Here is a 57,444-nt window from a genome sequence, read left to right on the forward strand (position 1 = left end):
ATGCGTGGCTCGCCGGTGAAATCGGCGACGACGAATTGATCGCGCGCGTGCGCCACACGTTCGAAACCCTGATCGCCGCGTGGCGCGGCGCACGCGGCGAACCGACGGCACATGACACACCTCATCACGCTCATCAGGAGCAAGCCGCATGAACGAGCGCATCATGCATGACGACATTTCATCCGCCAGCGGCGCGACGCACGCGGCTGGGCGCACCAGCGGCACGATTCGCCTGACGATGGCGCAGGCGCTGGTGCGCTATCTGGCCGCGCAACGCGTCGCAAGTGAAGACGGCAACAGCGTCGAACCGCTGTTCGGCGGCGTGTTCGCGATTTTCGGCCACGGCAACGTCGCGGGCATCGGCGAGGCGCTGTATCAGCATCGCGACGCACTGCCGACTTTGCGCGCACACAACGAGCAGGCGATGGCGCACAGTGCGATCGCCTACGCGAAGGCGCACTTCCGCCGCCGCATGATGGCCGTGACGACGTCGATCGGCCCCGGCGCCACGAATCTGCTGACCGCCGCCGCGCTCGCGCACGTGAACCGTTTGCCGGTGCTGCTATTGCCCGGCGATATCTTCGTGTCGCGCGCGCCCGATCCGGTGTTGCAGCAGGTCGAGGATTTCAACGACGGCGGCGTGTCCGCGAACGACGCGTTCAAGCCGCTGTCGCGCTACTTCGACCGCATCGTGCATCCGGCGCAATTGCTGAGCGCACTGCCGCGCGCAATCCGCGTGCTGACCGATGCCGCGTTGTGCGGCCCCGTCACGCTCGCGCTGCCGCAGGATGTGCAGGCGCAGGCGTGGGACTTTCCGGAGGACTTTTTTACGCCGCGCGTCGTGCGCATTCATGCGCCCGCGCCACGCAGCGACGACATCGACGCCGCGTGCACGCGCCTGCGCCACGCGAAGCGCCCGCTGATCGTCGCGGGCGGCGGTGTGCTGTACAGCCGCGCGGCCGATGCGCTGCACCGCTTCGCGAGCGCGCATGGCATCCCGGTCGCGGAAACCCAGGCCGGCAAAAGCTCGCTCGCGTGGAACGATCCGCTCAATGCGGGCGCGCTTGGCGTGACCGGGTCGGCCGCCGCCAACGCGCTCGCGCATGACGCCGACTGCGTGCTCGCGCTCGGCACGCGGCTGCAGGACTTCACGACCGGCTCGAACACGCTGTTCACGCAAGCCGACGTGATTGGGATCAACGCGAATGGATTCGACGCGCTCAAGCATCGCGGCTTCGTCGTCGAAGCGGATGTGAAGCTCGCACTCGATGCGCTCGCCGGACCGCTGCAAGGCTGGCACGCGGAGCGCACGTGGACCGCGCGCGCGCACAAGCTCGCGGCCAGCTGGCGCGACACCGTGCAAACGCTCACGCATGCGCCGCAACGCGACGCGGTGCTGCCCTACGAGGGCGACGTGATCGGCGCGGTGCAGCGTTCGAGCGCGCACTCCCCGACCGGCGACATCGTCGTCTGCGCGGCCGGCACGCTGCCCGCCGAGTTGCACAAGCTGTGGCGCGCGGGCCGGCCCGGCGCGTATCACGTCGAATACGGCTATTCGTGCATGGGCTACGAGATCGCGGGCGGTCTCGGCGTGAAGCTCGCGCGGCCCGAGCGCGAGGTGATCGTGATTCTCGGCGACGGCAGCTATCTGATGATGAACAGCGAGATCGCAAGCTCGGTGATGCTCGGCGCGAAGCTGATCGTCGTCGTGCTCGACAATCGCGGCTTCGGCTGCATCAATCGCCTGCAACAGGCTTGCGGCGGCGCACCGTTCAACAATCTGCTCGACGATTGCGTGCACGCACCGGAAGGCGTGCCGCGCATCGACTTCGCCGCGCATGCGCGCGCGCTCGGCGCGCAAGCCGAGCATGCGGGCAATCTCGCCGAACTCGAAGCGGCACTGCAACACGCGCGCGCGGCCAAGGGCACGTACGTGATCAGCATCGACACCGACCCGGCGCGCACCACCGAAGATGGCGGCTGGTGGTGGGAAGTCGCCGTGCCCGAAGTATCGGCGCGCTCTGAAGTACGCGACGCCCGCGCGAAGTACGACGCGCAGCGCGCAGCTCGCAGCGCGCGCGGCGCCGCCTTCACCGCCATCGCCGCCATCGCCGCCACACGGCACCGATCACGACTGAGAACCATGAGGACTCCGGCATGACTGCTTTCGACGTACGTATCGGCATCAACCCGTTGTCGTGGATGAACGACGACCTGCCGTCGCTCGGCGGCGAGACGCCGCTCGAAGTCGCGCTGACCGAAGGTCGCCAGATCGGCTATCAGGGCTTCGAACTCGGCAACAAGTTTCCTCGCGAGCCGAACGCGCTGAAAGCGCTGCTCGCGCAATACGACCTCGCGCTCGTCTCCGGCTGGTACTCGGGACAACTGGCCAAACGCGGCGTCGCGGAAGAAATCGACGCGGTCGGCCCGCATCTGGAATTGCTCGCGAAGAACGGTGCAACCGTGATGGTGTATGGTGAAGTCGCCGATTCGATCCAGGGCGCGCCGCGCCCGCTGTATCAGCGGCCGCGCTTTTTCGGCGAAGCGCAATGGGCCGACTACGCGGCACGCGTCGATGAATTCGCGCGCTATACGCTGAGCCAGGGCGTTCGGCTCGCCTATCATCATCACATGGGCGCATACGTCGAAACGCCAGCCGACGTCGACCAGTTGATGGCGCGCACCAGCGACGCGGTCGGCCTGCTGTTCGACGCCGGGCATGTCACGTTCGCGGGCGGCGATCCGGTGGCCGTGCTCGACAAGCACATCGCGCGCGTCTGCCACGTACATTGCAAGGACGTGCGCCCTGCCGTGATGAAGCTCGCGCGCAATCGCAACTGGAGTTTTCTCGATGCGGTGATCGCCGGCGCATTCACGGTACCCGGTGACGGCGCGGTCAATTTTCCGGCGCTGATCGACCGGTTGAAGCGGCACGGTTATTGCGGCTGGCTCGTCGTCGAGGCGGAGCAGGACCCGGTGGTCGCGCCGTCGTTCGAGTACGCACAGAAGGGATATGGAACGTTGCGGGCGCTCGTCGATGCGCCGCTCGGCAAGGAGGCAGCATGAGCTTATTGGTAAAGGCAGAGCGCGAAGGCCAGACGATCGCGCGGGTGACGCCGCAGTCGGCCTGCTGGCGCTATGTGGGATTCGCCGCGTACCGGCTCGGCGCGAACGAACTCGTGTACGTGTTCGAACCGGCGCGCGAAGCGTGCATCGTCGTGCTGAGCGGCGCGGTCGATATCGAAACGCCGGACACGACATGGAGCTCGCTCGGTTCGCGCGACAGCGTGTTCGAAGACGCGGCGCCGTACGCGGTGTATCTGCCGCCGAACGTGCGCGCGACGGTGCGCGCGAACCGCGACGCGGAAATTGGCGTGGCGAGCGCGCCGGCCAAGGGCGAGTATCCGGCGCGGCTGATCGAGCCGGCGTCGATGAAGCGCTCGACGCGCGGCAAGTCGCTGAATACGCGTTACGTCTGCGATATTCTTCCGCAGACCGAGCCGGCGGAATCGCTGCTGGTGGTCGAAGTGAGAACACCGGGCGGTCACGCGTCGAGCTATCCGCCGCACAAGCACGACACCGACAACATTCCGCACGAAAGCTCGCTCGAAGAAACCTATTACCACCGGCTCGATCCGCCTCAGGGCTTCGCGTTCCAGCGCGTGTACACCGACTCGCGCGATATCGACGAATCGATGGCCGTCGAGGATCACGACGTCGTGATGGTGCCGCGCGGCTATCACCCGGTCATCGTGCCGTATGGCTACGACTCGTATTATCTGAACGTGATGGCGGGCAGCCAGCGGGTCTGGCACTTCCACAACGATCCGGCCCACGAATGGATCATCAACAAGGATGCTTGAGCATCCGTGATCGTAGACCCAGCGGGCCCGCGAGGGCCCGCCGGTTCACACCACCAGGTTCGCGGGTTCACCGCGCACGAAGCGTTCGATATTGCCCATCAGCTGATCCGCGAGGCTTTGCTGCGCCTCGTCCGAAGCCCAGGCCACATGCGGTGTCACGATCACGTTCGGCCGCCCGGCGATCCGCATCAACGGATTGTCGGCGGCGGGCGGCTCGCCCGACAGCACGTCGAAGCCTATCCCGCCGATCAGCCCTTCATCGAGCGCGCGCACCAGCGCTTCCTCATCGACGAGCCCTCCTCTTGCCGTATTGATGATTAGCGGCTTGCGCTTCATCTTGCGGAATTCGGGCGTGGCGAGCATGCCGCGCGTCTGTGGGGTTAGCGGGCTGTGGATCGTAATGATGTCGCTCGTGGCCAGCACCTCGTCCCACGGCGTATAGAGCGGCCCGAGTCCGTCGCGGCCCTTGTGCGCGGCGAACAACGGCCGCATGCCGAACGCTTTGGCGATCTCGGCCACACGCTGCCCCAGCACCCCTTCGCCGATGATGCCGAGCGTCATGCCGCCCAGATCGTGGATCGCGTGATTGAAGAAGCAGAACTGGCCGGACTTCTGCCATTCGCCGTTGAGCACGTCGTCGCGGTAAGCAATCAGATTGCGTCGCAACGCGAGCATCAACGCGAACGTATGTTCGGGCACCGTGTTCACCGCATAGCCGCGGATATTCGACACGCGCACGCCATGCCGCTCGCAGGCGGCCTTGTCGACGCAATCGGTGCCGGTCGCGGCCACCGCGACGAGCTTCAATGATGGCAACTGCGCGATCACGTCGGCCGTCAGCGCCACCTTGTTGGTGATCGCGATGGTGGCGCCGGCAAGGCGCGCCGCGACCTGCTCAGGCGCGGTGTGCTCGAATTCGGCGAACTCGTGTTCGAACGCCGGGCGCGAAAGCCGGATCTGCGGCGCGAGCGTCGCGCGGTCGAGAAAAACGATCTTCTGCATGCTGATTCCTGTTGTGCGGGTTGAAAGGCTTAAAGACGGCGCTTGGCTTCGGCGACGATCTGCGCGGGCGTGATGCCGAAGTGTTCGTACAGCACCTCGGCGGGCCCCGACGCACCGAACCCCGCCATGCCCACGAAGCCGCCGCGCTCGCCGAGGTAGCGGTCCCAGCCGAAACGAACGGCCGCCTCGACGCCAATGCGCACCGTGTCCACGCCGATCACCGCTTCACGATACGCGCGGGCCTGTGCGTCGAACAACTCCCAGCACGGCAGTGAAACGACGGCCGTTGGGATGCCTTCGCGCTGTAGTTGCTCGCGCGCCGCGAGCGCGAGCGCGACCTCCGAACCGGTGGCCAGCAGCGTCACGAGGCGCTTGCCGCCCTGTTCCGACGCAAGCACATAGCCGCCGCGCGCACACAGGTTCTCCGCGCCGTGACGCGTGCGCACGAGCGGCAGGTTCTGCCGCGCGAACACCATCGTGCTGGGACCGCTGCGGTGCTCGTACGCGAGCGCCCAGCATTCCGCGGCCTCGACCGCATCGGCGGGACGGAACACCCGCATGTTCGGCATCGCGCGCAACGACGCGAGAATCTCGACCGGTTGATGCGTCGGCCCGTTTCTGCCGACGCCGATCGAATCGTGGCTGAACACGAACTTCACGGGCAGTCCCATCAGCGCGGCCATGCGCATGGCGGGCCGTTCGTAGTCGGAAAACGCGAGGTAAGTGACGGCCAGCGGAATCACCCCGCCATGGGCGGCCATGCCGTTCGCCATCGAGCCCATCACGTGCTCGCGCACGCCGCAATGCACGTACGCGCCGCCGCGGTCTGCGGCGGTGAACGCATGCAGGCTGCGCTTGTGGCTCGTCGGCGCTTCGAGGTCCGCGCAGGCGACCATGCGCTCGGGCAGCTGCGCGAGCCGGTCGTTGATCTCGGCGGAGATCATGATGCCTGCCTCGGCCTCGCCACGTTCGATGCTTTGCCGTTTGTAGTCTTCGAGTACCCGTTGCCAGCCCTCGGGCAAACGACCCGCCTGAATCCGCTCGAACTCCGCGCGCGCATCGGCGGGCAAGGCCGCGAGCCGCTCGTGCCAAGCCAGATATTCGCTTTCGCTGCGCTGCCCCGCGGCGCGCCACGCATCGAGCACGTCGCGCGGAATCTCGAACGGCGCATGCGGCCAGCCAAGCTGGTTGCGCGCCGCGTCGGCGTCGGCTTCGAACAGCTTGCCGCTGTGTCCGCCGCGCTGTCCTTGCAGCCGCGCAATGCCGCGCGCGATGACGGTGCGGCACGCGATCATCGACGGGCGCGGATCGCGCTTCGCTTCGGCGAGCGCCGCGGCCAGCGCATCGAGATCGTGTCCGTCGGCTTCGATCACATGCCATCCGGCGACGCGAAACCGCGCACTGACGTCTTCGCTGATCGACAGCGACGTGCTGCCGTCGTCGGTGATGCGGTTGTCGTCCCAGCAGAGGATCAGCTTGCCGAGTTGCAGGTGACCCGCCAGCGCGATCATCTCCTGGCCGACGCCTTCCTGCAGACAACCGTCGCCGACGAACGCGTAGGTGTGATGGTTGACGATGCCGTCGCCGAACTTCGCGTTCAGATAAGCCTCCGCGACGGCCATGCCCAACGCGTTAGCGATGCCCTGCCCGAGCGGCCCGGTCGTCACTTCGATGCCCGCCGCGGTATCGAACTCCGGGTGACCTTCGCAGCGCGAGCCCATCTGCCGGAACGACCTCAGTTCTTCGATGCCGAAGTGCGCGTAACCGCTCAGGTGCAGTAGCGCATACAGCAGCATCGAGCCGTGCCCGTTCGACAGCACGAAGCGGTCGCGGTCGGGCCACTGCGGATCGGCGGGATTGAACTTCAGATGCTGGGTGTAGAGCGCGGTTGCGATTTCCGCCATGCCGAGCGGCACGCCCTGATGGCCTTCGCCGGCGCGCACGATGGCATCGATCGCAAGAAAGCGGATCGCGTTGGCGAGCGGCCGTGTTTCGTGCAACGGCATGAGTTCAGACATGACTTCTCCTTGCCGCGACGCGCTACAGGCGGCGGCGATGATTTGAGTGAAGCGGGGATGCGCCGCGCCGGTCTCACGGCGCGGCGCTTGGTCAATGCAGGAAACCGGTCGAGATCCAGGGCACGGCGGCCACGACGATCAGGCCGACCACGAGCGCCGCCAGATAGCCGACGATCGGCTTCATGCCTTCATCGGGATGGATGCGGCTCACGGCGCACGCCGAGTAGTAGCCCACGCCGAACGGCGGCGCGAACAGTCCGACGCCCATCGCGAGGATCACGACCATCGCGTAGTGCACCTCGTTGATGCCGAGCTGCCGCGCGATCGGGAACATCAGCGGACCGAACAACACGACGGCGGGAATGCCTTCCAGCACGCTGCCGAGCACGACGAACACGACGATCGACGCGGCGAAGAACGTGAAGGCGCCGCCGGGCAAGCCCGCCATCGTCTGCGCGAGCTGGCCGGAGAAGCCCGATTGCGTGAGCGCCCATGCCATGCCCGTCGCGGCGCCGATGATCAGCAGGATCGCGCCGGACAGCGAGGCCGTGTCGATCAACATCGGCTTGAGCCGTGCCCATTCGAAGCGCCGGTAAATGACGAGGCCCGCGAACACCGAATAGACGATGCCGATCGTCGACACCTCGGTCGCCGTCGCGACGCCTTTGACGACCGCCGCGCGAATCACGAACGGCAGCGCGAGTGCCGGCAGCGCGATCACGAGCTTGCGGACGATCTCGCGGCGCGTGGCGCGCCGCACGCCCGACAGATCGTCGCCGCGATAGCGCCACCAGACGACCGAGCACAACGTGATTGCCAGCACGATGGCGGGCAGCATGCCGCCCGTGAACAGCGCGGAGATCGACACGCCCGTCACCGAGCCGAGCGTGATCAGCACGAGGCTCGGCGGGATCGTCTCGGTCTGCGCGCCGGTGGCCGCGAGCAGCGCGACGAGGTCGCCCGGTTTCGCGCCGCGCGCCTTCATCTCGGGAAACAGCACCGGCGCGATGGCGGCCATGTCGGCGGCCTTCGAGCCGGAGATGCCGGACACCAGATACATCGCGCCCACCAGCACATACGACAGGCCGCCGCGCACATGGCCGAGCAGACTCGCGAGAAACGAGATCATCGCGGCCGCCATGCCGGTCATCTCGATCAGCTGGCCGAGGAACACGAACAGCGGCACCGACAGCAGGATCAGGTGCGACATGCCTTCGTCCATGCGGCCGACCACCACGCTGAGCGGCGTGCTCGTCGTGAGCGCGAGATAGCCGAACGTCGCGAGCCCGAACGAAAACGCGATCGGCACACCGCAGAGCACGCACAGCGCGACGAGCCCGACGAAGAAGATCAGCAGGTTCGCGTTGCCGAGATTCTGCAGCAGCGGACTCACCGCGACGAAGCCGCCCGCGATCGCGGCCACCAGCGCGAGCGCGGCGAGCGTCATCTGCCAGTTGGCGGCGCGCACGAGGCGCAGGCAGGCGACCGCGAGCATCAACGCGCTGCCGACCGGCAGCGCCGCGGCACGCCAGGTGTCCGAGATGCCGAGCGCGGGCGTCGTGATGATGCTCTGATCCTGCGCGAAGTCGACCGCGGGCCCGGCGATCAGCAGTAGAAACGCGAGCGGCGCGGCGATCGCCACGACCTCGAGAAACGCGCGGAACTGGGGCGACGCCTTGCCCACCAGCGCGGTCATGCGCATATGCTCGCCGCGCCGCAACGCGATCACGGCGCCGAGCATCGCGAGCCACACGAACAGCATGGACGCGAGCTCATCGCTCCAGATGAGCGGCCGATGCAGCAGATAGCGGCTCGTGACGCCCGCCAGCAGCACGAGAATTTCGGCGACCACGAGCAGCGCGGCAGGAATTTCGACGCAGCGCGCGAGCGCGTTGTCGATGGCCGCCACGAGGCGGCGCGGCGGCGGATGAGGAAAAGCGGTGCTGTGCATGATGTTCATACCAGTTTTCCGGAGTACTTTTCGAGCAGGCTCCAACCCTGCTCGCCATACTTGCCTTTCCAGTCGCTGTAGAAGCTCGTCTTGCGCAACGCATCGCGGAACGCCTGGCGGTCCACTTCGACGACATTGACGCCCTTCGCTTTCAGATCGTTGCGCAGCGAGCCGTTGAGCTTCGCGATGTCGGCGCGCTGCAGCATGCCCGCCGCTTCGAATTCGCGCGTGACGATTGCACGCATATCGGCGGGCAGCTTCTCCCAGGCGCGGCGGTTGCCGAGGATCCAGTAGCCGTCCCACACGTGCGAGGTCAGGCTGATCGACTTCTGCACTTCGTAGAGCTTGGTCGTCGCGATGATCGGCAGCGGATTCTCCTGGCCTTCGACGACGCCCGTTTGCAGCGCCGAGTACAGCTCGTTGAAGTTGATCGGCGAAGGACCCGCGTCGAACGCCTGGAACAGCGACGTCAGCATCGGCGCCTGCGGCACGCGGATCTTGAAGCCCTTCAGGTCGGCTGGCTGCTTGATCACGCGCGTCGACGAACTAACCTGCCGGAAGCCGTTGTCCCACACGCGCGACACGGTCACGATGCCGGTCTTCTCGATCTGCGCGCGGACGTAGGCGCCGAGCTCGCCGTCCATCGCTTTCCAGACCGTGTCGTAGTCGGGGAACGCGAAACCCGTGTTGACGATGCCGGCGGCCGGCGCGAGCGTCGCGAGAACCGACGACGCCTGGTTGAAGAACTCCACGCCGCCGCTGCGCACCTGCGACAGCAGGTCGGTGTCGGAGCCGAGCTGGTTCGACGGAAAGACCTTGATGTCGAGCTTGCCGCCAGTGGCGGCGCGAATCTTGTCGCAGGCCTGCTGGGCGCGGACGTTGACCGGATGGGTCGGGTCCTGGCCCGTCGCGAGCTTGTACGAGAAGTCGGCGGCCGACGCGCGACGGATCGACAAACCCCACAGCGGCGCCGCGGCGGCGACGCTGGCGCCCGCTTTCAGAAAGGTGCGCCGGTCGATGCCCCGGCCGCTGGTCGAACGATGGCTCATGGTGTGCTCCTCCAAGATGGATACGCAGGTATCGCGTTGTATGTTGTCTCGCACAGCACGCTCTGTGGCGCGTTTGCCTGTGCCCGGCGACTGCCTTGACGCGCGCGGCTGGCCGGACACCGCCGCGCGCCGCGTTCTGGCCGTGCCGGCCTCAGCCGTGAATCAGCATGCCGCCGTTGACGTCGATGACGGCGCCGGTGATGTACGACGAAATCGGCGCGGCGAGAAACAGGAAAGCGCCGGCGACGTCGTCGGGCACGCCGAGACGGTTCAGCGGAATGCCCGCGAGAATCTCGCCGCGCTTGTCGTCGGGGATCTTGCCCGCGTTGATGTCGGTCTGGATCAGGCCGGGCGTCACGCAGTTCACGCGAATGCCGTCGGCGCCGAGTTCTCGCGCCATCGCTTTGGCGAGACCCAGCACGCCCGCCTTCGCGGCCGAATAATGCGGGCCGCCGAGAATCCCGCCGCCGCGCTGCGCCGAGACCGACGACATGCAACCGATCGAGCCGCTCTTCTGCTTCTTCATGTACGGCACGACCGCCTGCGACAGATACAGCACGCCGCGCAGGTTCACGTCGAGAATGCGGTCCCAGCTCGCGGCATCGATGTCGAGCAGCTTCGCTGCTTGCGTGATGCCGGCGTTGTTGATCAGCACATCGATGGCGCCGAAGTCGGCGACGACCTGCGCGGCTGCGCTTTCGCAGGCCTCACGGTCGGTGACGTTGCAGACGTAGCCGCGATGCTCGGGGCCGATCGAGGCGGCCGCATCGCGCGCCGCCGACAGATCGAGATCGAGAATGGCGACCTTTGCGCCGTGCTTCGCGAACATCCGCGCCGTGGCCATGCCGATGCCTCGCGGCGAGGCGGCACCGGAAATAACGGCGACCTTGCCGTCGAGAAGACGCGACTCTGACATGATGCTGCTCTCCTTCGTGATAGGAATTGGACTGCGGTTGTGCGGGTATGCGAGCGGCCTGGTTAGCCGAGCCAGCCCTTGATGGTGTTGCTCATCGCTTCGGTCGAGATGCCGTAGCGGTCGTGCAGCGTGGGCAGCGCGCCGGCGTCGAGGAACTCGTCGGGCAGCGCGATTTGCCGGAATGGCGGCGTGACGCCAGCGCCGAGCAGCGTGCGCGCCACGGCTTCGCCGAGTCCGCCGATCACCGTATGGTTCTCCGCGACGATCACCATGCGGCCCGTGCGCTTCGCTTCGCGCAGGATCGTCGCGGTGTCGAGCGGCTTGATGGTCGGCACGTGCAGCACGGCCACACCGACGTTGTCCGCCTCCAGCGCCTTCGCGACTTCGAGCGAGCGCATCGTCATGATCCCCGACGAGATCAGCAGCACGTCGTTGCCGTCGCGCAGCAGCTTCGCCTTGCCGAGTTCGAAGCGGTAGTCGTATTCGTCGAGCACGGCGGGCACATTGCCGCGCAACAGCCGCGCATAGACCGGACCTTTGTGCGCGGCAATCGCCGGCACCATCTGCTCGATATCGAGCGCGTCACACGGATCGATCACCGTCATGTTCGGCATCGCGCGCATCAGCGCGAGGTCTTCGGCGGCCTGGTGGCTCGGGCCGTAGCCGGTCGTGAGGCCCGGCAGCGCGCAGACGATCTTCACGTCGAGATTGTCTTCGGCGATCGTTTGATGGATGAAGTCGTAGGCGCGCCGCGTGCCGAACACCGCGTAGGTCGTGACGAACGGCTGCGCGCCTTCGTGCGCGAAACCGGATGCCGCGCCCATCAGCAACTGCTCGGCCATGCCCATCTGGTAGTAGCGCTCCGGAAACTCCTTCGCGAAGATGTGCAGGTCGGTGTACTTGCCGAGGTCGGCCGTCATGCCGATCACGCTGGACTTGTTGCGCGCCAGTTCCGCAAGCGCGTGACCGAACGGCGCCGAACGCGTGACCTGGCCTTCCGACGCGATCGACGCGATCATCGCCGAGGTCTTCAGGCGCGGCTTCTTTGCAACGGTACTCATGCTTGTCTCCCGGCTTCGAGCGCTTCGAGCGCGAGTTGCCATTCGTGTGCATCGACGCGGATGAAGTGGTTTTTCTCGCGCGCTTCGAGGAACGGCACGCCGCAGCCCATCTTCGTATCGCAAACGATGATGCGCGGCTGCGGCTTGTCGTGATGGCGCGCGTTGTCGAACGCGCGCCTGACCGCGTCGATGTCGTTGCCGTCCACGCGCTGCGTGTACCAGCCGAACGCTTCGAGCTTGTCGACGAGCGGCTCGAACGCCATGATCTGCGTCGACGGACCATCGGCCTGCTGGTTGTTCACGTCGACGATCGCGATCAGGTTGTCGAGCTTCCAGTGCGCGGCCGACATCAGGCCTTCCCAGACCGCGCCTTCGTCGAGCTCGCCATCGGAGAACAGCGTGTAGACGAAGGAGTCCGAAGCTTTGCGCTTCAGACCAAGACAGCGGCCGACGGCGATCGTCAGCCCCTGGCCGAGCGAGCCGCCCGACATCTCCATGCCCGGCGTGTAGCTCGCCATGCCGGACATCGGCAGGCGGCTGTCGTCGCTGCCGTAGGTTTCGAGTTCGTCGGCGGGCAGGATGCCGGCTTCGAAAAGCGCCGCGTACAAAGCAATCGCGTAATGGCCATTCGACAGCAGGAAGCGGTCGCGGCCTTCCCATTCGGGGTCTTCAGGGCGGTAACGCATCGCGCCGAAGTATGCGACGGCCAGCACGTCGGCAATGTCGAGCGCCTGGCCGATATAGCCCTGGCCCTGTACTTCGCCCATCAGCAACGCGTTGCGGCGGATGCGGTAGGCGTGCTCCGCGAGTTGGGCGGTGTGCCCGGCTTCGCTCGTATTCACGCGTGTCTCCTTAGAGGGTGATTCGACTCGTGCGCTGCCTCGGGTAATCCCTCGGTTCAAGTGCGCTTCCAATGGATAACAGCGTATCGACTTGAATAGGTTCGCTCAAACGAATTAAAGTGGGCTATTGCTGAACTCAATTCATGTGAATGCTGCCATGCACCATCGCGTCACGCTCAAGTCCATTCAGGCTTTCGAGGCCGCCGCGCGGCTTTCGTCGTTCGCTCTCGCAGCAGAAGAACTGTTCGTCACGCCCTCGGCGGTCAGTCATCAGGTCAAGCTGCTCGAGGACCAATTGGGCGTGCGGCTCTTCCATCGCGTGCATCGCGCGGTGGTGCTCACGGACATGGGGCGTCAATACGCTGAGGAAATCGGCGCGGCGTTCGCGCGCATCGACAAGGCGACGCGCGACATCGGCCGCGTGGCGAAGAGCGACATCCTGACCGTGCACGCCACGCCAAGCATCGCCACCCAATGGCTGATGCCGCGGCTTGCGCGCTTCAGCGCGCTGCATCCGGACATCGATGTGCGGCTCAATGCGTCATCGGCGGCGGTGGACCTGATCAAGGAGTCGGTCGATATCGACATCCGCTATGGCGCGCGACGCTTGCAGCCGCCCGGCACGATGGTGCTCGACCTGCCGCTCGAAACGATCGTGCCGCTGTGCTCGCCGCGACTCGCGGACGGCGAGCATCCGATCCGCACCGTCGCGGACCTGCGGCATCACACGCTGATTCATAGCGAGGGGTGTCTCGTCGGCTGGCGCGACTGGATGCGGCTGCATCGCAAGGTGGTGCTCGACATCACGCGCGGGCCGCGTTTCGATCGCTCGTTCATGGCGATCAGCGCGGCTGCGGACGGCATGGGCGTGTGTCTGGAGAGCCTGCTGCTCGCACAGCGCGAACTGGAAACCGGGACGCTGGTCGCGCCGTTAGGTCTCGAGGGATTGAAGGTAAATGGCTACACGCTGAACCTGCTCAAATCGCGCGCGGATCTGCCCAAGCTGAAGAGCTTTCAGGATTGGTTGTTCGAGGAGCTTGGGGCGCGCTGAACCTTCGCTCGATGTCTTCCATGCAGAGGCGACGCCGGCGCGCATATGCCTGCTCGTCAGCCAACCCCGAGCCATTCGCGCATCACATCGTCGCGCGACAGAAACGACGCCAACGCGCCGTCGAACACGATCTCGCCGTGCCCCATCACCGCGACTCGAGTCGCGATGCCCTGCGCGATCACGAGCCGCTGTTCGATCAGCAACATCGCGACGCCACGCTCGCGCAGCGTGTGCAGACAGCCGGCGACCTGCTGCATCACGAGACTCGCGAGCCCTTCGCCGGGCTCGTCGATCAGCAGCAGATCGGGGTCGCCGAGCAGCGCCCGCGCAAGTGCGAGCATCTGCTGCTCGCCGCCCGACAGCGCGCCGGCGCGCGTGCGCTTGCGCTCGGCGAGCACGGGGAATAGCGCGTACGCGTCGTCGAGCGTGAAGCGCGGCGCGCGTCCGCGCGCACGCGACGCGGCACCCGGCGCGATGCCGAGCAGCAGGTTCTCATGGACGCTCAGCGCGGCGAACACGTCGCGATGTTCGGCCACATAGCCGAGCCCGAGCCGCGCGATCTCGAACGTGCGCAGACCGGCGAGCGAACGTCCCGCGAAACGCAGTTCGCCCTCGCAATGCACGAGGCCCATGATCGCGCGTGCGAGCGTCGAGCGGCCCGAGCCGTTGCGGCCGACGAGGGCGAGCACCTCGCCGGGCTCGACGCTCAGCATGACGCCATGCAGCGCCTGGCTCGCGCCGTACCACGCGTTCAGGTCGCGAATGTCGAGCAACGCGCTCATCGCAGTGCCCCGTTGTCCAGTCCACCACCAGCCCGCGCGCGTGAGCCGATCTCGAAGCCCTCACCCAGATACGCGGCCCGCACCGCCGCGTCCGCGCGAATCGCGGCCGGCGACCCGCTCGCGATGATGCGCCCTTGCACCAGCACCGAAATGCGATCGGCAATCGCAAACACCGCGTCCATGTCGTGCTCGACCATCAGCAGCGTGCGGCCCGCGGTGGTATTGCGGATCAGTTCGATCGCGCGCGCCGCTTCCGCGCGGTTCATGCCCGCCGTCGGTTCGTCGAGCAGCAGCGTGTGCGCGCCGCCCGCGAGCGCGATGCCGAGGTCGAGCGCGCGCTGTTCCGCGTAGCTGAGCGTGCCGGCCGCGACGTCGCGGCGCACGCCGAGGCCGACCGCGTCGAGTACGTCGGCGGCGCGCGCATCGACCGTGGCCGTGCCGGTCAAACGCTGCCACCAGCGCGTGCGATCGCGCTCGGCAAGCTGTGCCGCGCAGCGCAGGTTGTCGAACACGGACAGCCGCGCGAACACGCTGGTGCTCTGGAAGCTGCGCGCGAGGCCGCGGCGCGCGATCGCCGCCGGTGCGAGCCGCGTGATGTCCGCGCCGAACAGATGGATGCGCCCGGCGCTCGGCCGCGTGCCGCCCCCGATCAGATTGAACAGCGTCGACTTGCCCGCGCCGTTCGGGCCGATCAGCGCGTGGCGCTCACCGGGCTCGATGGCGAGATCGACGCCGCGCAGTATCTGCGTCGGGCCGAAGCGTTTTTCGATGCCGTAGAGCGCGAGTGCGGGGATCATCGTGTGGCTCCGGGGGATCGTGTTGCGCGGGCGCGGGCGTCGGCGGCAACGCGTGCATGCGCGCGCAATGCGCCGCGGGTGGACAGCGCGACCAGGACTGCGAGCGCAAGGAGCGCAAGCGCGCGATGCAATGGCGAGGCCGCGAGTGCAGACAGCGGGGACGCGCCAGAGACATCCGCAGCCCCACCTGCACCGGCACCTGCGCCAAAGATCACTCCGAACGCCGCGCCTTCGTCCGCGCCGAACTGCGCCGCATAGGCCCACTGCACCGCGACCACGATGGCCGCGAGCCACAGCAACCCCGCCACCGCGCTCCACAGATACGCGGCGCGGCAAGCTCGCCAGCCATTGGCCGCAATTCGCGCCGTCTGCCGCGAAGCAAAGCCCGCGAGCCCGTCGGGCGCGGCCATCACGACCACGACGAAAAACAGCCCGAGGTAGAACAGCCACGCCCGCGTGACACTCGCGACCACCACGCTGAGAAACGTCAGCACGATCGCCCCCGCGACCGGCCCGAAGAACGCCGCCGTGCCGCCGATCACGGTCGCGATCAACACCGCGCCCGAGCGCATCATGCCAACGCTCTCGGTCGACACGAGTTCGATGTTGATCAGCCCCAGCGTCCCCGCGATGCCCGCGAAAAACGCCGACAGCACGACCACGCCATAGCGAACCCGGCGCGGATAGCAGCCGATCGCCGCGGCGCGCGCGGGATTGTCGCGCACCGCGTTCGCGAGCCGCATGAACGGCGTGCGCGACAACGCGAACATCGCGACACTCGCGACGACGCACCACAGCGCGATCAGCACGTAGGCTTCGCGCGCCGGTCCGAAACTCCAGCCGCCGAGCGGCGGCCCGCCTGCGCGATCGATCGCGACGCCCGCCTCGCCGCCAAACCAGCCCGGCAGCGTCCACGCGGCCGCGACGACGAGCTCGCCGAGACCCAGCGTGATCATCGCGAACGCGGTGCCGGCACGGCGCGTCGCGATGAAACCGAACAGCACGCCGCACAGCGCGCCGCCGATCCCGCCGACCAACGGCAGCAGCACGAGCGGCACGCCGCCCGCGTTGAACACGCGCGCGGCGATCAACGCGCCGAGCCCCGCATAGGCGGCATGCCCGAACGACAGCAGTCCGGTCTCACCGAGCAGCAGGTTGTACGACAGCGCGAGCACGATCATCGTCGCGCTTTGCGCGAGATACGCGAGCAGCCAGCTGTGCGGCCAGATGAAAGGCGGCACGGCCAGAAAGGCGACCAGCGCGAGCCACGGCGCGAGCGCGCGCACGAGCGGGGCCGATGGCGGAGCGGGCGGCGTGGGCGCCGCAGGATCGACCGAGGCGCGCCGTGGGGACCCGGCTCGCGCGGACGACCCCGCGGCGCCCAACGACGCGACCTGCCCGGACCGTGCGCGCCGCTTACGCATGATCGTCACGCCTTCCGAACAGCCCGCGGGGCTTCACTGCCAGCACCGCGACGAGCAGCAGGTACGGCAGCAGCGGCGCGAGTTGCGCGAGCGTCAGCGCGTCCCATTCGGGCGGCAGCACCGCGCCGGCGAGCGACACCACGTCGCCCAGCGACAGATTGCTCGCGACCGCAAGCGTCTGCACGCATCCCACCAGCAGCGACGCGAAGAGCGCGCCGCTCAGCGACCCGAGCCCGCCGATCACGACCACGACGAACCCGATCGAGCCGAGCGACTCCGCCATCGCCGGCTCGATCACGAACAGCGGCGCGCCGATCACGCCGGCCAGCGCGGCGAGCGCGGTGCCGGCCGCGAACACACCGGTAAACACGCGCGGCACGTTGTGGCCGAGCGCTTCGACGGCCTGTGCATGGGTGAGCGCGGCGCGCACGATCAAGCCCGTCTTCGACACGCGCAGCATCGCGACGAGCGCCGCGAGCATCGCGAGCGACACCGCCATCATGAACGCGCGATAGCGCGTGAAGACCGCCCCGTACAACGAGAACAGCGGGCCGTCGAGCAGCGCCGGAATCCTCGCCGACAGCGGACTGAGCCCCCAGCCGAGCTTGACGAGTTCGCCGAGCAGATAGGCTGCGCCGAACGTCAGCAGCAGTTCGGGCAGATGACCGTGGCCGCGCACGCGCCGCAGCAGCCAGCGTTCGAGCGCCGCGCCGAGCAGACCGACGACGAGCGGCGCGACCACCAGCGCGCTCCAGAAACCGGCGCGCGCCGCCACCGAAAAGCCGACGTACGCGCCGAGCATGTAGAAGCTCGCATGCGCGAAGTTGAGCACGCCGAGCATGCTGAAGATCAGCGTCAGCCCGGCCGACAGCATGAACAGCAACAGCCCGTAGCTCAGGCCGTTGAGCAGAGTGACGATGAACGACTGCACGCGTCTAGTCCGCCGGCCCGGCGACGCACAACGGTTCGAGCGCCGCGCGCAGCCCCGCGGGCAGATTCACCGGACGGCGCGTCGCGCGATCCACGTAGACGTGCACGAAATGCCCCTGCGCAGCGGGCTCGGCATCGCCGTCGCGGAACAGTCCGACCTCGTAGCGCACGCTCGACGTGCCGAGCCGCGCGACGCGCAGGCCTGCTTCGATACGATCGGGAAACACGAGCGGCGCGAAGTAGTTGCACTGCGTCTCGACGACCAGCCCGATCGTCGTGCCATGCTCGACATCGAGCACGCCCGCGCGGATCAGATACTCGTTCACGACGGTGTCGAAATAGCTGTAGTAGACGACGTTGTTCACGTGGCCGTAGACGTCGTTGTCCATCCAGCGCGTGGTGATCGGCAGGAAATGCGGATACGCGGCGCGGCCGGCGGGGGCGGGTTTGTTCATCGGGCGAGGCGGTCGGTGGATGCGAGGTGGCTCGGTTGCGGTTTCAGGGGCCGGGCGGCCCCTTCTCGTTTAGCGCGCTTCAGTGCTGGCGGCTCCGTCACAACGACTCGGTCAGCATGCGGCGATAGTCGTCGGCGCTCGCCTCGCGCGGATTCGTGCGATGGCAATGGTCGAGCAGCGCGCCCTGCACGACCTTGTCGAACATGCTTTCGTCGACGCCCATCTGCCTGAGGCCGGTCGGCAGACCGAGCCGCGCCGTCACGTCGAACAGCGCCTGCGCGAGATGCGTATGCTCGGGCACCCCCATCACGCGACGCATGCGCGCATAGCGACGCTCGGCCACCACGCTCGGCGCGCGCTCATTGAAGCGCAGCACCGCGGGCAACACGACCGCGTTCAGCGTGCCGTGATGCAGCGACGTGCGACCGTTCACCTTCAGGCCGCCCAACGGATGCGACAGCGAATGCACGCAGCCGAGGCCCTTCTGAAACGCCATCGCGCCCTGCATCGACGCGCTCATCATGTTCAGCCGCGCCTCGCGATCCTGGCCGTCCGCGCACGCGCGCTCGATGCTGTGCCACGCGCGTTCGAGGCCGTCGAGCGCGATGCCGTCGGCGGGCGGATTGAAGGCCGGCGCGAGGAAGGTCTCGATGCAATGCGCGATCGCGTCCATGCCGGTCGCGGCGGTCAGTCCCGGCGGCAGGCCGAGCGTGAGACCCGGATCGCACAGCGCCGATTTCGGCAGCAGACTCCACGAATGAAAGCCGAGCTTGCGGCCGTCGTTCAGGATCACGATCGCGCCGCGCGCGACTTCGCTGCCGGTGCCGGCCGTGGTCGGAATCGCGATCAGCGGCGCGACGGCGTCGGTGATCTTCGCGCTGCCGCCTTCGATCGTCGCGTACTGCGTGAGCGGTCCAGGATGCGTGGCCGCGATCGCGACGCCTTTCGCGAGGTCGATCGACGAGCCGCCGCCCACCGCGATCAGCCCATCGCAGCCCTCGTCGCGATACAGCTGGGCGGCCGCGAGCACCATTTCCTCGGTCGGATTCGACGGCGTGTCGTCGAACAGCGGCACGTCGCCGAGCTTCAACGCGTCGAGCGCCTGTTGCGCGATGCCGGCCGCGACGACGCCCTTGTCGCTGATCACCAGAGGCCGCTTGATGCCGATGCGCGCGCACTCGGACGACAGCTGCGACAGTGCTTCGTAGCCCAGATGAATATGGGTCAGGTAGTAGATATAGGCCATGCCGTTGCTTCTCCCTGAGCGTGCGCTCATTGACCGCTGCTTGACGTGGATGATCGGTTCGGTGACGCGTCGATGGGTGGGCTGTGTCGGGTGGTGTTGGGTGCGCTGGAGGCTGTCTCTATGTTGTCTGCTTCATCCGCGTTGTCTGTGTGCTGGCCAATGTTGCGGCTCGATGGGCGCAGCGCTTCACTGCCCCGGCCGCTCGACGAACTCGAACGGCAGACCGCGCCGCCGCATCCATTCGCCGAGCGCTTGTCCCGTGCCCGCGCGCCACGGCCGCAGCTTCGCGGGCTCGACGAGCCGGTATTCGAGCAGTTCGGGCGACAGCGCGATCGTCCCGTGCGCCTTCACGTGGTACGCGATGATCAGCTCGTTCTTGCGGATGAATTCGTAGACGCCGATCAGCTCGACCGACTCCGTGTGCAGCGACGTCTCCTCCATCACTTCGCGCGCGATGCCCTGCTCCGGCGTCTCGCCGTTTTCGAGGAAGCCGGTGATCAGCGCGAACATGCCCTCCTGCCATGCGGCATTGCGCGCGAGCAGAATCTTGCCCTCGTACTCGACGATCGCGGCGACGACCGGCAGCGGATTGTTCCAATGGACATAGCCGCACGCGGTATCGGGACAGCTCTGACGGACGCGGCCGCCCTCGTGGTCGGGGTCGACTCGCTCGGTCAGGGGCTTCGCGCAGCGGGGACAGAATCGGTACTCGGTCATGGCGGGGGACGTCTCTTTGGTCTCGTGTTTTTGACGGATCGGAGTTCGGGTGCGGCTGGATGATGGGGTTCGGTGACGCTACGCGCGCGCGGCGTGGGTGGTCGGCTGGATTCCAACGACCTCACACGCGCTTTCCATCATGCGACGCATAGTTCGCGCACGTCGGCGGCGAAACGCTCGACCGTCTCGGGCTGCGTGTCCCACGCGCACATCAGCCGGCAACCGCCCGCGCCGATGAACTCGTAGAACTTCCAGCCGCGCGCGCGCATCGCCTTCGCGGCAGGCGGCGGCAGCTGCGCGAATACCGCGTTCGATTCGCTCGGAAACATGATGCTCACGCCCGGGATTTCCTGCAACCGCGTCTCCAGCAGACGCGCCATCGCGTTCGCGTGACGCGCATTGCGCAACCACACGTCGTTGTCGAGCAGACCGAGCCACGGCGCTGAGATGAAGCGCATCTTCGATGCGAGCTGACCCGCCTGCTTCAGCCGATAGGCGAAATCGTCGGCGAGCGCGCGGTCGAAGAACACCACCGCCTCGCCGACCGGCAAGCCGTTCTTGGTGCCGCCGAAGCACAGCACGTCGACGCCCGCGCGCCATGTGATTTCCGACGGATGCACGTCGAGCGCGGCGACCGCGTTCGCGAAACGCGCGCCGTCCATGTGCACCTTCAGATGACGGCGCTTCGCGATCGCCGCGATCGCGCGCACTTCCTCGACGCTGTAGACCGTGCCGACCTCGGTCGACTGCGTCAGCGTGACGACCTTCGGCTTCGGATAGTGGATATCGGCGCGCCGCGTGACGATGGCCTCGATCGCATCGGGCGTGAGCTTGCCGCCGATGCCGGGCGCCGTCAGCAGCTTCGAGCCGCCTGAAAAGAACTCCGGACCGCCGCATTCGTCGGTCTCGATGTGCGCGAGTTCGTGGCAGATCACCGAGTGGTACGACTGGCACAGCGACGCGAGCGCGAGCGAATTGGCCGCCGTGCCGTTGAACACGAAGAACACTTCGCAATCGGTCTGGAACAGCTCGCGCAGACGGTCGCAGACCTGGTTGGTCCACGAGTCGTCGCCGTAGGCCGGCTCGTGGCCGCTGTTGTTGGCGGCGATCAGCGCGTCGAGCGCTTCGGGACAGATGCCGGCGTAGTTATCGGACGCGAAATGTTGCATGGTCGAGCGACGCGCCCGGCGACGGGCGCATGGGAATGACGGGAAGCGGTCATTTTAGTGCGCTCGTGCGAGTTTTGTTTTCGAGTCTTAGCTGCAACCGCAATCCGGCATGCGGCCACGGCGCGGGCCACGCGGCACGCGCGTCACTGCGATCAGTCCCGTCGCCCCCGCCAGCAGCGCGCCGGCGGCGAGCCACAGCGCCAGCGAAAACGATCCCGTGTGCGCGGCAATCGGCGCGGCCACCAGCGGACCTGCGATCTGACCGATGCCATAGGCCGCCGTCGCATAACCCATCAGCCCGGCCGCGTCGTCGCCGCGCAGACGCCGCGCCTCGCGCATCGCGAATAGCGTGATCGCGGTAAACGGCAGACCGATCAGGATACTGCCGAGCGAAAACCCGCCCGCCGTCGGCCACACGATGCCCAGCGCAATGCCGAGCGCCTGCAGCACATACGAGCCCGCGAGCAGCGCGCGGTTGTCCCAATGCACGGGCAAACGCGCGGCGAGCAGCGCGCCGACGATCAGCGCGGCGCCGAACATCGGCCAGAACAGGTCCGGCCACGCCGAGCCCGGCAATGCGTGGCGCGCGATGACCGGCAGAAAGGTCGCGGTGATGATGTAGCCGAAGCCCGGGATACCGTAGAGCAGGACCAGCCAGAACGCGTCGGCGCGGTGGATGGGATGGCGCGTCTGACTGCCGGCCGTACGGGACGGCTGTTTTGCGCTGGCGTGCGATCCGGAGGCGGGTGTTGCGGCGAGTTTTGCGGCGGGTGATGCGGTTGTGGAGCTTGCAACGGCAGGCTTCGCCGTACCCGCACGCCGCGCATCCCCGAACACCGGCCACACCAGCACCGACAGCACCGCGCCGATCACGGCAAAGCCGATCCATCCGGCCGCCGCCCCATAGCCGCCCGCGACACTGACCAGCAAACCGGTCCCGACGATCCCCACGCCCGGCCCCGTATAGATGACCCCGCTCCACGCATGCGCGCCGAGTTCGGCGAGCCGGCGCAAGCCCCACTGCGACGCGAACACGAAGGTCCATGCGCTGACCGCACCGGCCACGAAGCGCACCAGCGCCCACACCCAGAACTGGCCGGTGACGCCCATCGCGAGTGTCAGCAGCACCGTTGCGACGAGTCCGACGCGCACCATGCGCGCGGGGTCGGCGCGCAGCGCCGCGCACGTCATCGCGCCGGCGAAATAGCCGGCGTAGTTGAATGACGCGAGCCAGCCGCCGTGCTGGATATCGAGATGCGGCTGGCCGAGCGCGGCGCCGTGCAGCATCAGCGGTAGCAGCGGCGTAAACGCGAAGCGCCCGATGCCGAGCGCGACGGCCAGCGTCACCATGCAGGCGAGCGCCGCGCGCCGAGCGGCGTGAGGTTCATGAAAGCGTGGGGACGCGTGGGAAGCAAGGTCGTTCATGATCGGACGGTCAACGGCGATGATATGAAACCATGTTAGCTTGACCTTTCGATCACGAAAAATGAATAATTAGAATGTCAATCATCGCCGGGAGAGAATCATGGATCTGGCCGCTCTGACCATTTTTCGCGCGGTTGTGCGCGAAAACGGCGTGACGCGCGCCGCCGCGAAGCTCAATCGCGTGCAATCGAACGTGACCACGCGCATCAAGCAACTCGAGGAGCAGCTCGGCACCGAGCTGTTCATCCGCGACGGCCGCCGCCTCGTGCTGACGCCGGCGGGTGAGACGCTGCTGCCCTACGCGGAACGGCTGCTCGCGCTCGCCGACGAAGCGCGGCACGCGGTGCGCGAGGATCGTCCGAGCGGGCGTCTGCGTTTGGGCGCGATGGAAAGCGTGGCGGCGACGCGTCTGCCGGGCCTGCTCGCGCAATATCACCAGCAATGGCCGGCCGTCGCGCTGGAGCTGGAAATCGGCACAACCGGCAAGCTGATCGAGCGAGTCCGCGAGTTCGAGGTCGATGCCGCACTGGTCGCCACGCCGCTCGATCCCGCTTCGCTCGGTGAGCTGTTCGAGACCGTGCCGGTGTTTCGCGAGGAACTGGTGATGCTGACGCCGCGAGGTCATCGGCCGATTCGCGAAGTGCGCGACATCGCGCTATCGACACTGATCGCCTTCGAGCGGGGCTGCGCTTACCGCGCGTATATCGAAAAGTGGTATCTGGAGCACGGCGTACGCCCGGCACGCGTGCTGGAGCTCGGCTCCTATCACGCGATCGTCGCGTGCGTGGCGGCTGGCGCGGGCGTCGCGGTCGCGCCGCGCTCGGTGCTCGATCTGCAGAGCGATACGAGCAATATCGCGGTTCACGAGTTGCCCGAGATCGGCGTGCTCGACACGCTGCTGGTGTGGCGACGCGGACATTTTTCGTCGGCGCTCAATGCGTTGCGGCGCACGCTGGTGGCGTCGCAGGAAGGGGCAGACGGTACGGCCGACGCAGATTTGCCGGCAGCGGGTGCGGCGGTGTCGGTGAAGGCGAACGTCGTCTGATCGTTGAATCCGCGCCGGCAACCACACTCGACGCGACTCGATCGGCTTCAGCAAAAACGAAGGGGCCACGCAACGCGCCAACCCTGCTGGCGCGCCGCGTGGCCCCCCGGTCGAACCCGGCTCGACGGCAGGTCAAGCCGGACTCAACGGACCCTCACAATCAAAGCTGCCCTTCGACCCAGCCCTTGACGCCCGCGAGCGCCGCCGGCAGGTTGGCCGGCTCGGTACCGCCAGCCTGCGCCATGTCCGGACGGCCACCGCCCTTGCCGCCCACCTGCTGGGCCACGAAGTTGACCAGTTCGCCCGCCTTGACCTTCTTGCTGGCGTCGGCGGTCACACCGGCGATCAGGCTGACCTTGCCGCCTTCGACCGACGCGAGCACGATCGCCGCGCTCTTCAGCTTGTCCTTGAGCTTGTCGACCGTTTCGCGCAGCGTCTTCACGTCCGCGCCTTCGAGCGTCGCCGCGAGCACGTGCACGCCGCCGATTTCGATCGCCTGGCCCGCGAGTTCGTCGCCCTGGCTCGACGCCATCTTCGACTTCAGTGCGCCCAGTTCCTTCTCGAGCGCCTTCACCTGGTCCTGCACCTGGCCGATGCGCTGCGTGAGTTCCGCCGGTTGCGCCTTCAGCACGGCCGCGGCCGCGTTGACGCGCGCTTCGAGCTCCTGCACGTAGCGCACCGCGTTGTCGCCCGTGATCGCTTCGACGCGACGGATGCCCGCCGCTACGCCACCTTCCATCACGATCTTGAAGAAACCGATGTCACCCGAACGATTCACGTGCGTACCGCCGCACAGCTCGCGCGAGAAGCCGAGGTCGAGCACGCGCACTTCGTCGCCGTACTTTTCGCCGAACAACGCCATTGCGCCGCCCTTCACCGCATCGTCGTACGACATCACGCGCACGATACCGGGCGCGTTCGCCAGCACCTCGGCGTTGACGATTGCCTCGACGCGGCGGATCTGTTCGTCCGTCATCGGCGCGTTGTGCGCGAAGTCGAAGCGGGTCTTGTCGGCGTCGACGAGCGAGCCCTTCTGCTGCACGTGCGAACCGAGCACCTCGCGCAGCGCCTTGTGCATCAGGTGCGTGGCCGAGTGGTTGCGCGCCGTGCGGGCGCGGCGCACCGCGTCGATTTCCGCCTTCACGACGTCGCCGACCTTCAGCGTGCCCTGCTCGATCGTACCGTGATGGCCGACCACGTCGGCCTGCACCTTCAGCGTATCGGCAACCGCAAAGCGCGTGCTGGCGTTCGCGAGCACGCCCTGGTCGCCGACCTGGCCGCCCGACTCCGCGTAGAACGGCGTGTGATCCAGCACGACGACCGCCTGCTGGCCGGCCTGCGCCTGCTGCACCGACGCGCCGTCCACGTACAGCGCGATGACCTTCGCGTCGTCGAAGACGATTTCTTCGTAGCCGTGGAACGTGGTCTTCGCGCCCGAGTATTCGAGGCCCTGCGCCATCTTGAACTTGCCCGCCGCGCGCGCCTGCTCGCGCTGACGCGCCATCGCGTCGTCGAACGCGGCTTCGTCGACCGTGACTTCGCGCTCGCGGCAGACGTCCGCGGTCAGGTCGAGCGGGAAGCCGTAGGTGTCATGCAGCTTGAACGCGAGTTCGCCGTCGAGAGTCTTGCCACCGCTTTTGCCACCCTTCGCGTCGAGATCGGCCAATGCGGCTTCGAGAATCGACATGCCGTGCTCGATCGTCTCGAAGAAGCGCTCTTCTTCCTGACGCAGCACGTCGGTCACGCGCTGCTCGGCCTGCGCCAGTTCCGGATAGGCTTCGCCCATCTGCGCGACGAGGTCGGTCACGAGGCGATGGAAGAACGAACCCTTCTTGCCGAGCTTGTAGCCGTGGCGGATCGCGCGGCGCACGATACGGCGCAGCACGTAGCCGCGGCCTTCGTTGCCCGGAATCACGCCGTCGACGATCAGGAACGAGCACGCGCGGATGTGATCGGCGATCACCTTCAGCGAGTTGTTGCCGAGATCGGTCACGCCGGTTTCACGGCCGGCGGCTTGAATGAGCGCCTGGAACAGGTCGATCTCGTAGTTGCTGTGCACGTGCTGCAGCACCGCCGCGATACGCTCGAGGCCCATGCCGGTGTCCACGCATTGCTTGGGCAACGGTGTCATGTTGCCCTGCGCGTCGCGGCTGAACTGCATGAACACGAGGTTCCAGATCTCGATGTAGCGGTCGCCGTCTTCCTCGGGCGATCCCGGCGGGCCGCCCCACACTTCAGGACCATGGTCGTAGAAGATTTCCGAGCACGGGCCGCACGGGCCAACGTCAGCCATCTGCCAGAAGTTGTCCGACGCGTAGCGCGCGCCCTTGTTGTCGCCGATGCGGATGATGCGCTCGACCGGCACGCCCACTTCCTTCGCCCAGATGTCGTGCGCTTCGTCGTCTTCCTGGTAGACGGTGACCCACAGCTTGTCTTTCGGCAGTTGGTAGACCCCGGTCAGCAGTTCCCACGCGTAGTGGATCGCGTCGCGCTTGAAGTAGTCGCCGAACGAGAAATTGCCGAGCATCTCGAAGAACGTGTGGTGACGCGCGGTGTAGCCGACGTTCTCGAGGTCGTTGTGCTTGCCACCGGCGCGCACGCTGCGCTGCGAGGTCGTGGCGCGAGCATACGGACGCGATTCCGCGCCGAGGAACACATCTTTGAACTGCACCATCCCCGAATTGGTGAAGAGCAGTGTCGGGTCGTTGCCGGGCACGAGGCTCGACGAACGGACGATCGTGTGGCCCTTCGATTCGAAGAACTTGAGGAATTTCTCGCGGATTTCAGCGGCTTTCATAGCGTGCGGGGGACGGGTCCTGACGGTTCCTGACGGAGACTGGCGGCCGGTGGGAGGCGCCAACTGACTGTTTCTTTAAACGACTGATTATACGGGATCGGCAAGCGCGCGCGGCACCGCGCGCCGCCTGCCTGGCCATCCGGCCAGCACGGCCTGCGCCCGATGCGACAGCCGCGTGTCCCCGCGCCCGAAGCGCGCTATGACGTCCGGCTGACTGCGCCCGCAAGCGGGAATCGCTTAAGATGGCTTCCACGAAACTTCGCGTGACAAGCGCATGGCAGCTCGCCGCGCGGCCTGCAACCATCAGGAGACATTGAAGAATATGGGCGCTCTCAGTCACATCCGCGTGCTGGATCTCACCCGCGTGCTCGCCGGTCCGTGGTGCGCGCAGACGCTCGCCGATTTCGGCGCCGACGTCATCAAGATCGAACGCCCCGAAGTCGGCGACGACACGCGCCACTGGGGGCCTCCCTATCTGAAGACGCCGGACGGCGCGGACACGCGCGAAGCCGCCTACTATCTGGCGGCGAACCGCAACAAGCGCTCGGTCACGCTCGACATCGCGTCGCCCGAGGGCCAGCGGATCGTGCGCGAACTGGCCGCGCAAAGCGACGTCGTGCTCGAGAACTACAAGGTCGGCCAGTTGAAGAAGTACGGCCTCGACTATGAATCGCTCAAAGCGGTGAAGCCCGACCTGATCTACTGCTCGGTCACGGGCTTCGGGCAGACCGGTCCGTATGCGCAGCGCGCCGGCTACGACTTCATCGTGCAGGGCATCGGCGGCTTCATGAGCATTACCGGCGAGCGTGACGGCCAGCCGGGGGGCGGTCCGCAGAAGGCCGGCGTCGCGATCGCCGACCTGATGACCGGCATGTACTCCACGATCGCCGTGCTGACCGCGCTCACGCACCGCGACCGCACAGGCGTTGGTCAATACATCGACATGGCGCTGCTCGATGTGCAGGTCGCAATGCTCGCCAACATGAACTCGAACTACCTCGCGAGCGGCCAGCCGCCGGTGCGCTGGGGCAACGCGCACCCGAACATCGTGCCCTACCAGACCTTCCAGACGAGCGACGGCTGGATCATCGTCGCAGTCGGCAACGACGGGCAGTTCCGCAAATTCGTCGAGGTGGGCGGCCGCCCGGAGCTTGCCGACGACGACCGTTTCGCGACCAACCCCGCGCGCGTGCGCAACCGCGAACTGCTGGTGCCGATGCTCGCGGCGATGGTCCGTCTGCAGGGCAAGCAGCAATGGATCGCGGCGCTCGAAGCGGCCGGCGTGCCGTGCGGGCCGATCAACAACCTCGACGAGGTGTTCGACAACGAGCAGGTGGTCGCGCGCGGCCTGCAGGTGGATCTGCCGCATCCGTCGGGCGGCACGGTCAAGCTCGTGCGCAATCCGATCAACATGACCGGCACGCCGCCGCAGGCGCTGAGCCATCCGCCGCTGCTCGGCGAGCATACCGAGCACGTGCTGAGCGACGTGCTCGGATACGACGCGCAGACGATTGCGGAGTTGAAGCGCAAAGCGGTGATCTGATCGATGCGGCGGCTGGAGCGGCTGAGGCGGCTGGCGCAGGCTGAGGCGTAAGGTCGATGTGCGCGCTGCGCAAGATGCTTCAGCGCCCCGCCGCCAGCGACGCTAACCAGCCCCGCCCCTCGTCCCAATCGTCGAGGCCGCTCTCGGCATTGATGTGGCCGCGCGCGCCGATCCCGATCCAGCGGCTGCCCCACGCGTCTGCGCAGGTTTGCGAGAACGGTACGCCGCCATACGGATCGTCGCTGCTCGCCACGACGATCGTCGCAAACGGCAGGCGGGTGAGCGGCACCGGCGCAAAACCGGTTGCGTCCGGCGGGAAATGCGCTTCAGCCGGATCGGGCACGGCGACCAGCAGAGCGCCGGCCACCTTCGCGAGCTGCGCCGCGCTCGCGTACTGAGAGGCCCAGAACGCGGTGGTCAGACAGCCGAGGCTGTGAGCGGCGAACACCACCGGCGCGTCCACGGCGTCGAGCGCCGCGGCGAGCGTGCGACGCCAGACGTCGCGCGAAGGGTGCTCCCAATCCGGCATCCGCACGCGGACGAACGCGGGATCGAGCGCTTCCCAGCGCGTTTGCCAGTGGCCGGGACCGGAGCCCAGATAGCCCGGCAGTACGAGTGTGGTTGGTTTTTGTACGCTCATCGCGCTCCCCGTGTTCGGCTTATCGACCGCTCGCGCGGTAGCGCGCGGCGGGCCGTCTACCGTATCACGCGTGCCACGCCGCCACCACGGGGATCGCTCGCGGGCTCGGGTGTGGTGCCGTCCACGCGGATCATCTGCACGTCGCCGTTGAACGACTGCTGCTCGACCGTATAGCCGAGCGCCTTCAGTTGCGCGGCGAGTTCATCCGGCGCCGGACGGTACGGCTCGAAGTAGATCGTCTTTTGCGGCAGCAACTGATGATGGAAACGCATCGCGGCGAGCGCGTCCGTCGCCGGCATGTCGAAGTCGTACAGATTCGTCATGACCTGGAAGATCGTAGTGAGGATCCGCGAGCCGCCCGGCGTGCCGATCACGAGTGCGATCTTGCCGTCCTTCAGCAGCAGCGTGGGGGTCATCGACGCAATCGGGCGGCGGCCCGCAGCGATCGTGTTCGGCTCGGCATCGGCACCGCCGGGAGTCGAGGCCGCGCCCGATGCACCCGATGCACCCGTCGCGCCGGCGCTGGCCGGCCTGGTCACGAAATCGTCCATCGCATCGTTCAGCAGAAACCCGCCGCCGTCCACCACCACGCCCGAGCCGAAATCGCCGTTCAGCGTGTAGGTGTTCGATACCGCGTTGCCCCACTTGTCGACCACCGAGAAATGCGTGGTTTGCGCCTTCTCCGTCGCCGCGGCACCGTCGACATCGGGTTTCACCGGCGCCGCGCCCGCCGCTTCGACAGGTTTGACTTCGGCCGCGCGCTGCGCGAGGTAGGCGTCGCCAATCAGCTTCGCGACCGGCACCGGCGCCGCGTCCGGGTCGCCGATATGGCTCTGCCGGTCCGCGAACACCCGATCCTCGATCTGCGCGATCAGATGGATGTACGGCGCCGAATTCAGCGCGAGACCGTCGAATGCCGGCTGCAGATCGGCCCGCATCTTCAGCATCTGGATCAGCCCGATGCCGCCCGAGCCCGGCGGCGGCGCGGTGATCACGCGGTAGCCATGCCAGTCGGCGGCGAGCGGCTCGCGCCACAGCGCCTTGTACTGGCTCAGATCCTGGCTGGTGATCAGGCCGTGGCCGTACATCTGCGCGGCGATCATCTGGGCGGTGCGGCCCTCGTAGAACTCGCGGCCGCCGTCGCTCGCAATCCGCCCGAGCGTCTGCGCGAGTTCCGGCTGGCGCAGCGTCGCGCCCGCCTTCAGGCCCGAGAAATACGCGTCGAAATTGGTCTTGCCGGAGAAACTCTTCGCGGCCGCGTCGCGCCGCTGCTGCAGCCGCGGATCGACCTGGAAGCCATCGGTCGCGTAATGGATCGCGGGTGCCAGCACATGCTTCCATTTGAGCTTGCCGAAGCGCCGCTGCGCTTCCCACATGCCATCGACGGTGCCCGGCACGGCCACCGCGCGATGACCCATCGTGCTCATGCCCGGCACCGCGTTGCCTTTGTCGTCGAGGTACATGTCGCGGGTCGCCCGCTGCGGCGCGCGCTCGCGATAGTCGAGAAAATACGGCTTGCCGTCGACCAGCAGCGTCATGAAACCGCCACCGCCGAGGTTGCCCGCATCGGGCCGCGTGACGGCGAGCGTGAAGGCCATCGCGACCGCGGCATCGACCGCGTTGCCGCCTTCGGCGAAGATCTGCTGCGCGGTGTCGGCGCTGTAGCTATCCGGCGCGGCGACTGCCGACGCATCGAGCGCCGGCTTCGGCGCGGGTGTTTTCGCGGCGGCGGACAGCGGCGCGGCCACGCTCACGGCGAGCGCGGCAAACCAGGCCGAAGCCAGCACGCGACGGGTACGGCGGGAATAACGGGCACTAGCCAAAGCGCAGGCGAAAGGCGCGCGGAACGCGCCGTGCGTCGGGACAGACATCCGTGAAAACTCCGGCAACGAGGCGAGCATGACGCACGAGCAGCGCAGCCTCGTGCAAGAAGATGAAGGACGGCGTGGACGGCTCGGGCAAGCCCGCCCACGCGAAGGCCCAGCGCAGGCGCGTGGGACTCGCGCAGCAGCGCATCCTAAGTCGCTGCGTCGCGCGTCGCCAACCCGTTTTACCTCCTGTTACAGCCCCGCGCGCCTGCTTGCCTGATGCCGGCATCCGCGCCAAACCCGCCCCGCCGTTGGCTGCGCGCCGCAAGCGCCTGCCGCGAGCCGCCTCGTCAGGTAGAATTGACGGCTAAGCGGGCGCATCGCGCGCCCCCACGGACTCTCATCTTCTCGCATGAATACCGAACGCAACGACGCGCCCGCGGCATCCAATTTCATCCGCAACATCATCGACGACGACAACCGCACCGGCAAATGGAGCCAGCGCGTCGAAACGCGCTTCCCGCCGGAGCCGAACGGCTATCTGCACATCGGTCACGCGAAAAGCATCTGCCTGAACTTCGGCGTCGCGCGCAGCTACGGCGGCGTGTGCCATCTGCGCTTCGACGACACCAATCCGGAGAAGGAAAGCGTCGAGTACGTCGAGTCGATCATCGACTCGGTGCGCTGGCTCGGCTTCGAGTGGGAAAAGAACCGCACCGAGCATCTGTACTACGCGAGTGACTACTACGACAAGCTGTACGAGTTCGCGGAGCTGCTGATCCAGCGCGGCCGCGCGTACGTGGACAGCCAGTCGGCCGAGGAAATCCGCGCGAACCGCGGCTCGGCCACCGAAGTCGGCACACCGTCGCGTTTCCGCGAGCGTTCGGCCGAGGAAAACCTCGACCTGTTCCGCCGCATGAAGGCGGGCGAGTTCAAGGAAGGCGAGCACGTGCTGCGCGCGAAGATCGACATGTCGTCGCCGAACTTCAACATGCGCGACCCGGTCATCTACCGGATCCGCTTCGCGCATCACTACCGCACCGGCGACGCGTGGTGCGTGTACCCGATGTACGACTACACGCACTGCATCTCGGACGCGCTGGAAAACATCACGCATTCGCTGTGCACGCTCGAGTTCGAAGACCATCGGCCGTTGTACGACTGGATCCTGAACGAGCTCGCCGAAGCCGGCATCTTCAAGCGTCCGCTGCCGCAGCAAATCGAGTTTTCGCGCCTGAACCTGACCTATGCGATCACCAGCAAGCGCAAGCTGCTGCAACTGGTCACCGAAGGCCATGTGGAAGGTTGGGACGACCCGCGCATGCCGACCATCGTCGGCGTGCGCCGGCGTGGCTTCACGCCCGAATCGATCCAGCTGTTCTGCGAGCGTATCGGCGTGACCAAGGTCGACTCGTGGATCGACATGAGCGTGTTCGAAGGCGCGCTGCGCGACGATCTCGACGAGAAGGCGCCGCGCATCGCCGCCGTGCTCGATCCGGTCAAGCTGATCATCGACAACTTCCCCGAACGCCTCACCGAACCGTGCCACGCACCGGTGCATCCGCATCACCCGGAACAGGGCCTGCGCGAGTTCCCGATTTCGCGCGAGCTGTGGATCGAGCGCGATGACTTCACGGAGACGCCGCCGAAGGGCTACTTCCGCCTGTTCCCGGGCAACAAGGTGCGCCTGCGCTACGGCTACGTGATCGAATGCACGCACGCGGACAAGGACGAGCACGGCAATATCGTCGCGGTGCATTGCAACTACTTCCCGGACAGCAAATCGGGCACCGAAGGCGCGAACAACTACAAGGTCAAGGGCAACATCCACTGGGTCAGCGCGGCGGCCGCGTGCCCGGCGGAAGTGCGCATCTACGACCGGCTGTTCAAGGAACCGCAACCGGATGCCGGCGGGCGCGACTTCCTCGAAGCGCTGAATCCGGACTCGAAGCGCGTGGTCCAGGCCTACCTCGAAACCGGCGCGCACCATGCGCTGCCGGAGCAGCGCTACCAGTTCGAGCGCCACGGCTACTTCGTTGCCGACCGCGTCGATTCGAAGCCGGGTAAGCCCGTATTCAACCGCATCGTCAGTCTGCGCGACAGTTGGGGCAAGCCGGCCTGAGCTCGCGTCAGCAACGGCCCGGCGTTGCCGGCCCATCCGGGTTGCAGGATGTTCGATCGACACTCACTGCGCGCTCGCCCGGGCGCGCCGGTCCGGGAGGTCCGATGATGGTTGCAGACCGCCGCGGGGAAAGGTCTGAGGTTACGCTTCGCGTCGCGCGGAGCCCACGCATGCCGCGTCTGCTGCGCGGCATGCAACGCGTGCTGCTTGCACTGGCCGCTTGCGGCGTGGTCGCGTTCGCCGGCCCCGCCCGCGCGGACGAGCTGACCGGCACGCTGAGAAAGATCCACGACGACGGCGTGGTCGTGCTCGGCGTGCGCGAAGCGTCGATCCCGTTCTCGTACTTCGACGGCAAGCGCACGGTCGGCTACTCGCAGACGATCGCGTTGCAGATCGTCGACGAGATCCGCAAAACGCTCGGCATGCCGCAGCTGCGGGTTCACGAAGTCACGGTGACGTCGTCGAACCGCACGCCGATGCTGTTGAACAACCAGATCGACCTCGAATGCGGCTCGACCACGCACACGGTCGAGCGCGAAAACGTCGCCGCGTTTTCGGACAGCTTTTTCCAGTACGCGGTGCGCATGATCACGCGCAAGAACAGCGGCATCACCGATTTCGCCGATCTGGCCGGCAAGCCGGTCGTGACGACCGCGGGCACGTCCGACGAGCGCCTGCTGCGCAGCCTGAACACCGACAAGCAGCTGAACATGCGCATCATGAGCGTGCGCGACCATCAGGACGCCTTCAACGCGATGAAGGACGGCCACGCGGTGGCGTTCGTGATGGACGAGCCGATCGTCTACGGTTTCAAGGCGACCGACCCGCATCCCGACGATTTCATCGTGACCGGTACGCCGCTCGGCTACGAGGTGTATGCGTGCATGTTCCGCAAGGGCGACGAGCCGTTCCGCGCGCTCGTGAATCGCGTGATCTCGCGTTCGCAGACCTCCGGCGACGCCGAGCGTCTATACCAGCAGTGGTTCACGCAGCCGATTCCGCCGCACGGCATCAACGTCAATTACCCGCTGTCGGAGCAGAACCGCGCGTTGTTCGCGCATCCGAACGACCGCGCGCTCGATTAAAGGCGGCGCGCGGCGCCTATAGCGACCGGTGCAGCTCCGCGAGCGACAGCGTCGTCTCGAAGAGCCGCGTCAGACTACGGCTCGCATAGCGCGGGATTTCATCGATCGACGCCCAGCGGTAGTCGTCCATTTCGGGGATCAGCGTGCCGTCCGAGCGGCGCGGAAACAGCGACGTGCAGATGCATGTGCTGAGATCGAGCTCGCCGGCGCCCGCGCGTGCCGCGAACAGATGCAGGTCTTTGTCGCGCCGGTAGACGAACAGGCCGAGATCCTTCAGGCGATCGGCCTCGAGCGCGATGCCGGTTTCCTCGACCAGCTCGCGCAGCGCGGTCACGTGCGGCACCTCACCCTCTTCGCCATGTCCTTTCGGAATGTCCCAGTGCGTCGTTTCGGTCGCGTGCGCGAGCAGCACGCGTCCGCCGGGATCGAGCAGCACGATCCCGCAGGAGACGATACGCGGGCTCATCGGACAGTCTCACTGCAGGCACGTCCGTCGCCGCACTCAAGCATGCTCAACGCTTCTGCAGCTGCCAGGCGCCGCCTACCTTGCAGAAGTTCGGACGCAGATTCATCGATTGCCCTTTCGCATTGAGGACGACCCCGAGGGTGCGGCAGGTGCGCCCACTGTCGGTGGAGGTACTGTCCATCGTGATGTTGGCGTCGATCCTCACGCTATTGCCGGTGCCGTCGTTGACCCACGTGAAGGTGTCGCCGTCCTTCCTGTCGTTGAGTGCGCTCATGACCGCCTGCTTGATCGAGTCGTTGTCGCGCTGATGCATGTAGGCGATCGGCGTGTCGTTCAGAAAAGCGAGGTTCGCAGCTTGCGCGCCGATCGCCGCGCCGAGCAGCAGGCCGGCGGCACTGAGGTGGAACAGCACACGGGTTCGCGTCGACATGAAGGACTCTCCTCGAAGTGTGCACCGCGCGCAACGGCGCCCGGCGGCTTTTGATCCTGACCTCAAAAGCATAGCATGCACACTTCGGCAGGCAGCGCGTCCTCGGGGCGGCCCTCAACGCGCGGCGGCCGTCCCCTGCAGGCGGAACATGTTGACGACGTCGCGCAGCATCTGCGCCTGTTCCTGCATCGATTGCGCGGCGGCCGCCGCCTGCTCGACCATTGCCGCGTTCTGCTGCGTGGTCTCGTCCATCTGCGCGATCGCGAGATTGACCTGCTCGATGCCGCGGCTCTGCTCGTCGGACGCGGCGGAAATTTCGCTGATGATGTCGGTCACGCGCTTCACCGCATCGACGAGCGACTCCATCGTGCCGCCCGCTTTCTCGACGAGCGCCTTGCCGCTGCCGACGCGCGCGACCGAATCCTCGATCAGCGTCTTGATCTCCTTGGCCGCATCAGCGCTGCGGCGCGCGAGATTGCGCACTTCGCCTGCGACGACCGCGAAGCCGCGGCCCTCCTCGCCGGCGCGCGCGGCTTCGACGGCCGCGTTCAGCGCGAGGATGTTGGTCTGAAACGCGATGCTTTCGATCACGCCGATGATATCGACCACCCGCGCCGAACTCGCCGCGATGCTCTGCATGTTCGCGACGACGTGCTGCACGGCCTCGCCGCCCTCGCCCGCGAGCTGCGACGCGGAGCGCGCCATGCGATTGGCCTGCAGCGCGTTGTCGGCGTTCTGCTTGACGGTCGCCGTCAGCTGCTCCATGCTCGCGGCCGTTTCGCCGAGCGACGAGGCCTGCTGTTCGGTTCGCGCCGACAGATCGAGATTGCCCGCGGCGATCTCTTCGGCCGCGACCGTGATGGTTTCGGTGCCGCCGCGAATGCGCCGGATCGCGTCGGCGAGGCGGCTTTGCATGCGTTGCATCGCGAACAGCATGCTTTGCTGATCGTCGCCGGTGAGTGCGACCGGGCACGACAGATCGCCGTCGGCGATGGTCTCCGCGACGCTCGCCGCATAGGCCGGCTCGCCGCCAAGGCTACGCTTCACGTTGCGGATGATCAGCACGAGCGCGAGGGTGCTGAAGCTGCCGATCACGAGGATCGTCAGCAGATAGCGCAGCAGGTCGGCGCGGAACGCCGCGTCGATGTCGTTCACGTAGACGCCCGAAATCAGATACCAGTCCCACGCCGCAAAGCGCTTGACGAAGCTGATCTTCGGCACGCGCTCGTTGTTGCCCGCGAGCCGCCCCATGTAATCGACGAAGCCCTGGCCCTGCGCCTGGGCGACTTTGACCATCTCGACGAACAGCAGCTTGCCGTCGCTGTCCGCGTAGTGAGAGACGTCCTTGTTGCGCAGATCGGCGAGCACCGGATGCATGATCACGACCGGCGTGGCGGTCGACACGATCATGTAGCCGCTGCCCGGATAGCGCATCACGGACAGGCGCGCCAGTGCCTGCTGCCGCGCCTGTTCGGGCGTCAGCTCGTGCTGGTCGGCGCGCTGCGCGTAGTCGGCGACGATGCCGTACGCGCTCTCGACGACGTTCTGCACGGCCGACTTGCGCTCGGCGAGCATCGTCGCGCGCGACTGCCACGCGGCCCAGCCGCCGAGGCCGAGCAGGCCGAGCCACGTAATCAGCAGCGCGAGCCAGAGTTTGGTGTTGAGGCTGAGTCGGTTCACGCGGGTTCCTCCAATCACGGCGCGTCAGACGGTTCTGTCGAATTAACGGCGTCAAGCGCGATTTCCTGAGTCGGGAAACACCCGAAGCGAGCCGTGCGCTGACGGCCCGACACGGCACGCGTGGCGGCCCCGGGTTCGCCCGCATCGGCTGTCGCGCCGCCAAAACATGCTGCTAAGATCCGTCGAGTGCATGATGAACGCCTGTCCCGGCGCAGCATTGTGTCGGCGGCAGCGCCCCTTTTGAGCCCTGGAGTCTCGAATGGAAATGCAAGCATCGCAAGCTCACGCGCGCGCCGCCGGCTGGGGATGTATCTGCCACAGTCCGTCCTTTCTGCGGCTCAACGCGCGTCTCGATCAACTGCGCCACGAGGCGCCCGATCAGTCGATCGAGCCGTCTTCCGATCACCCCTCTGCGTTCGCCTCTCACGGCATCCTGGCCAGTTGGGCGGCCGCGACCGGCGCGCCCGCGTCCGCCCCGCAGCCCGGCGCAGCGGCCGGCTCGAAGACGCAACCGCTGCGCGTCGCGTTCACGAACCTTCGTCTCTTCGACGGCAAGAGCAAAACGCTGAAGAGCGGCTATCGCGTGATCGTCGACGGCAACCGGATCGCCGCGGTCGAACCCGACGACGGCCAGACGCTCGACGGCATGCAGGTGGTGGACGGCAGCGGACATACGCTGATGCCGGGTCTCATCGATGCGCACGCGCACATCATGATGGCCTCGCTGTCGATGCCACAGCTGATGGTCGCCGACATCGGCTTCATCCACCTCGCCGCGGCGAGCGAAGCCGAACGCATGCTGATGCGCGGCTTCACGAGCATCCGCGACATGGCCGGTCCGGCGTTTTCGCTGAAGAAGGCCATCGACATCGGCATGATGCCGGGGCCGCGCATCTGGCCGTCGGGCGCGATGATCTCGCAGACCTCGGGGCACGGCGACTTTCGCATGCCGTTCGAGGTTCCGTCGTACGCGGGGCAGTCGCCTTCGCGCGGCGAGGTGCTGGGCGCCGGCGCGATCGCCGACGGCACATCCGAGATTCTCAAACGCGCGCGCGAGCAGCTGATGCTCGGCGCGAGTCAGCTGAAGCTCGCGGCCGGCGGTGGCGTTGCGTCCAGCTATGATCCGCTCGACGTGTCGCAATACACGGAGGCCGAGTTTCGCGCGGCCGTCGACGCCGCCGAAAACTGGGGCACCTACGTGGCCGTGCACGCGTACATGCCACGCGCGATCCAGACCGCGGTACGCGGCGGCGTGCGCTGCATCGAGCACGGCCAGCTGATGAACGAGGAAACCGCCAGGCTGCTCGCCGGCGAAGGCATCTGGCTCAGCCTGCAACCGTTTCTCGACGACGAGGACGCGATCTTCTTTCCGGCGGGATCGCCTAGCCGCGCGAAGCAGATCGAGATGTCGAACGGCACGGACACCGCCTACGCGCTCGCGAAGAAACACGGCCTGAAGACCGCGTGGGGTACCGACACGCTGTTCGACGCGAAGCTCGCGGCGCGCCAGGGCGCGCAGCTCGCGAAGATGACGCGCTGGTACGAAGCCGCCGACGTGCTGACGATGGCGACGAGCACCAATGCCGAACTGCTCGCGATGGCGGGCCCACGCAACCCCTACCCCGGCAAGCTCGGCGTGATCGAGGCGGGCGCGCTCGCGGACCTGCTGATCGTCAGAGGGGACCCGCTCGCCAATATCCAGTTGCTCGCCGATCCGGGCAGCAACCTCGCGGTCATCATGAAGGATGGGCGCATCTACAAGAACACGCTGGACGTGGCGTTCAACTGATCCGCGCAAGGTGCGAAAAGACAGCAAAAAAACAAAAAGGGTTACAGGCGCGGCCTGTAACCCTTCGATGATTCTGGTACGGCAGGAGGGGCTCGAACCCCCGACCCTCGGCTTAGAAGGCCGATGCTCTATCCAGCTGAGCTACTGCCGTATGGATCGATATCTGCATGCAACCGGCACTCGCAGCGAGCCGCCCGATTTGCCACAAACTAAAATTCTAACTGACCTGCAATCAACCGGGCCCGGATTATAACCGATCGCTCTGGCGCGCTCAGACCGGTTGCGGATGCAGCAGGAACCAGCCGAGGAACACGATACCGGCGATCGCGCAGTACACGCCGAACGACGCGAGACGTCCGCGGCCTTCGAAATAGCGCATCAGGAAACGCACGCTCAGGTACGCCGCGATCGCGGTCAGCACGCCGCCGAGCACCGCGTCGACAAGCTGGCTCGGCGCGTGAAGCAGCTTCGGCAGTTCGAGTACGCCAGCCGCGAAAATGATCGGCGTGCCGAGCAAAAACGAAAACTCGGCGGCTTTCTCGGTGGTGAGGCCGGCCGCATTGCCCGCGATCATCGTCAGGCCGCTGCGCGAGAAGCCCGGAATCAGCGCGCCGATCTGCGCGAGGCCGACGAAGAACGCCTGGCGGAACGTCAGCTTTTCCGGCGCCTGATGCGCGCGCGCGCGTTGCAGACGGTCGCCGAACCACAGCAGCCCGCCGTTGACGATCAACGCGATCGCGACGATCCGCAGATCGTGAAAAAGCGCCTCGAGGCGCTTTTCCAGCACGAGACCGACGAGGCCCGCGGGAATCGTGCCGATGATCAACGCCCACATCATGTGACCGTCGTCGTTCCGGCGACCGCCGAGCGACGCGAAGAACCCGCGCACCAGCGCGTACCAGCGCTCGCGGAAGTACCACAGCAGCGCGAACGCGGTGCCGAGATGCAGGGCTACGAGGAACGGCAGCAGTTGCGGTGCATGCTTATCGATATGCATGCCGAACACCGCGGGCACGAGCAGCGTGTGGCCGAGGCTGCTTACCGGAAACAGTTCGGTAACGCCTTGCAATACGCTCAGAAAAATCAGAAACAAGAGGTTCACGCGGCGGTCCTTGTAAGCAAAGTGTCATGGGACTGCGCGCCGCACGAAAGGAGAACGGCGCGTCAAAAGCGCACCGATTATGCCTGGCTGCAAACTCGACGCCAAGCGGTTAGGCCACATTCGGGGAAATAATGACGCGCCGCGTAACAACTCGACACCGTTGTCACACGGGAGCAAGAAAGCGGGCGGCGGATTCGTCGCGCGCGTGCTGCGAAAGACGGGGAATTAAACCGGCGGGATCAGCGCTTGAGCGAGTGGAAGAAGAAGTACGTGCTAGCCGTGAATATACCGAACAAGGCTACCGCCATTGCCATTGCGAGATCCATGATGCCTCCTGAGCCGATTCGCCCGGGAGTCGGATTGACCGGACGCGCAGACGGATTATCGTTAGGATTCGCGCTTTTCCGACACCCGCAATTTCCCGGGAAGGGTTTCCCCGTAGCGCAAAGCAGCGCAAAATCGCGGTTTCGCCGCGCCTGACGCAGTCGCTGCGAGTGGCGCAAAACGCCGCTTCGGTGCAGGCGCAGCGGCCGGCCCACGGCCACTTTGCGCGACCCTCAACCTCTATCTGGCTACCAATTGACCATGCCCCTCTCCCCGGAACAGGACATTCTCGAGATCGCCCAGGACGCCTCCGTGCTCCGCTTTTCGCCGCAGGCCGGCGGCCGTCTGCTGTCATGGACGATCGACGGCGAAGAGGTGATTCACTGGCCCGAGCATGCCGACTGGAGCGTGCCCGCGCGGATTCGCGGCGGCAATCCGCTGCTGTTTCCGTTTCTCGGCCGTCACCGCGTCGACGGCAAGATCGGCTATTGGCGCGACGCGCAGGGCACCGTGCGCGAGTTGCCGATGCACGGCTTCGCGCGCGACCTGCCGTTCGAACCCCACGCCGACGTGCATGGCGCCGGCCTGCGCATGGTCCTGACCGACAGCGAAGCGACCCGCGGCTTTTATCCGTTCGGCTTTCGCTTCGAGGCCGCCTACGAGCTTGTCGATCCGCGCACACTCGACGTGACGCTCACCACCACCAATACTGGCAACACGCGCCTGCCCTACTACGCCGGCCATCACTTCTACTTCACGCTGCCGCATACACAGCGCGCGCAGACGACGCTCGAGCTGCCGCGCACCGAGCGGTGCCGTCAGCTCGAGGACGGCTCGATCAGCCCCGCCGAGCCGGGTGAAGCGAGCTACACGCTCGACGAAGACCGTATCTACGACCGCTTCCATTGCCTGACCGGCACGCCGGATCGGCCGGTGCGGGTCGACGCGCCTGGCATCAACCGCGTGATCACGATCGATCTGCAGCGGCCGGGCTCGGTGCCCTGGTACTCGGTGACGACGTGGACCGAAACGCCGCAGTCGGATTTTTACTGTGTGGAGCCGTGGCTTGGGCTGCCCGATGCGATCCATAACGGCCGGGGTTTGCGCTGGCTCGAGCCGGGTCAGACCGAAACGGCGGCACTGCGCATCACTGTCGAGAAGACCAGCTGAGACGCTGGTGCCGGCGGCGAACCGCTCGAAGCGCTCGAAGCGGTCGCCCACCGCCTCGCCCCCCTCGCCGGGGGGCGCAACACAAAACCGTTAGAATCGAACGCTTTGTCTGTCTGTGCCGCGTGATCGGGATCGGCGCGCGGCAGCGCTTTGCGAGGTCCAATGCTGGAAATCACAACAATCAAACGACTCGGCTGCGCGGCGTTGCTCGCGCTGCTCGCCGCGTGCGGCTCGGCGCCGGTGGGGCCGGGCTACTACCGGGTCGAACGGGGCGACACGCTGTCGAAAATCGCACGCGGCAACCGGCAATCGGTGCAGAACATCGCGCGCTGGAACAACCTGACCAATCCCGACAGCATCGAGGTGGGCCAGGTGCTGCGTGTCGCGCCGCCAGCCGGGGCGGCCGGGGCGGCATCGACGAGCGGCGCGATCCGCAGCGGCGGTGGCAACGCCACCGCAAGCGCTGGCGCATCGGCCGCGCCGCGACCCGCGCCCGCCGACTCGGCGCCGGCCACCACGCCCGCGTCGATCTCGCTGATGTGGCCCGCCGACGGCACCGTGTTCCGCCGTTTCGACGGCGGCAACTCGAAGGGTATCGATATTTCCGCGGCGGCCGGCACGCCCATCGTCGCGGCGGCGCCCGGTACCGTCGTCTATGCGGGCAACGGCCTGCGCGGCTACGGCAATCTGCTGATCCTCAAGCACAACGCCGACTACCTGACCGCTTACGCGCATAACCGCGCGCTGTTCGTGAAGGAAGGCGAATCGGTCAAGCGCGGCCAGAAAATCGCCGAGATGGGCGACACCGATACCGATCGCGTGATGCTGCACTTCGAGCTTCGCTACCAGGGCCGCTCGATCGATCCATCGAAGGAACTGCCGCCGCGCTAGACGGCGGACGCGGGAACCCGCCGTGCTATCAACGCTCAATTCGAAGCGGCGTGGCTGCGCGCCACGCCCTTCCGCTATTTGCAAGGAGTCAGAAATGAAAAGCCCATTGGCGCGCGTCGCGACGGCTGCAGCGATCAGTCTTGGCCTCGTGACGCTCGGCGGCCTCGGCGGCTGCTCGACCACGACCACGATGACCTATCTGCCGAGCGGCGACACTGGCTTCGCGATCAATTGCAGCGGCAGCGACGCCAGCACGAGCTGGGCCGAGTGCTACAAGCGCGCGGGCGAAACCTGCGGCAACTACGGCTACGACGTGGTTTCCAAAGACGTCGACAACGGCGGGACGTCGGGCGGCACGGTCGGCGGGATTTTCGGCGCTAACGTGAAAAACCGGTCGATGGTAATTCGCTGCAAGCAGTAAAGGCGGCGCGTCATGCGGCCCGCGCGGCCGCCCCGCCGGATCGCGTCGCCACCTGGCGTCGCCACTTAGCGGCGTCGCCAGCGCCCCGAGCGCGGATCGATGCGCGCGGCGAAGAGCAGCAACAAGGCGAGCGCGATCACCCACACGCCGACGAAGATGATCACCCAGTTCATGAGCCTCGCGCCGAAAAAATAATCCGCCATCATCGGACGCGTATGTGAATTCGCGGTGAAGATCGCTGCGGCAACTCAAAACATCCACGTAAGTCCATTCAAAAAAAAGCCCGGCACGAGGCCGGGCTAACGGGGGTTCGGCGCATATCGGCAAAGGACCGGTTCACCATGCGCCAGAACGAAATCTAACAATCTGCATTTACAAGCGCAATCCATTAATTTTGCGGTCAATGTTACACGGCGTACGGATTACGCAATCCGTGAATCGGAAATGTCGGAATGAGACCGGCTTAATGCGCCGCGGCTGGAATACACAATACGCCAAGTGATTCGAACTGGAATGCGCGAGCATCGCACCAGCCAATGTTCCAGGGCAATCGGCCGGAAGTCCCGCGAAAACAGCAGAGGAAAGACGTCTGGCCGAATAACACTAACTCATTCGCAATAAGGTCGCTTTTGCTCGGGAATATTGCCTTGGTGCGGAAACGCACGTAACGCATCGATTAGTCGCCGCTTCAGTTCCGAATAAGCGTCGATATTTCTTCACAACAAATTCGCGAATAGTGAAACATTTAACATTGACAATTCTACCGACAATCCTGAAACCGCATTCAAACTCGTTTGGGCTTTGAATATTCGGACGATTAATGGTGACGCTGATGGACGGCACGGTTCGCGTACCATCGTCGTTGAATCCGCGGGCATCCAGGTTCAGAATCCGACTCAGTCCGACGATGCGTAAATGACCGCCCGGCGCGTTGCGCAAGGCCGCCGCGCGGCTCGCCGGTCCGCGCCAATGGTTTATAGTGACGACCCCGTCCGACCCCGCCTACGATGACTTCCAACGACGCCTCCCAAAGCCCCCTCTACGCGAAGCTGCTCGGCGAAACCGCCAAAATCGGCTGGAGCGAGCTCGAACGTTTCTTTGCGCGCGGCATACTCCTGCGCGTCGCGCGCGACCTCGATCTCGTGAGCGTCGCCGAAGCGATCGCCAACGACGACACCACCCAGGTCGCGCAATGGTTGTCCTCCGGCCTCGTCGAGCGCGTGCAGTCGGAGACCGCCGCCGATTTCGCCGCGCGCGACCCAGAGCTGTGGGCGGTCGTCGTCTCGCCGTGGGTCTGCGTGCAGGAGCGCTCTTGAGCGACGAGGCGCCCGGAACCGGCACGCCGGTCGCCCGGACGCCTCACGCCGCGCCTTCCGGAACCGCCGCGCACACATCCAACGCGCCCGCACTGCCGGTGCGCTGGCATCGCCGGGTGCTTGCACTCGCCTTCCCGATCGTCCTCGCGAATCTGACGCAGCCGATCCTCGGCGCGGTCGATACCGCCGTCGCCGGTCATCTGGACAGTGCCTCGTACCTCGGCGGCGTCGCGCTCGGCGGGCTCTTCTTCAACTTCGTGTTCTGGGGCTTCGGCTTCCTGCGCATGGGCACGACCGGCCTCGTCGCGCAGGCGCACGGGGCTGAGCGCAGCGACGAGCTGCGCAACACCGTCGTGCGCGCACTGCTGATGGCGGCCGCGATCGGCGCGCTGGTGCTGCTCGTGCAGCAACCGTTGATCGACTACGCGCTGCGGGCGATCGGCGGCAGCGACGCCGTGCAGCGGCACGCGCAGGTTTATTGCCACGCGCGCATCTGGGCCGCGCCGCTCGCGCTCGGCAACTACGTGGTGCTCGGCTGGCTGCTCGGCACGCAGCGGGTGCGGCTCGCGCTGCTGTCGCAGGTGTTCATCAACAGCGTGAACATCGTCGCAGTGCTGCTTTACGTGTACGCGTTTCATTGGGGCGTGGCCGGCATCGGCGCGGCCACCGCAACCGCCGACGCGCTCGGTTTCGCGCTCGGCCTCGCGCTGCTATGGCACGGCCGGCCGCGCGGCCTGCCCGCGCTCAGTCGCGCCGCCTTGTTCGACGGTGCCGCGCTGAAGCGGCTCGTTGTGCTCAATCGCGACATCTTCGTGCGTACGTTGTGCCTGCTGTCGTCGTTCGGCTGGTTCGCGCATCTCGGCGCGCGGCAAGGCGACGCGACGCTCGCCGCGAACGCATTGCTGCTCAATTTCCAGACCTTCATGGCGTACGGGCTCGACGGCTTCGCGCACGCGGCCGAGGCGCTGGTCGGCGCGGCGATCGGCGCGCGCGATCGTCACGCGTTCGCGCAAGCGGTCAAGGTCACCGCGCTGTGGTCGGCGTTAGGCGCGATCGGGTTCTCGTTGGTGTACTGGGGCGCGGGCGCGTGGATCATCGAGGGACTGACCGATCAGGCCGCTGTGCGCGCCGCGGCTGAAACCTATCTGCCGTGGGCGGCGCTGTCGCCGGTGATCTCCGTGTGGGGCTTCCTGCTCGACGGCGTGTTCATCGGCGCGACGCGCACGCGCGAGCTGATGGTGGCGATGGTGGTTTCACTCGCGGTGTTCGTGGCGGCGTCGTCGGCATTGCTCGCCTGGCACGGCAATCACGGGCTGTGGATCGCGCTGCTGATCTTTATGGCTACGCGAGGCGTGACACTCGCGCGTTACCTGCCGGGGTTGTCGCGGGGGATTGCGACGGCGTAGTGCGGTGCGCGGCGCTACGTAGGCGGTTCGGCGGTCGACAGACCGTTACGGCTTGAAACAAGCGCATACATGTCGCATAACGGGCGCGTCCTAGAATGCTCTCAGCCCGTGCTCTCCGCGCGAACAGTCGGCGCGGGTCAGAAGTGCCGGCGTGCCCGCGCCGGTGCTTCGCCCTCTCTCTGCCCTTTGCCGGTCGTTTTCACTTCGATGCCGATTTCGCGCTGCAGGCGCTTTCTGAACGAGCGCTTACTGTGAGTCGGGCGCGGGCACCATCGTCGGCGGCCGATCGTCGGTAGGAACGCCGTGGTAGTCGGCGGGATCGCGTGGCGGGCTGCCGTGATGCGCGGACGGATTGTCCGCACAGCCGGCGACGCCGGCACACAACAGCAAGGCAAGAGTCAGAACGCGGGTCATTTTGCATCGTCTCCGGGACAAAGGATTGGCGGACGGACGTCCGCCGGCGCGCCGAGAGTCTAACCGCAAAGCCCGCTCCGCGACGCCGTCACGCGCGCTCGTGCGTCGCTCCTTCCATTTCGTGAGATTTCGCCGGACCTGCGCTACTATGGGTCCATGGCTGAACCTACCGGAGACTGCCATGGACGGTGAATCGATTGCGGGCCTGATTGGGCTCGCCATAGGCCTGATCGTACTGGTGGCGTTGTCGATTTTCGAATCGCGAACGTACCGGCGTGAACACGACGGCGAAGGCATGCTGCATCACTGGACCCATCAGCATCTGCATATGCCGCATTGGAGGCGTCCAAGGCATTGATGCGGGTTATCTTCGACCCGGACCGAATGGCCTGTAGTCGCGGCACCGGCATGTCGCGGTGCCTCGGTCGCGCGTCCCCTCGATGACGCGATGACCGGCGTTGCGGCGCATGAACGCGCCGCGCGCGCCGACGTCCGCTGGACGTGCGCAACGCCCCTTCCAGTTCTTTACACACACCACGTCGAACCACGACGCTTCGAGGCGCCACGCTGTTCTTTTGCGCCTTCGACCAGACACTCGCTGCATCAATCTTCATAGCTGATGGGCACATGCCTTGCTGGTTCCGATCCAGCAATAGGCGCGCGACACGCGCGTCGATTGTCGCGGCGCGCATGCGCCAAACCAGCGTGACAATGCGGCCTGCGATTTCGCGGCCCCCTCAAAAAGGAGAACGCCATGACCGTCGGAACCATCCTGCTAATCGTGCTCATCCTGCTGCTGATCGGTGCGTTGCCAAGCTGGCCGTATAGCAGCGGCTGGGGCTATCGGCCGACTGGACTCGTCGGCGTCGTGCTGATCATCGTGATCATTCTGCTGTTGATGGGACGCATATAGCTCTGCGCGAGGCCAGCGCGAGCGCGAGCGCGTTGGCGGTGAAAGGCATGGCCAATACGGTCGACGACGCCAAGGGATTGACGCTCCAGTCCGCACCCCCTATACTCTCGGTCTCGTCGGAGCGTAGCGCAGCCTGGTAGCGCATCTGATTTGGGATCAGAGGGTCGAAGGTTCGAATCCTTTCGCTCCGACCACGAAAAGCAGTACGAAACCCGCGTAGCCTCCGGCTTCGCGGGTTTTTTGCTTCTGGGCTCGCGTTCCCCGAACGCCGACATCCAATCCGTCGTCAGGCACTCGCCTTGCAAATCATCACCCGTGCATGCGACAGTGCTTGAGCACGTACCTCGCTGCGAAGACGCGTCAAACCGAACGCAAACCCGCCGCAACGCCATCCCAAGCCGCTCACAAAGGAGACTCCCATGGACCTGATCCTCTGGCGTCACGCCGAAGCCGAAGATGTCGCCGCGAGCGATCTCTCCCGCGCGCTCACCACGCGCGGCCGCAAGCAGGCGCAGAACGTGGCGAAATGGCTGCGCTCCCGCCTGCCCGACGACGCGGTCGTACTCGCGAGCCCCGCCGTGCGCACGATCCAGACCGCCGAGACGTTGAGCGACCAGTATCGCGTCGTGCGCGAACTCGCGCCGAACGCGAGCGCGAACGACGTCCTCGAAGCGGCCGGCTGGCCCGGCGGCATCGCGCAGACCGTGGTGATCGTCGGCCACCAACCGACGCTCGGTCACGTCGCCGCGCAACTGCTCGGCGACAGCCGGGCGAGCTGGCCGTTGAAAAAAGCGGGCATCTGGTGGATCGAGAGCCGCGATCGCAACGGCGAACAGGAGGCAGTGTTGCGCGCCGCCATCAGCCCCGATCTGATCTGAGCGCGCGCGTCGCGCGACAGCTCCCGACATTACAGGCACACACGCGAGGGCTTACGGGCAGTCATCCAATCGTCACGGCTTTGCCATGCGAGCGTCACCGCGCGTTACTACATTGGCGAAAAAAGAAATCCTCACTCTTTTCGACCAGGACAGCCAATGCGAGAACTGCCGACGCCCACCCTGCCCTTCGCCTCCCTTTTCGAATCGCGCCGTCTGCCGCGCGCCGAGGAAACGGTCACCGCGCAGCATCGCCTGCAAGTGTCGTGGGCGCGTACCGACGAAGAGCTGCGTGAAGCGCAGCGTCTACGCTATCGCGTCTTCGCCGACGAAATGGGCGCGCGCCTCAGCGGCCCCGCAGGCCTCGACGTCGATGCATTCGATTCGTACTGCGATCATTTGCTGGTGCGCGATCTCGACACGTTGAAAGTGGTCGGTACGTATCGCGCGCTGCCACCGCACCAGGCTGCGCGCATCGGCCGTCTGTATGCGGAAAGCGAATTCGACGTGTCGCGTCTCACGCATCTGCGCGCGAAGATGGTCGAGGTCGGCCGCTCGTGCGTGCATCCCGACTATCGCAGCGGCTCGGTGATCATGTCGCTGTGGGCGGGGCTCGCCGCGTACATGAAGCACAACGGCTACGAGACGATGCTCGGCTGCGCAAGCGTCGCGATGGCCGACGGCGGCCACTATGCGGCGAACCTGTATTGCTCGCTGCGCGACAACGCGCTGACCGCACCCGAATATCGCGCATTCCCGCATACGCCGCTGCCGGTCGACGAACTGCAGACCGGCGCCGCCGTCGCGCCACCGCCGCTCGTGAAGGGCTATCTGCGTCTCGGCGCGAAGATTTGCGGCGCGCCGGCATGGGACCCCGACTTCAATACCGCGGACTTCCTGACGCTGTTCCGTCTGTCCGAGATCAACGCGCGCTACGCGCGGCACTTCCTCGGCGATACGTTGCCGCGATAAATCGCGCCGCCGAATGACGAAAAAGCCCTGCATCTGCAGGGCTTTTTTTGTTCATGCACACACCGCGAATCGAACCGTGCGTCGATCCGCGACGTGTCAATCGTCCGTATAAACGACGCGATACGGAATCCCGACTTTCTCCCATTCCGCCGCCTCCTGGATCAGGCTGTAGTCCGTCAACGGATTGTTGGCGACCCACTCGTTCGGCAAACGCACCTCGTAGCCGCCGTTCGCCTGAGCAACCGTGATGCCCGGCAGACCGACGTCCGCGCGTCGGCGGCACAGCAACGCCGCGAGCCGCACACAGAACAGCAGCGGCCATTCGACGTCGCGCGTCTGCGACAGCTTGCCGAGCTTGCCCGCATGGCCGAGCACGAGCGCGGCGAGGCGCGCCTGGTCGGTGCGCGAAAAGCCTGGCATGTCGGCGTTGCTGGCGATATACGCGGAATGCTTGTGATATGCGCTATGCGAGATCGACAGCCCGATTTCATGCAGCGACGCCGCCCAGCCGATGAACATGCGATTTTCCGCGCGGCGCTCTTCGTCCGGTTCAATGAACTGGTCGTAGAAGCTCGTCGACAGATCGCTGATGCGCCCCGCCTGCGGGCGATCGACGCCATAACGGCGCATGAAGCCCTCGACCGTCACCGTGCGCATGTCCTCGTGCTGCGAACGGCCGAGCAGGTCGTACATGACGCCGAGGCGCAGCGCGCCGTCGGTGGTATCGACATAATCGACGCCCAGTTCGTCGAACACCGCGATCATGATCGACAGGCCGCCCGCGAGCACCGGCACGCGGTCGCTCTTCAGCGCGATCAGTTTCAGCCGGTTCACGTTTTCGGCCTTGATCAGCGCGCGCTTGAGCCGCTCGAGGCCGCCGCGCGAAATGCCGTGCGTGATCCCCGCATCGTTGAAATTGTTCGCTTCGACCAGTTCGGCGAGCGCGCGCGCGGTGCCCGACGAGCCAATCGCCTGCTCCCAGCCGGTCTTCTTGTATTCGGCGGAAATGATCTGGATTTCGCGACGCGCGGCGAGCTCGGCCTGGCGCATCGTGTACTCGTCGACGTTGCCGGCCGGGAAAAACGCGCGGCTATGGCTCACGCAGCCGATATACAGGCTCTCCATCATGATCGGCGTGTAGTGCGAGCCGATGATGAATTCCGTCGAACCGCCGCCGATATCGACGACGAGCCGCTTGCCCGCGCTCGCCGGCACCGAGTGCGCGGCGCCTGCATAAATCAGGCGCGCTTCCTCGCGCCCCGCGATCACTTCGATCGGAAAACCAAGCGCGGCCTGCGCCTCGCCGAGAAACTCGCCCGCATTCTTCGCGATGCGCAGCGTATTGGTCGCGACCGCGCGCACGTGGTCGGGGTGAAAATCGCGCAGGCGCTCGCCGAAGCGCTTCAGCGCATCCCAACCGCGCACCTGCGAGGCGCGATCGAGCATCTTGTCGCTCGATAGCCCGGCCGCGAGCCGCACCGGCTCGCGCAAGGCGTCGACCTGATAGATCTGGCTGCCCGCGTCGGTTTCCTCGACCCTGCCCACGATGAGCCGGAAGCTGTTCGAACCGAGATCGACGGCGGCGAGGAGATGAGGGATATTGGCCATCGGGTAAGCGTACTCCATGCGCGCGAGCGCGGCGGCTGCGGCCACGGGCGTGGCGGCGGCCGCTGGCAGCGCCGCGCGCCTGCCCGGCGCCTTCGGCGCATGATGCGCGTCGCGGCCGGCGGCACTGTTCAAAGACGCCATTCTAAGCGTAGCAGCCTTCACGGTGTCACCTCGCGGCGCAGGGAGTTTCGTATCGTCGCATAGGTAACGCGTCATATTGACGACAGGCGACGATTGCGGCATAAAATGTAAAAAACATCGTCGATGTCATCAGGACGTCATCAAATCGTGAGAATTTCCGAGCGTCTTTCCGTCTCCATTTCAGACATTCCAATCTCGCCACCGATGTCCGTCCGCTATCCCTTATTGAATCGCGAGCTGGGCATTCTGGGTTTCAACGAGCGCGTATTGGCGCAAGCCGCCGATCCCGCCGTCCCCCTGCTCGAACGCCTCCGCTTCATCTGCATCACCAGCAGCAATCTCGACGAATTCTTCGAAGTCCGCATGGCCGGGCTCCAGGAACAGATGCGCGACAACCCCGGCGCATTGTCGCCGGACGGCATGTCGCTGCAGCACGTGTACGACCTCGTGGTCGAACGTGCGCAGAAGCTCGTGCATCGCCAGTACACGATGCTGCACGACACGGTGCTGACCGCGCTCGAACAGGAAGGCATCTATTTCCACGGTACCGAAGCCTGGAGCGACGCGCAGACCGAATGGGCGCGCAACTACTTCTTCGACGAACTGCTGCCGGTGTTGACGCCGATTGGTCTCGATCCCGCGCATCCGTTTCCGCGCGTGCTGAACAAGAGCCTGAACTTCGTCGTCGAGCTCGAAGGCAAGGATGCGTTCGGCCGCCAGGCGATGATGGGCATCGTGCAGGCGCCGCGCGCGCTGCCGCGCCTCGTGCGCATGCCGCAGGAACTGTCGGGCTATCCGCATGGCTTCGTGCTGCTGAGCTCGCTGTTGCAACGCTTCGTCGGCGAGCTGTTTCCGAACCTCGTCGTGCGCAGCTGCAACCAGTTTCGGATCACGCGCAATAGCGAACTGTTCGTCGACGAAGACGAAATCACCAATCTGCGCGTCGCGTTGCAGGGCGAACTGCCGGCGCGGCATCTGGGCAATGCGGTGCGGCTCGAAGTGTCGGCGGAAACGCCCGCGCATGTGGTGCGGCGCCTGCTCGACGAAAGCGGTCTGTCGAACAAGGACTGCTACTACGTGAACGGCCCCGTCAATCTGGTGCGGCTGATGCAGTTGCCCGAGATGGTCGACCGGCCGGATCTGAAGTTCGTCCCGCATATTCCTTCCACACCGCCGCAGATCGCCAACGCCGCGAGCATGTTCGACGTGATCGATCAGGGCGACGTGCTGCTGCATCATCCGTACGAGAGCTTCCAGCCGGTGCTCGAACTGCTGTTGCAGGCAGCCAAGGACCCGAACGTGGTCGCGATCAAGCAGACCATCTACCGCACCGGCACCGACTCGCCGCTGATGGACGCGCTGATGCAGGCCGCGCGCAACGGCAAGGAAGTGACGGTGGTGGTCGAGCTGCTCGCCCGCTTCGACGAGGAAACCAATATCAACTGGGCGTCGCAGCTCGAAGCGGTCGGCGCGCATGTGGTCTACGGCGTGGTCGGCCACAAGTGCCACGCGAAGATGATGCTGATCGTGCGACGCGTATCGGCGGGCGGCAAGTCGACGCTTAAGCGCTACGTGCACCTCGGCACCGGCAACTATCACCCGCGCACCGCGCGCCTCTATACCGACTTCGGTCTGATGACCGCCGATCAGAAGATCTGCGAAGACGTGCACCATGTGTTCCAGCAGCTGACCGGGATCGGCGGCGAGCTGAAGCTGCACGAGCTGTGGCAATCGCCGTTCACGCTGCATCCGAAGCTCGTCGACGCGATCCGCAAGGAAGCCGAGCATGCGCGCGCGGGCAAGAAGGCGCGCATCGTCGCGAAGATGAACGCGCTGCTGGAGCCGACGGTGATCGCCGAGCTGTACGAAGCGTCACAGGCCGGCGTGAAGATCGATCTGATCGTGCGCGGCGTGTGCTCGCTGCAGCCGGGCGTGCAAGGACTCTCCGAGAACATCACGGTGCGCTCGATCGTCGGGCGCTTTCTCGAACACCATCGCATCTACTACTTCTACGACGGCGGCCAGGAGCAGGTCTATCTGTCGAGCGCCGACTGGATGGATCGCAATCTGTTCCGACGCGTCGAAGTCGCCTTCCCGGTCAATAACCGGCGCCTGAAGCGGCGCGTGATCGCGGAAGGGCTGTCGGCGTTTCTCGGCGACAACCAGTCGGCCTGGTTGATGCAGAGCGACGGTCACTATCGCCGGCGCCGGCCGGGCAAGGCGTCGCGCAATGCGCAGATGAGTCTGCTCGGCAAGTTCTGTTCGTAGTCGCTCGCCTTGCGGGTGCTCGCCGCGACGGTGAGCACCTCAGAATGAGCGCACATAAAAAAACCGCCTTCTCAGGCGGTTTTTTTTTGGTTGACCGCTCGGACGACTGCCGCATTCAAACCTGCGCGGTTTGACAGCGCGCCGACCGGTACACCGGAAAGCGCACCGTGAACGTGCTGCCGCGCCCTTCTTCGCTCTTCACGTCGAGTTGCGCATCGTGCCGTTGCAGTACGTGCTTGACGATCGCGAGACCGAGCCCGGTGCCGCCCGTGTCGCGCGAACGGCTGCGATCGACGCGATAGAAGCGCTCGGTGAGGCGCGGAATATCGGCCGCCGGAATGCCGAGGCCGCTGTCGGCGACCGAGAACACCGCATGGCCGCCCTGCGCGCGCCAGCTCACCTTGATCGAGCCGCCGTCCGGCGTATAGCGGATCGCGTTCGTCACCAGGTTGCCGAACGCGCTGAGAATCTCGGTTTCGACGCCGGTGACGGTCAACGCTTCGTCGGCATCGAAGACGATCCTGTGATGATCGCTCGACAGGCTTTGCGCGTCGTCGTGCAGATGCCGCAACACCGCGCGCATGTCGATCATCTGATCGCTCGGCGGCTTGTTGTCGCCCTCGAGCGTCGCGAGCACGAGCAGATCGCTGACGATATGACGCATGCGCGACGCCTGCTGCTCCATCAGGTCGAGATAACGCGCGCGCTCGGCTTCGCCCAACGGCAGCTCGCGCATCGTCTCGAGAAAACCCGACAGCACAGTAAGCGGCGTTTTCAATTCGTGCGACACGTTGGCGACGAAGTCACGCCGCATCGCATCGGTGCGCTCGAGCTCGGTGATGTCCTGCGACAGCACCAGCTTGCGATTGTCGCCATACGGAAACACCTGCACCGACAGCACGTTCTGGCGCTTGTCGCCCATGCCGCGCATGATCAGCATTTCCTCGTACCGATGCGAATTCAGATAGCGCACGAAGTCCGGATGACGCACCAGATGGGTGATGTGCTGACGCAGATCGCGCTTCGCATCGAGCCCGAAGTGGCTTTCGGAAATTGCGTTGCACCACTCGATCTGATCGTGATCATCGAGCATCGCGACGCCGTTCGGCGACGCCTGGATCGCCTGGATGAAACGCGAATGCTGCTGCTCGACCTGGCGCACCTGGGCGTGCCAGCGCTTCGCGAGCTTGTGCAGACGGTAGTAGATTTCGCCCCAGATGCCGGGGGCGCTCGGCACTTCGCCGTACACCGGCGCGTCGAGCAGACGCCACAGGCGCTGCTTGTGGAAGGTACTGAAAATGCTCTGTGCGAGCAGCATGACGATGGCGAGAGCGAGCCCTGCCTTGACGTTCACCAGTGCGCCGACCACCGCGCACAGAACAGCAAGCAGCACGACCGACACGATGGAGCGCGCCCAGATGATGTTCATGGTCTAGCGATCGAAGAGAAAATACAGCGCAGGAAGGAGGTGTGGCGGCACAGCACAGCTCAGCTCAGTGCGCCGCCGACGGCTATCAGCCGCTCTTCGCCAGCCGGTAGCCGCTGCCGCGCACCGTTTCAATCATAGCATCGCACCCGGCCGGCTTGAGTGCCGCGCGCAGACGCTTGATATGCACGTCGACGGTACGCTCCTCGACGAACACGTGATCGCCCCACACCTGGTCGAGCAGTTGCGTGCGGCTGTGCACGCGCTCCGGATGAGTCATGAAGAAGTGCAGCAGACGGAATTCAGTCGGGCCGAGATCGAGCTTGATCTCACTGCCTTCCGCATGCGCGGCGACGCGGTGCGTGGCCGGATCGAGCTTCAGGCCGTTGATCGCGACCACGTCCTCGGTCAGCTGCGGCGCGCGGCGGCGTAGCACCGCCTTGATGCGCGCCATCAGTTCCTTCGGCGAGAACGGCTTGGTCACGTAGTCGTCGGCGCCGATCTCGAGGCCGAGCACCTTGTCCTGCTCGTCGCCGCGAGCGGTCAGCATGATGATCGGGATGTGCTTGGTGCGCTCGTTGTTGCGCAGATCGCGCGCGAACGAAATGCCCGATTTGCCCGGCAACATCCAGTCGAGCAGCACGAGATCGGGCAGCACGTCGCTGATCAGGTTGTGCGCCTGCTCTGCGTTGTACGCGCGAATCGGGCAGTGCCCGGCGTGCTGAAGATTGACCGAAATCAGTTCGGAAATGGCGGGCTCATCTTCAATGACGAGAATGCTGCTGGGCATCGGCACCTCTGTTCCTTATCTCTGGATTAGCTGAGCGCTTCGCGTTCGAGCGCGTCGCGCGACTGGTGCCGCACGTCGGTACCCTTGACGATGTAAATGATGAATTCCGCGATGTTCTTCGCGTGGTCGCCGATCCGCTCGATCGCCTTGGCGATGAACAGGAAGTCGAGGCCCACCGAGATCGAACGCGGATCTTCGGTCATGTACGAAATCAGCTTGCGCACGAAGGCGCGGAATTCCTCGTCGATCGCCTTGTCGTCGCGCACGATCTGCGCGGCGGCGACCGTGTCGAGACGCGCGAACGCGTCGAGCGCACGGCGCAGGATCGACACGGCCATTTCGCCGGACAGCTTGATCTCGGCGATGTTGATCGTGCGCGACGCGCCGTCTTCCATCAGACGCTTGGTGCGCTTGGCGATCTTTTCGGCTTCGTCGCCGGCGCGCTCGAGGTTCGTGATGGTCTTCGAGATCGCGATCAGCAGGCGCAAATCGCGCGCGGCCGGCTGACGGCGCGCGATGATGTTGCTGCATTCCTCGTCGATCTCGACTTCCATCTTGTTCAGACGGTCTTCGGCGGCGATCACCTGCTCGGCGATATTGAGGTCGAATTCGTTGAGCGCCTGCATCGCGTTGACGATCTGCGACTCGACGAGCCCGCCCATTTCGAGCACCTTCGACGAAACCAGGTTCAGGTCGGCGTCGAACTGGCTGGACAGATGTTTATCGGACATGTCGTACTCCGTTGTATTGCCCGGCGGATCAGCCGAAGCGGCCAGTGATGTAGTCCTCGGTTTCCTTGCGGACCGGCTTGATGAAGATCTTTTCGGTGTCGCCGAATTCGATCAATTCACCGAGGTACATATAGGCAGTGTAGTCCGAACAACGGGCCGCCTGCTGCATGTTGTGCGTGACGATCACGACCGTGTAATCGCTCTTGAGCTCGGCGATCAGCTCTTCGATGCGGCCCGTCGAGATCGGGTCGAGCGCCGAGCACGGCTCGTCGAGCAGCAGCACTTCGGGGCGGATCGCGATACCGCGCGCGATGCACAGACGCTGCTGCTGGCCGCCGGACAAACCGTAGCCGCTCTGGCCGAGCTTGTCCTTGACTTCGTTCCACAGCGCCGCCTTGGTCAGCGCCCATTCGACGCGATCGTCCATTTCCGAGCGCGACAGCTTCTCGAACATCTTCACGCCGAAAGCGATGTTGTCGTAGATCGACATCGGGAACGGCGTCGGCTTCTGGAACACCATGCCGATGCGCGCGCGCAGCAGCGAAATGTCCTGGCGGGTGGTCAGCAGGTTTTCGCCGTCCATCACGATCTCGCCTTCCGCGCGCTGCTCCGGATAGAGCGCATACATCTTGTTGAAGGTACGCAGCAGCGTGGACTTGCCGCAGCCCGACGGGCCGATGAACGCGGTCACCTTGCCTTCGGGAATCTGCAGATTGATGTTCTTCAGCGCGTGATACTTGCCATAGAAGAAGTTGAGGTCCTTGACCTCGATCTTCGGACGCGCCGGCGTTTGTGCGTGAGCGCTGCTCTCGGGGTCGGAGCCCGCGGGCGCGGCTACATGCCCGATCGGATTGAGTTGGGTTTCTGCCATGTTCATCGGATTCACTCCGCCCTTACTTGTTCGAGAAGATCGTGCGCGCGAGGATGTTCAGTCCCAGCACCGCGAGCGTGATCAGGAAGACGCCGGCCCACGCGAGCGATTGCCACTGCGCGAACGGGCTCATCGCAAACTTGTAGATCGTGACCGGCAGGTTCGCGACCGGCTGGCCCATATCGACCGAGAAGAACTGATTCGACAGCGCGGTGAAGAGCAGCGGGGCGGTTTCGCCGGCAATCCGCGCGACCGCAAGCAGCACACCGGTGACGATGCCCGCGATCGACGCCTTCAGCGTGATCGACAGCACCATCTTCCACTTCGGGGTGCCGAGCGCGAACGCGGCTTCACGCATCGCGTTCGGCACGAGCTTGAGCATGTTTTCGGTGGTGCGGATCACGATCGGAATCTGCAGCAGCGCCAGCGAGAGCACGCCGGCCCAGCCGCTGAAGTGGCCCATCTTCGCGACGACGAGCGCATAGACGAACAGACCGATGACGATCGATGGCGCCGACAGCAGGATGTCGTTGATGAAGCGCGTGAGGTTGGCGAGCCAGCCTTTCTGGCCGTATTCGGCGAGATAGACGCCCGCCATGATGCCGATCGGCGTGCCGACGAAGGTCGCGAGCCCGACCAGCAACAGGCTGCCGACGATCGCGTTGGCGAGGCCGCCGCCGTCGGTGTTCGGCGGCGGCGTCGACTGCGTGAACAACTCGATCGACAGACCGCCGATACCGAGACGCAGCGTCGTGTAGAGAATCCACACGAGCCACAGCAGGCCGAAGGCCATCGCCGCGAGCGACAGCGTCAGCGCAAGCGCGTTGGTCATGCGACGGCGCCCTTGCAGACGCACGCGCATCGCTTCGAGCGTCGCGGGGTCCTTCAGACCCGGCATGTTCAGGGACGGCCCGCTCATTTCGCGCCCTCCCCTTTCTCGAGACGCAGCAGCATGATTTTCGAAATCGCCAGCACGATGAATGTAATCACGAACAGGATCAGGCCGAGCTCCATCAGCGCCGACGTGTGCAGGCCCGGATCCGCTTCCGCGAACTCGTTGGCGAGCGCCGACGTGATGCTGTTGCCCGGCGAAAACAGCGAAATATTGTCGAGCAGATTGGTGTTGCCGATCACGAAAGTGACCGCCATCGTCTCACCCAGCGCGCGGCCGAGGCCGAGCATGACGCCGCCGATCACACCGGTCTTGGTGAACGGCAGCACGATCTTCCACATGACTTCCCACGTCGTGCAGCCGATACCGTAGGCCGATTCCTTCAGCAGCACCGGCGTCACTTCGAACACGTCGCGCATCACCGCCGCGATGTACGGGATGATCATGATCGCGAGGATCACTCCCGCGCACAGAATGCCGATGCCGATCGGCGGACCGGCGAACAGCGCGCCGACGATCGGAATGCCGCCGAGCACCGCGCCGAGCGGCTTCTGGAACCACATCGCGAAAATCGGCGCGAACACGAGCAGACCCCACATGCCGTACACGATCGACGGAATCGCGGCGAGCAGCTCGATCGCGATGCCGAGCGGCCGGCGCAGCCACGCGGGCGACAGTTCGGTCAGGAACAGCGCGATGCCGAAGCTGACGGGCACCGCGATGACGAGAGCGATGATCGACGTCGCGATCGTGCCGTAGATCGGCACGAGCGCGCCAAATTGCTTGCTGGGTGGATCCCACACCGCCGTC

General features: G+C 65.9%; 51 protein-coding genes and 2 tRNA genes (2 of these 53 only partly in view). 21 read left to right on the top strand and 32 right to left on the bottom strand.

Translation table 11 applies throughout. The features are described from left to right. The 4 genes in view from L0U84_RS13955 to iolB are tightly spaced (each overlapping or abutting the next) and all read left to right on the top strand, a layout consistent with a single transcriptional unit that may run on beyond the window. Positions 1–152: the 3' end of a bifunctional 5-dehydro-2-deoxygluconokinase/5-dehydro-2-deoxyphosphogluconate aldolase gene (locus tag L0U84_RS13955; RefSeq protein WP_233850590.1), read on the top strand. 1,870 nt of this gene lie to the left of the window's left edge; 152 of the gene's 2,022 nt are visible here — the last part of the coding sequence; its start codon lies beyond the left edge, outside the window; its stop codon occupies positions 150–152. Then, complete coding sequence (gene iolD / locus L0U84_RS13960; RefSeq protein WP_233850592.1) at positions 149–2,161, top strand: 3D-(3,5/4)-trihydroxycyclohexane-1,2-dione acylhydrolase (decyclizing); 2,013 nt, start codon at positions 149–151, stop codon at positions 2,159–2,161. Before L0U84_RS13955 ends, iolD begins: the two co-directional genes overlap by 4 nt. Further along, positions 2,158–3,066: a myo-inosose-2 dehydratase gene (iolE, locus tag L0U84_RS13965; protein ID WP_233850594.1), complete on the top strand. Its 909-nt coding sequence runs from the start codon at positions 2,158–2,160 to the stop codon at positions 3,064–3,066. Before iolD ends, iolE begins: the two co-directional genes overlap by 4 nt. Further along, positions 3,063–3,863 carry a 5-deoxy-glucuronate isomerase gene (iolB, locus tag L0U84_RS13970; protein ID WP_233850596.1) on the top strand — a complete coding sequence of 267 codons (801 nt, stop codon included), beginning with the start codon at positions 3,063–3,065 and terminating at the stop codon, positions 3,861–3,863. The genes iolE and iolB overlap by 4 nt, the downstream gene beginning before the upstream one ends. A gap of 45 nt (positions 3,864–3,908) precedes the next feature. Here the strand turns inward: iolB and L0U84_RS13975 are convergent, their stop codons facing one another. The 7 genes from L0U84_RS13975 to L0U84_RS14005 form a co-directional block, all read right to left on the bottom strand. Further along, positions 3,909–4,865, bottom strand: coding sequence for a D-2-hydroxyacid dehydrogenase (locus tag L0U84_RS13975; RefSeq protein ID WP_233850598.1), 957 nt, complete (start codon positions 4,863–4,865; stop codon positions 3,909–3,911). A gap of 29 nt (positions 4,866–4,894) precedes the next feature. Next, a complete protein-coding gene (gene tkt / locus L0U84_RS13980) occupies positions 4,895–6,871 on the bottom strand; it encodes a transketolase (RefSeq protein ID WP_442794034.1) in 1,977 nt (658 codons plus the stop codon). A gap of 103 nt (positions 6,872–6,974) precedes the next feature. After that, the gene (locus L0U84_RS13985; protein ID WP_442794035.1) at positions 6,975–8,834 is read right to left on the bottom strand and encodes a TRAP transporter large permease; all 1,860 of its coding nucleotides are present in this window, start codon (positions 8,832–8,834) and stop codon (positions 6,975–6,977) included. Between the two features lie 5 nt (positions 8,835–8,839). Beyond that, positions 8,840–9,883 carry a TRAP transporter substrate-binding protein gene (locus L0U84_RS13990; RefSeq protein ID WP_233850604.1) on the bottom strand — a complete coding sequence of 348 codons (1,044 nt, stop codon included), beginning with the start codon at positions 9,881–9,883 and terminating at the stop codon, positions 8,840–8,842. Positions 9,884–10,034: 151 nt separating this feature from the next. Beyond that, positions 10,035–10,799 (bottom strand): SDR family NAD(P)-dependent oxidoreductase, encoded by a 765-nt coding sequence (locus L0U84_RS13995; protein ID WP_233850606.1) that lies wholly within the window; start codon positions 10,797–10,799, stop codon positions 10,035–10,037. A 62-nt stretch (positions 10,800–10,861) separates the two neighbouring features. Continuing rightward, a complete protein-coding gene (locus L0U84_RS14000; protein ID WP_233850608.1) occupies positions 10,862–11,860 on the bottom strand; it encodes a transketolase family protein in 999 nt (332 codons plus the stop codon). Further along, positions 11,857–12,702: a transketolase gene (locus L0U84_RS14005; protein ID WP_233850609.1), complete on the bottom strand. Its 846-nt coding sequence runs from the start codon at positions 12,700–12,702 to the stop codon at positions 11,857–11,859. Before L0U84_RS14005 ends, L0U84_RS14000 begins: the two co-directional genes overlap by 4 nt. 157 nt (positions 12,703–12,859) lie before the next feature. Here L0U84_RS14005 and gcvA point away from each other — a divergent pair, with 157 nt between their 5' ends. After that, positions 12,860–13,753, top strand: a complete 894-nt coding sequence (gene gcvA / locus L0U84_RS14010) for a transcriptional regulator GcvA (protein WP_233850610.1) — start codon at positions 12,860–12,862, stop codon at positions 13,751–13,753. A 56-nt stretch (positions 13,754–13,809) separates the two neighbouring features. Here the strand turns inward: gcvA and L0U84_RS14015 are convergent, their stop codons facing one another. The 9 genes from L0U84_RS14015 to L0U84_RS14055 all read right to left on the bottom strand — a co-directional run bounded on the left by L0U84_RS14015 (position 13,810) and on the right by L0U84_RS14055 (position 22,698). Further along, the gene (locus L0U84_RS14015; protein ID WP_233850611.1) at positions 13,810–14,535 is read right to left on the bottom strand and encodes an ABC transporter ATP-binding protein; all 726 of its coding nucleotides are present in this window, start codon (positions 14,533–14,535) and stop codon (positions 13,810–13,812) included. Next, positions 14,532–15,332: an ABC transporter ATP-binding protein gene (locus tag L0U84_RS14020; RefSeq protein WP_233850612.1), complete on the bottom strand. Its 801-nt coding sequence runs from the start codon at positions 15,330–15,332 to the stop codon at positions 14,532–14,534. Before L0U84_RS14020 ends, L0U84_RS14015 begins: the two co-directional genes overlap by 4 nt. Next, a complete protein-coding gene (locus tag L0U84_RS14025) occupies positions 15,329–16,756 on the bottom strand; it encodes a branched-chain amino acid ABC transporter permease (RefSeq protein WP_233850613.1) in 1,428 nt (475 codons plus the stop codon). The genes L0U84_RS14020 and L0U84_RS14025 overlap by 4 nt, the downstream gene beginning before the upstream one ends. Then, on the bottom strand, positions 16,749–17,687 hold the full coding sequence (locus L0U84_RS14030) for a branched-chain amino acid ABC transporter permease (RefSeq protein ID WP_233850614.1): 939 nt from the start codon (positions 17,685–17,687) through the stop codon (positions 16,749–16,751). The genes L0U84_RS14025 and L0U84_RS14030 overlap by 8 nt, the downstream gene beginning before the upstream one ends. A gap of 4 nt (positions 17,688–17,691) precedes the next feature. Then, entirely contained in the window at positions 17,692–18,141 is a 450-nt protein-coding gene (locus L0U84_RS14035; protein WP_233850615.1) for an acyl-CoA thioesterase, read from the bottom strand. 97 nt (positions 18,142–18,238) lie between these two features. Beyond that, positions 18,239–19,387, bottom strand: a complete 1,149-nt coding sequence (locus L0U84_RS14040; RefSeq protein WP_233852023.1) for an iron-containing alcohol dehydrogenase — start codon at positions 19,385–19,387, stop codon at positions 18,239–18,241. 186 nt (positions 19,388–19,573) lie between these two features. Continuing rightward, complete coding sequence (locus L0U84_RS14045; RefSeq protein ID WP_233850616.1) at positions 19,574–20,104, bottom strand: NUDIX hydrolase; 531 nt, start codon at positions 20,102–20,104, stop codon at positions 19,574–19,576. A 137-nt stretch (positions 20,105–20,241) separates the two neighbouring features. Continuing rightward, entirely contained in the window at positions 20,242–21,273 is a 1,032-nt protein-coding gene (locus L0U84_RS14050; protein WP_233850617.1) for a threonine aldolase family protein, read from the bottom strand. A gap of 87 nt (positions 21,274–21,360) precedes the next feature. Then, a complete protein-coding gene (locus tag L0U84_RS14055) occupies positions 21,361–22,698 on the bottom strand; it encodes a YbfB/YjiJ family MFS transporter (protein ID WP_233850619.1) in 1,338 nt (445 codons plus the stop codon). Positions 22,699–22,798: 100 nt separating this feature from the next. Between L0U84_RS14055 and L0U84_RS14060 the strand changes: the two genes are divergently transcribed. Further along, entirely contained in the window at positions 22,799–23,743 is a 945-nt protein-coding gene (locus tag L0U84_RS14060) for a LysR family transcriptional regulator (protein WP_233850620.1), read from the top strand. Positions 23,744–23,903: 160 nt separating this feature from the next. On the opposite strand, the gene alaS is transcribed toward L0U84_RS14060, so the two are convergent. Further along, positions 23,904–26,540 (bottom strand): alanine--tRNA ligase, encoded by a 2,637-nt coding sequence (alaS, locus tag L0U84_RS14065; RefSeq protein ID WP_233850621.1) that lies wholly within the window; start codon positions 26,538–26,540, stop codon positions 23,904–23,906. Positions 26,541–26,862: 322 nt separating this feature from the next. Here alaS and L0U84_RS14070 point away from each other — a divergent pair, with 322 nt between their 5' ends. Next, positions 26,863–28,083, top strand: a complete 1,221-nt coding sequence (locus tag L0U84_RS14070) for a CaiB/BaiF CoA transferase family protein (RefSeq protein ID WP_233850622.1) — start codon at positions 26,863–26,865, stop codon at positions 28,081–28,083. A 79-nt stretch (positions 28,084–28,162) separates the two neighbouring features. Here L0U84_RS14070 and L0U84_RS14075 read toward each other — a convergent pair whose 3' ends face one another. Both L0U84_RS14075 and ggt read right to left on the bottom strand, forming a co-directional pair. After that, the gene (locus L0U84_RS14075; RefSeq protein WP_233850623.1) at positions 28,163–28,723 is read right to left on the bottom strand and encodes an RBBP9/YdeN family alpha/beta hydrolase; all 561 of its coding nucleotides are present in this window, start codon (positions 28,721–28,723) and stop codon (positions 28,163–28,165) included. A 56-nt stretch (positions 28,724–28,779) separates the two neighbouring features. Continuing rightward, positions 28,780–30,594, bottom strand: a complete 1,815-nt coding sequence (gene ggt / locus L0U84_RS14080) for a gamma-glutamyltransferase (RefSeq protein WP_233850624.1) — start codon at positions 30,592–30,594, stop codon at positions 28,780–28,782. Positions 30,595–30,943: 349 nt separating this feature from the next. On the opposite strand from ggt, the gene L0U84_RS14085 reads away from it, so the two are divergent. Together L0U84_RS14085 and L0U84_RS14090 are read left to right on the top strand one after the other, a co-directional pair. Continuing rightward, positions 30,944–32,653 carry a glutamine--tRNA ligase/YqeY domain fusion protein gene (locus L0U84_RS14085; protein WP_233850625.1) on the top strand — a complete coding sequence of 570 codons (1,710 nt, stop codon included), beginning with the start codon at positions 30,944–30,946 and terminating at the stop codon, positions 32,651–32,653. A 191-nt stretch (positions 32,654–32,844) separates the two neighbouring features. Beyond that, positions 32,845–33,738: a transporter substrate-binding domain-containing protein gene (locus tag L0U84_RS14090; protein ID WP_442794036.1), complete on the top strand. Its 894-nt coding sequence runs from the start codon at positions 32,845–32,847 to the stop codon at positions 33,736–33,738. A 16-nt stretch (positions 33,739–33,754) separates the two neighbouring features. Here the strand turns inward: L0U84_RS14090 and L0U84_RS14095 are convergent, their stop codons facing one another. The 3 genes from L0U84_RS14095 to L0U84_RS14105 form a co-directional block, all read right to left on the bottom strand. Beyond that, entirely contained in the window at positions 33,755–34,204 is a 450-nt protein-coding gene (locus tag L0U84_RS14095; RefSeq protein WP_233850627.1) for an NUDIX hydrolase, read from the bottom strand. A 46-nt stretch (positions 34,205–34,250) separates the two neighbouring features. Then, positions 34,251–34,634, bottom strand: coding sequence for a hypothetical protein (locus L0U84_RS14100; protein ID WP_233850629.1), 384 nt, complete (start codon positions 34,632–34,634; stop codon positions 34,251–34,253). 114 nt (positions 34,635–34,748) lie between these two features. After that, positions 34,749–36,314 carry a methyl-accepting chemotaxis protein gene (locus tag L0U84_RS14105; protein ID WP_233850631.1) on the bottom strand — a complete coding sequence of 522 codons (1,566 nt, stop codon included), beginning with the start codon at positions 36,312–36,314 and terminating at the stop codon, positions 34,749–34,751. A gap of 259 nt (positions 36,315–36,573) precedes the next feature. On the opposite strand from L0U84_RS14105, the gene L0U84_RS14110 reads away from it, so the two are divergent. Further along, positions 36,574–38,103 carry a metal-dependent hydrolase family protein gene (locus tag L0U84_RS14110; RefSeq protein ID WP_233850633.1) on the top strand — a complete coding sequence of 510 codons (1,530 nt, stop codon included), beginning with the start codon at positions 36,574–36,576 and terminating at the stop codon, positions 38,101–38,103. A 74-nt stretch (positions 38,104–38,177) separates the two neighbouring features. Here L0U84_RS14110 and L0U84_RS14115 read toward each other — a convergent pair. Beyond that, positions 38,178–38,254: transfer RNA gene (locus L0U84_RS14115), tRNA-Arg, on the bottom strand. Positions 38,255–38,374: 120 nt separating this feature from the next. Continuing rightward, complete coding sequence (locus L0U84_RS14120) at positions 38,375–39,205, bottom strand: undecaprenyl-diphosphate phosphatase (protein ID WP_233850634.1); 831 nt, start codon at positions 39,203–39,205, stop codon at positions 38,375–38,377. Positions 39,206–39,790: 585 nt separating this feature from the next. On the opposite strand from L0U84_RS14120, the gene L0U84_RS14125 reads away from it, so the two are divergent. From L0U84_RS14125 to L0U84_RS14145, 5 genes are all read left to right on the top strand, one after another. Next, entirely contained in the window at positions 39,791–40,699 is a 909-nt protein-coding gene (locus L0U84_RS14125; RefSeq protein WP_233850635.1) for an aldose epimerase family protein, read from the top strand. Positions 40,700–40,861: 162 nt separating this feature from the next. Further along, positions 40,862–41,590, top strand: coding sequence for a peptidoglycan DD-metalloendopeptidase family protein (locus tag L0U84_RS14130; RefSeq protein WP_233850636.1), 729 nt, complete (start codon positions 40,862–40,864; stop codon positions 41,588–41,590). Positions 41,591–41,684: 94 nt separating this feature from the next. Then, positions 41,685–42,011 (top strand): hypothetical protein, encoded by a 327-nt coding sequence (locus L0U84_RS14135; RefSeq protein ID WP_233850637.1) that lies wholly within the window; start codon positions 41,685–41,687, stop codon positions 42,009–42,011. 1,007 nt (positions 42,012–43,018) lie between these two features. Continuing rightward, the gene (locus L0U84_RS14140; protein WP_129958229.1) at positions 43,019–43,327 is read left to right on the top strand and encodes a DUF2288 domain-containing protein; all 309 of its coding nucleotides are present in this window, start codon (positions 43,019–43,021) and stop codon (positions 43,325–43,327) included. Beyond that, entirely contained in the window at positions 43,324–44,733 is a 1,410-nt protein-coding gene (locus L0U84_RS14145; RefSeq protein ID WP_442794003.1) for an MATE family efflux transporter, read from the top strand. The genes L0U84_RS14140 and L0U84_RS14145 overlap by 4 nt, the downstream gene beginning before the upstream one ends. Before the next feature lie 246 nt (positions 44,734–44,979). Here L0U84_RS14145 and L0U84_RS14150 read toward each other — a convergent pair whose 3' ends face one another. Further along, positions 44,980–45,147 carry a hypothetical protein gene (locus L0U84_RS14150; protein WP_233850638.1) on the bottom strand — a complete coding sequence of 56 codons (168 nt, stop codon included), beginning with the start codon at positions 45,145–45,147 and terminating at the stop codon, positions 44,980–44,982. A gap of 181 nt (positions 45,148–45,328) precedes the next feature. Here L0U84_RS14150 and L0U84_RS14155 point away from each other — a divergent pair, with 181 nt between their 5' ends. The 5 genes from L0U84_RS14155 to L0U84_RS14175 all read left to right on the top strand — a co-directional run bounded on the left by L0U84_RS14155 (position 45,329) and on the right by L0U84_RS14175 (position 47,907). Next, positions 45,329–45,505, top strand: coding sequence for a hypothetical protein (locus tag L0U84_RS14155; RefSeq protein ID WP_168991453.1), 177 nt, complete (start codon positions 45,329–45,331; stop codon positions 45,503–45,505). Between the two features lie 396 nt (positions 45,506–45,901). Continuing rightward, positions 45,902–46,060, top strand: coding sequence for a DUF3309 family protein (locus L0U84_RS14160; protein ID WP_018421226.1), 159 nt, complete (start codon positions 45,902–45,904; stop codon positions 46,058–46,060). Between the two features lie 117 nt (positions 46,061–46,177). Continuing rightward, a tRNA-Pro gene (locus L0U84_RS14165) sits at positions 46,178–46,254 on the top strand. Positions 46,255–46,479: 225 nt separating this feature from the next. Then, positions 46,480–46,938, top strand: a complete 459-nt coding sequence (locus tag L0U84_RS14170) for a SixA phosphatase family protein (RefSeq protein WP_233850639.1) — start codon at positions 46,480–46,482, stop codon at positions 46,936–46,938. A gap of 156 nt (positions 46,939–47,094) precedes the next feature. Continuing rightward, the gene (locus tag L0U84_RS14175) at positions 47,095–47,907 is read left to right on the top strand and encodes a GNAT family N-acetyltransferase (protein ID WP_233850641.1); all 813 of its coding nucleotides are present in this window, start codon (positions 47,095–47,097) and stop codon (positions 47,905–47,907) included. Positions 47,908–48,003: 96 nt separating this feature from the next. On the opposite strand, the gene ppx is transcribed toward L0U84_RS14175, so the two are convergent. Then, positions 48,004–49,656, bottom strand: coding sequence for an exopolyphosphatase (gene ppx / locus L0U84_RS14180; RefSeq protein ID WP_233850643.1), 1,653 nt, complete (start codon positions 49,654–49,656; stop codon positions 48,004–48,006). 204 nt (positions 49,657–49,860) lie between these two features. On the opposite strand from ppx, the gene ppk1 reads away from it, so the two are divergent. Then, positions 49,861–51,924, top strand: coding sequence for a polyphosphate kinase 1 (gene ppk1, locus L0U84_RS14185; protein ID WP_233850645.1), 2,064 nt, complete (start codon positions 49,861–49,863; stop codon positions 51,922–51,924). A 115-nt stretch (positions 51,925–52,039) separates the two neighbouring features. On the opposite strand, the gene phoR is transcribed toward ppk1, so the two are convergent. The 6 genes from phoR to pstC all read right to left on the bottom strand — a co-directional run. Beyond that, complete coding sequence (gene phoR / locus L0U84_RS14190; protein ID WP_129958225.1) at positions 52,040–53,353, bottom strand: phosphate regulon sensor histidine kinase PhoR; 1,314 nt, start codon at positions 53,351–53,353, stop codon at positions 52,040–52,042. 85 nt (positions 53,354–53,438) lie between these two features. Further along, positions 53,439–54,140, bottom strand: coding sequence for a phosphate regulon transcriptional regulator PhoB (gene phoB / locus L0U84_RS14195; RefSeq protein ID WP_233850647.1), 702 nt, complete (start codon positions 54,138–54,140; stop codon positions 53,439–53,441). A gap of 26 nt (positions 54,141–54,166) precedes the next feature. Further along, on the bottom strand, positions 54,167–54,871 hold the full coding sequence (phoU, locus tag L0U84_RS14200) for a phosphate signaling complex protein PhoU (RefSeq protein WP_129958224.1): 705 nt from the start codon (positions 54,869–54,871) through the stop codon (positions 54,167–54,169). A 28-nt stretch (positions 54,872–54,899) separates the two neighbouring features. Continuing rightward, on the bottom strand, positions 54,900–55,748 hold the full coding sequence (gene pstB / locus L0U84_RS14205; RefSeq protein ID WP_233850649.1) for a phosphate ABC transporter ATP-binding protein PstB: 849 nt from the start codon (positions 55,746–55,748) through the stop codon (positions 54,900–54,902). A gap of 16 nt (positions 55,749–55,764) precedes the next feature. Then, positions 55,765–56,661, bottom strand: coding sequence for a phosphate ABC transporter permease PstA (gene pstA, locus L0U84_RS14210; protein WP_233850651.1), 897 nt, complete (start codon positions 56,659–56,661; stop codon positions 55,765–55,767). Next, on the bottom strand, positions 56,658–57,444 hold the 3' portion of the coding sequence (gene pstC / locus L0U84_RS14215) for a phosphate ABC transporter permease PstC (protein ID WP_233850653.1). 215 nt of this gene lie beyond the right edge of the window; only the last 787 of its 1,002 coding nucleotides appear in the window; the start codon falls outside the window, past its right edge; its stop codon occupies positions 56,658–56,660. The genes pstA and pstC overlap by 4 nt, the downstream gene beginning before the upstream one ends.

This window comes from Paraburkholderia sp. HD33-4 (assembly GCF_021390635.1).
Classification (GTDB): domain Bacteria; phylum Pseudomonadota; class Gammaproteobacteria; order Burkholderiales; family Burkholderiaceae; genus Paraburkholderia.

Coding starts and splice junctions, on each gene's coding strand:
- iolD (WP_233850592.1), top strand. CDS start 149: ATGAACGAGCGCATCATGCATGACGACATTTCATCCGCCAGCGGCGCG.
- iolE (WP_233850594.1), top strand. CDS start 2,158: ATGACTGCTTTCGACGTACGTATCGGCATCAACCCGTTGTCGTGGATG.
- iolB (WP_233850596.1), top strand. CDS start 3,063: ATGAGCTTATTGGTAAAGGCAGAGCGCGAAGGCCAGACGATCGCGCGG.
- L0U84_RS13975 (WP_233850598.1), bottom strand. CDS start 4,865: ATGCAGAAGATCGTTTTTCTCGACCGCGCGACGCTCGCGCCGCAGATC.
- tkt (WP_442794034.1), bottom strand. CDS start 6,871: ATGCCGTTGCACGAAACACGGCCGCTCGCCAACGCGATCCGCTTTCTT.
- L0U84_RS13985 (WP_442794035.1), bottom strand. CDS start 8,834: ATGCACAGCACCGCTTTTCCTCATCCGCCGCCGCGCCGCCTCGTGGCG.
- L0U84_RS13990 (WP_233850604.1), bottom strand. CDS start 9,883: ATGAGCCATCGTTCGACCAGCGGCCGGGGCATCGACCGGCGCACCTTT.
- L0U84_RS13995 (WP_233850606.1), bottom strand. CDS start 10,799: ATGTCAGAGTCGCGTCTTCTCGACGGCAAGGTCGCCGTTATTTCCGGT.
- L0U84_RS14000 (WP_233850608.1), bottom strand. CDS start 11,860: ATGAGTACCGTTGCAAAGAAGCCGCGCCTGAAGACCTCGGCGATGATC.
- gcvA (WP_233850610.1), top strand. CDS start 12,860: ATGCACCATCGCGTCACGCTCAAGTCCATTCAGGCTTTCGAGGCCGCC.
- L0U84_RS14015 (WP_233850611.1), bottom strand. CDS start 14,535: ATGAGCGCGTTGCTCGACATTCGCGACCTGAACGCGTGGTACGGCGCG.
- L0U84_RS14020 (WP_233850612.1), bottom strand. CDS start 15,332: ATGATCCCCGCACTCGCGCTCTACGGCATCGAAAAACGCTTCGGCCCG.
- L0U84_RS14025 (WP_233850613.1), bottom strand. CDS start 16,756: ATGCGTAAGCGGCGCGCACGGTCCGGGCAGGTCGCGTCGTTGGGCGCC.
- L0U84_RS14035 (WP_233850615.1), bottom strand. CDS start 18,141: ATGAACAAACCCGCCCCCGCCGGCCGCGCCGCGTATCCGCATTTCCTG.
- L0U84_RS14040 (WP_233852023.1), bottom strand. CDS start 19,387: ATGGCCTATATCTACTACCTGACCCATATTCATCTGGGCTACGAAGCA.
- L0U84_RS14045 (WP_233850616.1), bottom strand. CDS start 20,104: ATGACCGAGTACCGATTCTGTCCCCGCTGCGCGAAGCCCCTGACCGAG.
- L0U84_RS14050 (WP_233850617.1), bottom strand. CDS start 21,273: ATGCAACATTTCGCGTCCGATAACTACGCCGGCATCTGTCCCGAAGCG.
- L0U84_RS14055 (WP_233850619.1), bottom strand. CDS start 22,698: ATGAACGACCTTGCTTCCCACGCGTCCCCACGCTTTCATGAACCTCAC.
- L0U84_RS14060 (WP_233850620.1), top strand. CDS start 22,799: ATGGATCTGGCCGCTCTGACCATTTTTCGCGCGGTTGTGCGCGAAAAC.
- alaS (WP_233850621.1), bottom strand. CDS start 26,540: ATGAAAGCCGCTGAAATCCGCGAGAAATTCCTCAAGTTCTTCGAATCG.
- L0U84_RS14070 (WP_233850622.1), top strand. CDS start 26,863: ATGGGCGCTCTCAGTCACATCCGCGTGCTGGATCTCACCCGCGTGCTC.
- L0U84_RS14075 (WP_233850623.1), bottom strand. CDS start 28,723: ATGAGCGTACAAAAACCAACCACACTCGTACTGCCGGGCTATCTGGGC.
- ggt (WP_233850624.1), bottom strand. CDS start 30,594: ATGTCTGTCCCGACGCACGGCGCGTTCCGCGCGCCTTTCGCCTGCGCT.
- L0U84_RS14085 (WP_233850625.1), top strand. CDS start 30,944: ATGAATACCGAACGCAACGACGCGCCCGCGGCATCCAATTTCATCCGC.
- L0U84_RS14090 (WP_442794036.1), top strand. CDS start 32,845: ATGCAACGCGTGCTGCTTGCACTGGCCGCTTGCGGCGTGGTCGCGTTC.
- L0U84_RS14095 (WP_233850627.1), bottom strand. CDS start 34,204: ATGAGCCCGCGTATCGTCTCCTGCGGGATCGTGCTGCTCGATCCCGGC.
- L0U84_RS14100 (WP_233850629.1), bottom strand. CDS start 34,634: ATGTCGACGCGAACCCGTGTGCTGTTCCACCTCAGTGCCGCCGGCCTG.
- L0U84_RS14110 (WP_233850633.1), top strand. CDS start 36,574: ATGGAAATGCAAGCATCGCAAGCTCACGCGCGCGCCGCCGGCTGGGGA.
- L0U84_RS14125 (WP_233850635.1), top strand. CDS start 39,791: ATGCCCCTCTCCCCGGAACAGGACATTCTCGAGATCGCCCAGGACGCC.
- L0U84_RS14130 (WP_233850636.1), top strand. CDS start 40,862: ATGCTGGAAATCACAACAATCAAACGACTCGGCTGCGCGGCGTTGCTC.
- L0U84_RS14135 (WP_233850637.1), top strand. CDS start 41,685: ATGAAAAGCCCATTGGCGCGCGTCGCGACGGCTGCAGCGATCAGTCTT.
- L0U84_RS14140 (WP_129958229.1), top strand. CDS start 43,019: ATGACTTCCAACGACGCCTCCCAAAGCCCCCTCTACGCGAAGCTGCTC.
- L0U84_RS14150 (WP_233850638.1), bottom strand. CDS start 45,147: ATGACCCGCGTTCTGACTCTTGCCTTGCTGTTGTGTGCCGGCGTCGCC.
- L0U84_RS14155 (WP_168991453.1), top strand. CDS start 45,329: ATGGACGGTGAATCGATTGCGGGCCTGATTGGGCTCGCCATAGGCCTG.
- L0U84_RS14160 (WP_018421226.1), top strand. CDS start 45,902: ATGACCGTCGGAACCATCCTGCTAATCGTGCTCATCCTGCTGCTGATC.
- L0U84_RS14170 (WP_233850639.1), top strand. CDS start 46,480: ATGGACCTGATCCTCTGGCGTCACGCCGAAGCCGAAGATGTCGCCGCG.
- L0U84_RS14175 (WP_233850641.1), top strand. CDS start 47,095: ATGCGAGAACTGCCGACGCCCACCCTGCCCTTCGCCTCCCTTTTCGAA.
- ppx (WP_233850643.1), bottom strand. CDS start 49,656: ATGGCGTCTTTGAACAGTGCCGCCGGCCGCGACGCGCATCATGCGCCG.
- ppk1 (WP_233850645.1), top strand. CDS start 49,861: ATGTCCGTCCGCTATCCCTTATTGAATCGCGAGCTGGGCATTCTGGGT.
- phoR (WP_129958225.1), bottom strand. CDS start 53,353: ATGAACATCATCTGGGCGCGCTCCATCGTGTCGGTCGTGCTGCTTGCT.
- phoB (WP_233850647.1), bottom strand. CDS start 54,140: ATGCCCAGCAGCATTCTCGTCATTGAAGATGAGCCCGCCATTTCCGAA.
- phoU (WP_129958224.1), bottom strand. CDS start 54,871: ATGTCCGATAAACATCTGTCCAGCCAGTTCGACGCCGACCTGAACCTG.
- pstB (WP_233850649.1), bottom strand. CDS start 55,748: ATGAACATGGCAGAAACCCAACTCAATCCGATCGGGCATGTAGCCGCG.
- pstA (WP_233850651.1), bottom strand. CDS start 56,661: ATGAGCGGGCCGTCCCTGAACATGCCGGGTCTGAAGGACCCCGCGACG.